At 37.3% G+C, this 54,802-nt stretch carries 41 protein-coding genes; 17 read left to right on the plus strand and 24 right to left on the minus strand.

Translation table 11 applies throughout. The annotated features are described in order from the left end of the window. Positions 1–1,854, plus strand: a 1,854-nt coding sequence (locus VLZ86_RS15405; RefSeq protein WP_325452945.1) for a T9SS type B sorting domain-containing protein, incomplete at its 5' end; no start/stop codon positions are given. A 268-nt stretch (positions 1,855–2,122) separates the two neighbouring features. After that, complete coding sequence (locus VLZ86_RS15410) at positions 2,123–6,949, plus strand: choice-of-anchor L domain-containing protein (RefSeq protein ID WP_325452947.1); 4,827 nt, start codon at positions 2,123–2,125, stop codon at positions 6,947–6,949. A 224-nt stretch (positions 6,950–7,173) separates the two neighbouring features. Here the strand turns inward: VLZ86_RS15410 and VLZ86_RS15415 are convergent, their stop codons facing one another. Beyond that, the gene (locus tag VLZ86_RS15415) at positions 7,174–7,707 is read right to left on the minus strand and encodes a lipid-binding SYLF domain-containing protein (protein ID WP_325452949.1); all 534 of its coding nucleotides are present in this window, start codon (positions 7,705–7,707) and stop codon (positions 7,174–7,176) included. Between the two features lie 227 nt (positions 7,708–7,934). On the opposite strand from VLZ86_RS15415, the gene uvrB reads away from it, so the two are divergent. Next, a complete protein-coding gene (gene uvrB / locus VLZ86_RS15420) occupies positions 7,935–9,938 on the plus strand; it encodes an excinuclease ABC subunit UvrB (RefSeq protein WP_325452951.1) in 2,004 nt (667 codons plus the stop codon). Positions 9,939–10,076: 138 nt separating this feature from the next. Here the strand turns inward: uvrB and VLZ86_RS15425 are convergent, their stop codons facing one another. Continuing rightward, complete coding sequence (locus VLZ86_RS15425) at positions 10,077–10,478, minus strand: TerB family tellurite resistance protein (protein WP_325452953.1); 402 nt, start codon at positions 10,476–10,478, stop codon at positions 10,077–10,079. A gap of 266 nt (positions 10,479–10,744) precedes the next feature. On the opposite strand from VLZ86_RS15425, the gene VLZ86_RS15430 reads away from it, so the two are divergent. Both VLZ86_RS15430 and VLZ86_RS15435 read left to right on the plus strand, forming a co-directional pair. Beyond that, positions 10,745–11,551, plus strand: coding sequence for an alpha/beta hydrolase (locus tag VLZ86_RS15430; RefSeq protein WP_325452954.1), 807 nt, complete (start codon positions 10,745–10,747; stop codon positions 11,549–11,551). Positions 11,552–11,623: 72 nt separating this feature from the next. Then, positions 11,624–11,881, plus strand: a complete 258-nt coding sequence (locus tag VLZ86_RS15435; RefSeq protein ID WP_325452956.1) for a DUF1456 family protein — start codon at positions 11,624–11,626, stop codon at positions 11,879–11,881. Between the two features lie 307 nt (positions 11,882–12,188). On the opposite strand, the gene sucC is transcribed toward VLZ86_RS15435, so the two are convergent. Further along, positions 12,189–13,382, minus strand: coding sequence for an ADP-forming succinate--CoA ligase subunit beta (gene sucC, locus VLZ86_RS15440; protein ID WP_325452957.1), 1,194 nt, complete (start codon positions 13,380–13,382; stop codon positions 12,189–12,191). 259 nt (positions 13,383–13,641) lie between these two features. Here sucC and lysA point away from each other — a divergent pair, with 259 nt between their 5' ends. The 3 genes from lysA (at position 13,642) to VLZ86_RS15455 (ending at position 19,457) form a co-directional block, all read left to right on the plus strand. Further along, a complete protein-coding gene (lysA, locus tag VLZ86_RS15445; protein WP_325452959.1) occupies positions 13,642–14,850 on the plus strand; it encodes a diaminopimelate decarboxylase in 1,209 nt (402 codons plus the stop codon). A gap of 105 nt (positions 14,851–14,955) precedes the next feature. Continuing rightward, a complete protein-coding gene (locus VLZ86_RS15450; protein ID WP_325452961.1) occupies positions 14,956–15,993 on the plus strand; it encodes an AI-2E family transporter in 1,038 nt (345 codons plus the stop codon). Positions 15,994–16,289: 296 nt separating this feature from the next. Continuing rightward, a complete protein-coding gene (locus tag VLZ86_RS15455; RefSeq protein ID WP_325452963.1) occupies positions 16,290–19,457 on the plus strand; it encodes a S41 family peptidase in 3,168 nt (1,055 codons plus the stop codon). 320 nt (positions 19,458–19,777) lie between these two features. Here the strand turns inward: VLZ86_RS15455 and VLZ86_RS15460 are convergent, their stop codons facing one another. The 3 genes from VLZ86_RS15460 to VLZ86_RS15470 form a co-directional block, all read right to left on the minus strand. Then, positions 19,778–21,655, minus strand: coding sequence for a CocE/NonD family hydrolase (locus tag VLZ86_RS15460; protein WP_325452965.1), 1,878 nt, complete (start codon positions 21,653–21,655; stop codon positions 19,778–19,780). A gap of 212 nt (positions 21,656–21,867) precedes the next feature. Further along, positions 21,868–23,184, minus strand: coding sequence for a RagB/SusD family nutrient uptake outer membrane protein (locus VLZ86_RS15465; RefSeq protein WP_325452967.1), 1,317 nt, complete (start codon positions 23,182–23,184; stop codon positions 21,868–21,870). 11 nt (positions 23,185–23,195) lie between these two features. Further along, positions 23,196–26,144 carry a SusC/RagA family TonB-linked outer membrane protein gene (locus VLZ86_RS15470; RefSeq protein WP_325452969.1) on the minus strand — a complete coding sequence of 983 codons (2,949 nt, stop codon included), beginning with the start codon at positions 26,142–26,144 and terminating at the stop codon, positions 23,196–23,198. 598 nt (positions 26,145–26,742) lie between these two features. Here VLZ86_RS15470 and VLZ86_RS15475 point away from each other — a divergent pair. Then, positions 26,743–27,801 (plus strand): proline iminopeptidase-family hydrolase, encoded by a 1,059-nt coding sequence (locus tag VLZ86_RS15475; protein WP_325452971.1) that lies wholly within the window; start codon positions 26,743–26,745, stop codon positions 27,799–27,801. A 3-nt stretch (positions 27,802–27,804) separates the two neighbouring features. Continuing rightward, on the plus strand, positions 27,805–28,575 hold the full coding sequence (locus VLZ86_RS15480; protein WP_325452973.1) for a DUF1206 domain-containing protein: 771 nt from the start codon (positions 27,805–27,807) through the stop codon (positions 28,573–28,575). 125 nt (positions 28,576–28,700) lie between these two features. Here VLZ86_RS15480 and VLZ86_RS15485 read toward each other — a convergent pair whose 3' ends face one another. The 11 genes from VLZ86_RS15485 to VLZ86_RS15535 all read right to left on the minus strand — a co-directional run bounded on the left by VLZ86_RS15485 (position 28,701) and on the right by VLZ86_RS15535 (position 39,230). Next, positions 28,701–29,027: a type II secretion system protein GspG gene (locus VLZ86_RS15485; RefSeq protein WP_325452975.1), complete on the minus strand. Its 327-nt coding sequence runs from the start codon at positions 29,025–29,027 to the stop codon at positions 28,701–28,703. Positions 29,028–29,190: 163 nt separating this feature from the next. Further along, positions 29,191–29,346 carry a hypothetical protein gene (locus tag VLZ86_RS15490; RefSeq protein WP_325453063.1) on the minus strand — a complete coding sequence of 52 codons (156 nt, stop codon included), beginning with the start codon at positions 29,344–29,346 and terminating at the stop codon, positions 29,191–29,193. A gap of 174 nt (positions 29,347–29,520) precedes the next feature. Then, on the minus strand, positions 29,521–30,399 hold the full coding sequence (locus VLZ86_RS15495; protein ID WP_325453065.1) for a PPK2 family polyphosphate kinase: 879 nt from the start codon (positions 30,397–30,399) through the stop codon (positions 29,521–29,523). A 66-nt stretch (positions 30,400–30,465) separates the two neighbouring features. After that, positions 30,466–31,629 (minus strand): sigma-54 dependent transcriptional regulator, encoded by a 1,164-nt coding sequence (locus tag VLZ86_RS15500; RefSeq protein WP_325453067.1) that lies wholly within the window; start codon positions 31,627–31,629, stop codon positions 30,466–30,468. Between the two features lie 393 nt (positions 31,630–32,022). Then, on the minus strand, positions 32,023–33,336 hold the full coding sequence (locus VLZ86_RS15505) for an ABC transporter permease (protein WP_325453069.1): 1,314 nt from the start codon (positions 33,334–33,336) through the stop codon (positions 32,023–32,025). Between the two features lie 2 nt (positions 33,337–33,338). Beyond that, on the minus strand, positions 33,339–34,265 hold the full coding sequence (locus VLZ86_RS15510) for an ABC transporter ATP-binding protein (protein ID WP_325453071.1): 927 nt from the start codon (positions 34,263–34,265) through the stop codon (positions 33,339–33,341). A gap of 254 nt (positions 34,266–34,519) precedes the next feature. Beyond that, positions 34,520–35,629 (minus strand): molecular chaperone DnaJ, encoded by a 1,110-nt coding sequence (gene dnaJ, locus VLZ86_RS15515; RefSeq protein WP_325453073.1) that lies wholly within the window; start codon positions 35,627–35,629, stop codon positions 34,520–34,522. A gap of 48 nt (positions 35,630–35,677) precedes the next feature. Then, positions 35,678–36,238, minus strand: a complete 561-nt coding sequence (locus VLZ86_RS15520) for a nucleotide exchange factor GrpE (RefSeq protein ID WP_414652565.1) — start codon at positions 36,236–36,238, stop codon at positions 35,678–35,680. A gap of 606 nt (positions 36,239–36,844) precedes the next feature. Continuing rightward, positions 36,845–37,753: a TIGR01777 family oxidoreductase gene (locus VLZ86_RS15525; RefSeq protein ID WP_325453075.1), complete on the minus strand. Its 909-nt coding sequence runs from the start codon at positions 37,751–37,753 to the stop codon at positions 36,845–36,847. 274 nt (positions 37,754–38,027) lie between these two features. Further along, entirely contained in the window at positions 38,028–38,720 is a 693-nt protein-coding gene (gene mnmD / locus VLZ86_RS15530; protein ID WP_325453077.1) for a tRNA (5-methylaminomethyl-2-thiouridine)(34)-methyltransferase MnmD, read from the minus strand. Positions 38,721–38,723: 3 nt separating this feature from the next. Further along, positions 38,724–39,230 carry a DUF4920 domain-containing protein gene (locus VLZ86_RS15535; RefSeq protein WP_325453079.1) on the minus strand — a complete coding sequence of 169 codons (507 nt, stop codon included), beginning with the start codon at positions 39,228–39,230 and terminating at the stop codon, positions 38,724–38,726. 115 nt (positions 39,231–39,345) lie between these two features. Here VLZ86_RS15535 and VLZ86_RS15540 point away from each other — a divergent pair, with 115 nt between their 5' ends. Beyond that, positions 39,346–40,413 (plus strand): branched-chain amino acid aminotransferase, encoded by a 1,068-nt coding sequence (locus VLZ86_RS15540; protein WP_325453107.1) that lies wholly within the window; start codon positions 39,346–39,348, stop codon positions 40,411–40,413. Positions 40,414–40,527: 114 nt separating this feature from the next. Here VLZ86_RS15540 and VLZ86_RS15545 read toward each other — a convergent pair whose 3' ends face one another. Together VLZ86_RS15545 and VLZ86_RS15550 are read right to left on the minus strand one after the other, a co-directional pair. After that, on the minus strand, positions 40,528–40,920 hold the full coding sequence (locus VLZ86_RS15545; protein ID WP_325453081.1) for a nucleoside triphosphate pyrophosphohydrolase family protein: 393 nt from the start codon (positions 40,918–40,920) through the stop codon (positions 40,528–40,530). Between the two features lie 542 nt (positions 40,921–41,462). After that, the gene (locus VLZ86_RS15550) at positions 41,463–43,508 is read right to left on the minus strand and encodes a dipeptidyl-peptidase 3 family protein (protein ID WP_325453083.1); all 2,046 of its coding nucleotides are present in this window, start codon (positions 43,506–43,508) and stop codon (positions 41,463–41,465) included. Positions 43,509–43,599: 91 nt separating this feature from the next. On the opposite strand from VLZ86_RS15550, the gene VLZ86_RS15555 reads away from it, so the two are divergent. Next, entirely contained in the window at positions 43,600–44,556 is a 957-nt protein-coding gene (locus VLZ86_RS15555) for an effector binding domain-containing protein (protein WP_325453085.1), read from the plus strand. Next, positions 44,553–44,921: a fluoride efflux transporter CrcB gene (gene crcB, locus VLZ86_RS15560; protein WP_325453087.1), complete on the plus strand. Its 369-nt coding sequence runs from the start codon at positions 44,553–44,555 to the stop codon at positions 44,919–44,921. Before VLZ86_RS15555 ends, crcB begins: the two co-directional genes overlap by 4 nt. A gap of 243 nt (positions 44,922–45,164) precedes the next feature. On the opposite strand, the gene VLZ86_RS15565 is transcribed toward crcB, so the two are convergent. Continuing rightward, positions 45,165–45,767, minus strand: a complete 603-nt coding sequence (locus VLZ86_RS15565) for a DUF1684 domain-containing protein (protein WP_325453089.1) — start codon at positions 45,765–45,767, stop codon at positions 45,165–45,167. Positions 45,768–45,936: 169 nt separating this feature from the next. Here VLZ86_RS15565 and VLZ86_RS15570 point away from each other — a divergent pair, with 169 nt between their 5' ends. Further along, positions 45,937–46,917, plus strand: coding sequence for a YpdA family putative bacillithiol disulfide reductase (locus VLZ86_RS15570; RefSeq protein WP_325453091.1), 981 nt, complete (start codon positions 45,937–45,939; stop codon positions 46,915–46,917). Positions 46,918–46,920: 3 nt separating this feature from the next. Next, positions 46,921–47,430: a hypothetical protein gene (locus VLZ86_RS15575; RefSeq protein ID WP_325453092.1), complete on the plus strand. Its 510-nt coding sequence runs from the start codon at positions 46,921–46,923 to the stop codon at positions 47,428–47,430. 50 nt (positions 47,431–47,480) lie between these two features. Here VLZ86_RS15575 and VLZ86_RS15580 read toward each other — a convergent pair whose 3' ends face one another. Beyond that, the gene (locus VLZ86_RS15580; RefSeq protein ID WP_208232480.1) at positions 47,481–47,924 is read right to left on the minus strand and encodes an Lrp/AsnC family transcriptional regulator; all 444 of its coding nucleotides are present in this window, start codon (positions 47,922–47,924) and stop codon (positions 47,481–47,483) included. Between the two features lie 117 nt (positions 47,925–48,041). Between VLZ86_RS15580 and VLZ86_RS15585 the strand changes: the two genes are divergently transcribed. Further along, positions 48,042–48,437 (plus strand): hypothetical protein, encoded by a 396-nt coding sequence (locus VLZ86_RS15585; protein ID WP_325453096.1) that lies wholly within the window; start codon positions 48,042–48,044, stop codon positions 48,435–48,437. 89 nt (positions 48,438–48,526) lie between these two features. Here the strand turns inward: VLZ86_RS15585 and VLZ86_RS15590 are convergent, their stop codons facing one another. From VLZ86_RS15590 to VLZ86_RS15600, 3 genes are all read right to left on the minus strand, one after another. After that, a complete protein-coding gene (locus tag VLZ86_RS15590) occupies positions 48,527–49,066 on the minus strand; it encodes a sigma-70 family RNA polymerase sigma factor (protein ID WP_325453098.1) in 540 nt (179 codons plus the stop codon). 840 nt (positions 49,067–49,906) lie between these two features. Then, positions 49,907–50,038, minus strand: a complete 132-nt coding sequence (locus tag VLZ86_RS15595; RefSeq protein ID WP_325453100.1) for a hypothetical protein — start codon at positions 50,036–50,038, stop codon at positions 49,907–49,909. 427 nt (positions 50,039–50,465) lie between these two features. Further along, positions 50,466–53,888 carry a methylmalonyl-CoA mutase family protein gene (locus VLZ86_RS15600; protein WP_325453102.1) on the minus strand — a complete coding sequence of 1,141 codons (3,423 nt, stop codon included), beginning with the start codon at positions 53,886–53,888 and terminating at the stop codon, positions 50,466–50,468. A 197-nt stretch (positions 53,889–54,085) separates the two neighbouring features. Here VLZ86_RS15600 and VLZ86_RS15605 point away from each other — a divergent pair, with 197 nt between their 5' ends. Further along, on the plus strand, positions 54,086–54,799 hold the full coding sequence (locus VLZ86_RS15605; RefSeq protein WP_325453103.1) for a DUF4197 domain-containing protein: 714 nt from the start codon (positions 54,086–54,088) through the stop codon (positions 54,797–54,799). The last annotated feature ends 3 nt before the right edge of the window (positions 54,800–54,802 follow it).

Raw genomic sequence — 54,802 nt, forward strand, 5'->3', positions numbered from 1 at the left:
CTGGATTTTATAAAGTGTGATACTGTAGTGCCTTTTGAGGATGGTTTTACAAGCTTTAATTTAGAGGACAACACGCCAATAATTAGGGGCACACAATCTGATGTTTCCATAAGTTATCACCTTACGGATAGTGATGCCAACATCAATATTAATCCGCTTTCCAGTCCCTACACCAATATTTCCAATCCGCAAGAGATTTTTGTGAGGATTACAAACACCATTACTGGCTGTTTTGAAATTACCGATTTTTCTCTAAATGTAAATTTAGGGCCAAATTATCTAGCGCCTAGCCACTTATCTGCCTGCGACTCCAATGCTGATGGAAACAGTAATAATGGACAGACTTTTTTCAATCTAAATTCCAAAAATGTCGAAATTTTAAATGGTCAAGATCCGTCGTCCATAAATATCAGTTATCATGCGTCTAAAATGTCCGCAGAAATGGGCACTGCTGCTTTATCCAGTCCTTATTATAATGTCGTTCCAAATCAGCAGCAAATTTTTGTCAGGCTTGAAGATGCATTGAACGCCAACTGCAGGACTATCACATCCTTAGATCTTGTGGTCAATCCGCTACCCGATGCATTTGCCGCCACCCTCATTCAGTGCGATCAAGATGGCGCAACCGACGGTTTTACTGTTTTTAATCTAGAGCAAGCCAAAGAGGTTATAACTGGTGGTAGTCCTAATAGAAATCTGAGCTATTATCTCAACACTAACGATGCTGAAAATGACCGCAATGAAATTAGCGGAAGTACCTATAAGAACATCACGAATCCACAAGTGTTGTCTGTTAAGGTAACCAATGATTTGACCGGCTGCTCTACTCTAAGCCAGTTGAATTTAATGGTAAGTACCACCTCCGCAAACAATGCACAATTAGCGTTTTGTGATAACGACGGGAATGAAGATGGATTTTATGCTTTTCATCTTTTGGATGCCGATGATATCGTTCTAAATAACTTACCCAATGGAATGGAATTGTTTTACTATTTAAGCTATGAGGATGCACTTTTGGAAGTCAATCCACTCCCAACTGTATTCACAAATACAATCCCTTATTCCCAAACCATTTATGCCAGAGTTGAGGACAGCAATGCCTGTTATGGGATTAGCGAAATTTTGCTGACGGTATTCGAGATGCCAAATATTGAAGTGGAAGATGATGCGATTTACTGTCTGAACAAATTCCCAGACAAGATAACCATTACAGGAGGAGTTATTGTTGATAGTCCAAGTAACTATTCTTATGCATGGTCTACAGGTGAAAGTACTTCGGAAATTAGGGTTGACACTCCAGGGAGCTACACCGTGAGAGTAAGTAATTCCAACGGTTGTTATAAAGACCGAACAATTAATGTGTTGGCTTCAGATATTGCCTCGGTAACAGATATAACTATTACTGATGGGGCAGAAAATAACACCCTCACCGTGTTGCTTACCGGAGAGGGAGAATATGAGTATGCACTTAATGACATCAGGGGCCCATATCAGGATAGTTCCACTTTTGAGCATGTGGTTCCCGGTTTCCATACCATTTTTATAAGAGACATCAATGGTTGTGGAATTGCTAAAGAAAACATTTCTGTCATTGGATTCCCAAAATATTTCACGCCAAACAATGATGGTGTTAATGACCGTTGGCAAGTATCTGGGATAAATGCCCAGTTTCAGTCTAAGAGTACTATTTATATTTTTGATAGAATGGGTAAATTACTTAAGGAAATTCATCCTTTAAGTTCCGGTTGGGACGGAAATTTTCTAGGTCAACCAATGCCAACTAATGATTATTGGTTTTCAGTAACATTACAAGACGGTCGAACTTTTAATGGTCATTTTAGTTTGAAACGCTAATCCAGATTGAGTTTATTTCACTTTTGGTCTTAATTTACTTCCTAAAAAATTTAACAAATAATATCCACAGAAAGTCAGTCGAGAGTTATTTTATTTAAGTTTTCGTCTAATCTATCTAAAAGTGTATGCGAACGTTAATGTTCTGCGTATTTCATCGTATTATATTGCATTTCATCTAAACATTGGTTACTTTTCGGCGCCCTAATAAATGACTAAAGAATTCATTCTTCGCGAATGACTTCTCGCCATAAAACTTAACCTATAAAGAATGAAATCGTTCCAAATTTCCCTCCTTGCTTTTGCATGCATTTTGTGTAACCACGCATTCGGCCAACAAATTACGATAAACAGCAAAATTGCTCCTCCACAACTTATTAAAAATCATTTAATTAAAGGTTGCGTAGAAATTTCAGATGTCGCTTCACCAATAAACGGATCAATCAACGGCTTTTCAAGTTTTGGATATTTTGAACGCGGCAACTCCAATTTTCCGTTTGAAAATGGAATCATGCTATCCACTGGAAATGCAGACTCAGCCGGCAATAAACTGAAGGACAAAACCTTAAATGAAGGCAATAATAATTGGCTTTCAGATCCTGATCTTGAGACTGCATTAGGTATTTCTAATACACTAAATGCTACCGTAATAGAATTTGATTTTTCATCCTTGTCCAACCAGATTCAATTTAATTACATTTTAGCTTCGGAAGAATATTATGGCAATTTTCCCTGTGATTATTCTGATGGGTTCGCCTTTTTGATCAAACGCGCCGGAACTAATGATCCCTATCAAAATATTGCAATTATTCCTGGTACTGATATTCCCGTAAATACGAATACTATTCATAACGAAATTGTTGGTTTTTGCCCAGCGTCAAATGAAGCTTATTTTGATGGTTACGGCATTGGGGATACTAATTATGATGGTCGAACAAAAGTGATGACCGCCACTGCAAATACGGTCCCAAATGTGGTGTATCACATCAAATTGATTATAGCGGATCAAACCGATTCCAATTATGATTCCGCAGTTTTTATTGAAGGGAATAGTTTCGCTGCAGTTGTTGATTTAGGAGAAGACATCACTACGTGTGCAGATCGGTTAACCTTGGATGGTAATATAGATAATCCAGAAGGGATGTATTCATGGTTTTTGAATGATGTGCTTCTACCCGGTGAAACGCAATCTACATTAACTGCACTTCAATCGGGAGTTTATACGGTTAAAATTGATATTCCTTTAGGAAATGGATCCTGTACAATTGAAGATAGTGTGGCCCTTGTTCTAAGTTCAACCCAAACAGCTTCAAAAATTTCTGATTTCAACATCTGTGATGATATGTCTGAAGATGGTTTTGCAGTTTTTGATCTCGATATTAAAAATGCTGAAGTTTTAAAAGCGGTTCCTAAATCTGAATACACCATTTCCTATCATTATACATCTGATGATGCTGAAGGAAACAACAACTCAATTACAAGGCCAATTACCAACACCCTCAACCCTCAACCCATCTTTGTAAGAATTGAAGATAAAATTAATGGCTGTTTGGCCTACACGGCGTTCAATTTGGTTGTTGATCAACTCCCACAAATCCTAACACCTACAGATTTAATTGCTTGCGAAGAAATTAGCCAAAATGGTTTAACGTCAATTTATCTCAATGAAAAAGATGACGAAATAACGAACGGACAAGCCCATTTAATTGTTGGATATTACCATACGCAATCCGACGCCGATCAGGACATTAATGCAATTGCATCTCCATATAACAACCAGTCAAGAACCGAAACCTTATACGTAAGGGTTTCAAATGTAGAAACGGGATGTGCAAGTACCACAACACTCAATTTAATAGTTTTAGATAAACCGATAATAAATAATGGCGATCACTTTTTAGATGCCTGCGATCCAGAACACGACGGATTTTCACAATTTAACCTCAACGACATCACTCCAGATATTTTGAACGGACTGACCGGCGTTTCAGTAACTTTTCACGAAATTTATGAGGATGCCTTATCAGGAACCAACGCTATCCCTGATCCTTCAGCATACCGCAACATTAAACAAAGTTTTCAGACCTTGTTCATAAGAGTAGTCGATAATGAGTCAGGGTGTGCGTCTATAACTTCATTTGAGGTTCATGCCAATCTTCTATTGACTGGCACGCGCATAAAGGACTTTTCTATTTGTGATGTTAAAGAAGGAGATATCCCCTCATTTGACTTGAACAATATGGCAGAAGTCATCATAAATGATCTTCCCGATGTGACCATTACATTTTACGAAACCATAGAAGATCAAACCAATCAGTCCAATGCCTTAAATCCTGCTTTTCCTTACTTACCAACATCTTTTCCGAAAACGCTTTATATCACTTTAAGAAACAGCCAATGTACTGAAACTTCAGAAATACAATTATTAATGAATCCCGTCGTAGATTTCCCATCTATTGGAGCAGTCACTTATTGCGACACGGACCAAGATGGGTTAACCACCATTGATCTGAGCTCGTTTTCAAGTGCCATTGCCAATGGAGAAGACGGATATAATGTACGTTATTTTGAAACTCAAGAGGATGCCGACAAAAATCGCAATGCGCTTCCAAATTTTTATACAAATACGGTAAATCCATTAAGACTTTACACCCGAACAACGTCTAAAGCTACTGGATGTTCGGACATCAAGAATTTTGAAATCACCGTGCTCCCTGCACCTGAAACCCATACTCCAAAGGACATTGTTATTTGTGATGATGACCAAGACGGTTTTACCATTATAAATTTAAGTACAACCATTAATGACTTGGTGGCAGACAAAAACAACAGGACTTTTTCCTTCCATAATTCATTAGAGCATGCAGAACACAAAACGGAAGCGATTACCAACATCAGCAGTTTTAAAACCAATACACAGACCGTATTTGCACGTGTGGAAAATCATTCAACGGGATGTCACTCTGTAGAACCTATCAATATCATCGTCAACACGTTACCTGTCTTCACAGCGATTAGTGATTACATCTATTGCGAAAACTCTAGTGATGGATTTGGAGAATTCATTTTTAAAAACAAGGATTCTGAAATTTTGAATGGACAAAACGGGAAGGTCACTTCGTATTATTTAAACCAAGTTGATGCCGAAAATAGAACGAATGCTATTAACAAAGCGAAAGTCTACAAGAATGTCAGCAATCCTCAAAGAATTTTTGTGAGGGTAGAAAACACTTCAGACATTAGCTGTTATGGAACCTCATCTTTCAACATTGAAGTAGGCACAAGCCCAGAGTTTAATCCAGCTTCAGATTGGTTTGTGTGTGATGACATCTCCAATGATTCCGTTGAGATTTTTGATCTATCAGAGAAAGCCAGGGAAATTTCAACAGGAATAAAAGACAATTTGACTATTACCTTTTACACAAGTTTCGCCAATGCCCAGAATGCAGTCAATCCTATCAAAACAAATTATGCAAACACTAAAAACCCACAGAAAATTTATGCACGGGTTGAAAATGGTAGTATCTGCGCGTCAATAACCGACTTTAGTTTAGGCGTCATCAAAGCTCCTGATGCCAATCCATCCAAACCTTTAATTGCCTGTGACACGGATTATGACGGACAGACAACCTTCAATTTAAGGCAATCTGAAATTGATATTTTAGAGGTGCGTCAAAACAATCTTGTCGTTGCCTATTATGAAACTGCAGAAGATTTGGAAGCAGAAATCAACCCAATTCTAAAACCAGAATCCTACAAAAACATTTCAAATCCGCAAACGGTTTATGTGCGACTTACCAATAGTATTTCCAATTGTTATTTATCCATTCCACTAGACTTAATTGTGAATCAACCACCGTTATTTAATCCCATCGCAAGTCTTTCAATTTGTGATAATGAAGCCCATAAGTATGATTTGACAGAAGTCGATGACCTTCTTGTTGAGGATACTTCAAATATGACAATTTCATATCATAGAACTAAAAAAGATGCATTGGATGCTGCCAACGCACTTAATAAAAACTTTCGTCATAAATCAGCGGTAGAAAAAATTTATGTCAGAATAGAGAATTCTACAACCCATTGTTTCACTACGCATCAATTCACGTTGAAGATCGACCCCTTACCTATGGCCTATGCCGCTCCAGATTTAGAGCACTGTGATGACGATTTTGACGGATTATACACTTTCGATCTTTCACAGCAGAACGCAAAAGTTCTTGGTAGCCAAAATCCTGAACACTTTAGAATTTCATATTACCAAACTAATGAGGCTGCACATACCGGTTCAAATGCACTGAGCAAATTTTATGCTACCACCGATTTACAAACCATTTATGTAAGAATCGAAAATAATGCAACAGGATGTTACAATACCACAAGTTTTCAAGTTTACGTCCATCCACTACCGCTAGTAGATATTCCGGATCAGGTTATTTGTTTAGATAGAGGACCACTTTTGGTGAGTGCCAATACCAATAAAAAAGATGACATTTATTTGTGGTCAACCAACGAAACGACACCAGAAATAGAAATAACTAAGGTCGGTACCTATTGGGTGAACGTCACCACCATCTTTGGTTGTGAGACTACTCAAGTTTTTAATGTCATAGAGTCAGAGTCAGCCACCATCGAATTTACAGAAACCGTAGATTTCTCTGACCCGAATAATGTTACCGTAACCATAGGTGGGATTGGAAATTATATGTACGTTTTAAATGATAGAGATCCTCAAGAATCAAATATTTTCGAGAATGTGCCCATAGGCCCCAATTTAATTAAAATTATTGATTTGAATGGTTGTTCTGAAGTCACCAAAGAAATAGTAGTGATTGATACCCCAAAGTTCATGACCCCAAATGATGATGGGTATTTTGATACCTGGCATATCACAGGAGTAGAAACCCTACCAGGAACCGTCATTTACATCTATGATCGTTATGGAAAACAATTGGCCTTTCTGACCTCATTCTCTAAAGGTTGGGACGGCACCCACAACGGACATAAAATGCCTGCCTCAGATTATTGGTTTGTTGCAGATATTAAAAAAGATAAGGTTTCATTTCAGCTTAAAGGCCACTTTGCATTAAAGCGCTAGATCAAAAAACTTGCGCTTGCAAAATTCTAATTCAGCCTTAAACCGTTCCTATTATCCTCAAAAACCCTCTATCTCGAGGGTTTTGGTTTACTTCGGATATTCGCCATTGAAGGTGATATAACAACCATCTGTTTAAAATGCGCCAAAAAAAAAACGTCCATGACAAAATTATCATGGACGTTCATTATTTTTAAATTAAAGGAACGGTTCTGCCTCTCACCAGTCTAATAAAATGGTTCATATCCAAATTTCTGACCGCCTACAGAAGCGCTGGCCATTAACCCAGCTTTTGGCAATGCAAAAGTAGCCACGCCTGAATCATATTTAGCATTCGCAGCAACTCCAGATTCAACAGCAACCGCGGTAGCTTCTGCTGAAAACTTAAAGTTTCCTTCCTTAAATCGCGCTAAATCAACTGGAGTCTCAAAAAATATGACTTCAATAATGGCCTGACCTCCCGCTTGGAGACCAATATCTAATTTTTTTAAATCTGCCATTCCAACGGCAACACCATTTTCATAAACCACTCCATTTCCAGAAGCACCACCTATTATAAATCCGCCTTTTCCAACATTTGGAAATAAAACGTACCCAGCTGCATTATCAAAGTAATTTGCAAGGGTTGGATCTGCTTTAATCAGCGCCTCCTTTGCATCTTTGGCATCTGATATTATTTTCTTATCCTTATTGGTTTGTGAAAAAGCGCTGAAACCAATAAGCATACAAATAACGAAGGTAAATTGTTTTAAATTTTTCATGAGTTCTAATAATTTTGGATTAAGTAATCTTGACTTTAATTTTCAATAGTTCCTTGAAAAGAACCATCTCAAGTAAGGTTTAGTAAAAATAATCTAAAAATAAATTTAAATCTAATCCTAATGCAGTATTTATTAACTCGAATACACTATAAATCAGCACAAAAGGACAGGGATATCTAAATTAAAATATCATTTATTGTTCGAAAAACTTTGGTTAAATTTGTAAAATGAAATTCAAAATCAAATCGGAATTCAAGCCTACTGGAGATCAGCCTCAAGCTATAAAACAACTTTCCAAAGGGATTGAAAACCATGAAAAATATCAAACCTTATTAGGTGTAACGGGATCTGGAAAGACTTTTACGGTGGCCAACGTCATTGAAGAAGTGCAACGCCCAACCTTAGTTTTGGCGCACAACAAAACCTTGGCGGCACAGCTTTACTCGGAGTTTAAACAGTTCTTTCCGGAAAACGCAGTGGAATATTTTGTGTCTTACTATGATTATTACCAACCGGAAGCTTATATCCCTGTTTCTGGGGTTTATATAGAAAAAGATCTCTCCATTAATGAGGAAATCGAAAAAATGCGATTGAGCACCACCTCTTCCCTACTTTCTGGAAGACGTGATGTGATTGTTGTAGCATCTGTTTCCTGTTTATACGGGATTGGAAATCCAGTGGAATTTCAAAAAAATGTCATCACCCTAAAAAGAGACCAAGTTATCTCCAGAACGAAACTGCTCCATCAATTGGTCCAGAGTCTGTATTCGAGAACGGAAGCCGATTTCAATCACGGAAATTTCCGAATTAAAGGTGACACTGTCGATATTTTCCCTGGATATGCCGATTATGGCGTACGCGTTCATTTTTTCGGTGATGAAATTGAAGAAATCGAAGCCTTCAACATCCAAAATAATAAAGTCATCGAATTGTATGACCAGATCAACATCTATCCGGCAAATATGTTCGTGACGTCTCCTGAAGTGCTTCAAGGTGCCATTAAGGAGATTCAAGATGATTTGGTCAAACAACATGATTATTTTAAAGAAATTGGCAAACATTTAGAAGCTAAACGTTTAAAAGAACGTACTGAATTTGACCTTGAAATGATTCGAGAGTTGGGCTACTGCTCTGGAATTGAAAATTATTCACGCTATTTGGACGGCCGTTTGCCTGGCACACGCCCATTCTGTTTATTGGACTATTTTCCAGATGATTATTTGATGGTCATTGATGAAAGTCACGTGACGATATCTCAAGTTCATGCCATGTATGGTGGCGATAGAAGCCGAAAAGAAAATTTGGTGGAATATGGTTTTAGACTACCTGCGGCAATGGACAACAGACCTTTAAAGTTTGAAGAGTTTGAAGCCATGCAAAACCAAGTTATCTATGTTAGTGCAACCCCGGCCGATTATGAATTACAAAAAAGTGATGGGGTCTTTGTAGAGCAATTGATCCGTCCGACAGGTTTATTGGATCCAATTATTGAAGTGCGTCCAAGTTTAAACCAAATTGACGATTTAATTGACGAAATACATCAGCGTGTGGAAAAAGACGAACGAATCTTAGTAACGACTTTAACCAAACGCATGGCCGAGGAACTGACGAAATATTTGGACAGAATCCAGATTAGAGTGCGTTACATCCATAGTGATGTGGATACCTTGGAACGGGTAGAAATTATGCAAGATTTGCGTAAAGGTTTGTTTGATGTTTTAGTGGGAGTTAACTTATTACGTGAAGGGTTGGATTTACCGGAAGTATCTTTGGTTGCCATTTTAGATGCCGACAAAGAAGGGTTTTTAAGGTCCAATCGTTCCTTAACACAAACAGTGGGCAGAGCGGCGAGACATTTAAATGGAAAAGCAATTATGTATGCCGACCGAATTACCAATAGCATGCAAAAAACCATTGACGATACTGACTATAGAAGGGAAAAGCAAATCGCCTATAATAAGAAACATGGGATTACGCCAACCGCACTTAACAAAAGCTTGGATAATGTATTGGCGAGAAATTCTGTTAGCACATATAGCTATGAATTGGAGGCGATACGGGCTGCTGAACCAGAAAGTGAGTACTTAACAAAAGATCAATTGGAAAAAAAGATTCGAGAAACACGCAAACTAATGGAACAAGCTGCTAAGGCTCTCGATTTTATTATTGCCGCACAATTAAGAGATGAAATTAAAGTATATCAAGGGAAATTGGAGAAGTTAAAGGCTTAATCGAGTATTCAGTTTTAAAATTAAAAAAACTCTTCGGACATCCGGAAAATATCTCGAAAAGATTAAATAAAACATCCTTACGCCGATTGATAACCGACTATAACTGTTTCCTCAAAACTGCTAACTGAATACTGAACACTAATTATATTGTACCTTAAAAATATCAATCAAAAAATCTGGTGGTACGATCTTATTGGGGAAACTTTCCATTAAATCCAAAACACGATTAATGGATTCGTGGCTCAGCCCCATTCGCAATCCGAAATTATGCAATTTCACAAGTTCTTTGTTTGTAATGATCTGTCCAAGATTCATCAACAATACCAACCTATGAAATTGGACAATACGTTCGCTATGCGATTTTAAATGCACATAAGTCACCGGAAATTCAAATAAATAATTAAAGTCTTCTTTAGATATCTCCAATTGTTTGGCCACACCTAAGAGAAATTTATATTCTATGGTCTTTATGGAAGCATCAGTTTGAGCAAAAGCAATCATTTCTGAAAGTAGACTTAGTTTTTCTACACGATTTATCATAATAGAGGAATCTTATTTTTCTTTTATAAAGTTAAAGAAAATCGAATTTTGATAATCGTTGATTATTAGTAGCTTATCGAAAAATAAACTGTAATTCAACGTACAATTCCTACTTTCATACATTTTAGAACATTAATTAATTGATTATCAACAAATTATATAAGTTGTGCATTTCATCGGTTTTATGTAAATCAAATTTAAGTTTCGATGAACTGCAAGCGTCATTTCTTATTAAATTTGTCATCTCAAGTTCAATACACGTTTCAATGAAATTCCTCCATATTCTTTCTATATCCATTCTCGCATTTAGTCGTCTTGGACATGCCCAAAGTACTGCATCTGCGCAAGTGGCGACATTTAATATAGTCTCCCCCCAATTGTCAGTCAAAAAAAATATTTGGATCTATCTTCCAACAGACTATTCCCATTCAGATAAAAAGTATCCTGTAATTTATATGCACGATGGACAAAATCTCTTTGATGCTAAAACCTCTTATGTTGGCGAATGGCATGTGGATGAGTATCTTGATTCCATTTCAGATAACAAATCCATTATTATAGGAATAGAACATGGTAATGAAAATCGCCTAAATGAATTAACCCCCTTTCCAAACGAAACCTATGGAGGTGGAAAAGCTGAAGCCTATCTCAATTTTATCATCAACACGCTTAAACCACACATTGACCTCACCTATCGCACGTTAAAAGATGCGGAGCACACCACTATTTTCGGTTCTTCATTAGGAGGACTACTCTCTTTTTATGCGATTATAAAATATCCCGATATTTTTGGAAATGCCGGAATATTTTCGGCATCATTCTGGTTCAGTAATCGTATTTTTGACTTTGTGTCTCAAACTGATATTTCTCCCAATTCTCGGTTTTATTTTATGGCAGGAACAAATGAAAGTGAAGAGATGGTATTTGATCAAGAGAAAATGGTAGAACTCTTGCTAAAAAAAGGAGTTCCTAAGGCGCAAATTAAAAATGTGATACTAGAAGGTGGGCAACATAACGAAGTTTTGTGGCAGCAAAATTTCCCAGAAGCCTATCAATGGTTGATTGAAAATTAAGATAAAGATGGTTCGGTGTTCAGTATTATATGTTCATTCAGGATTATAATAAAAAATTTATAAATAAAAATTATGACAAATAACGATATACTCAAAAAACTACGGGTAGCACTAAAATTAAGAGATGACGAAATCGTGAAAATTCTTGAGTTGGTAGATTTTAGAATCTCAAAAAGTGAATTGGGTGCATTTTTCAGAAATGAGGATCATCCTAAATATATGGAGTGTGGCGATCAGATTTTACGAAATTTTCTAAATGGACTAGTCATCCACTTGCGTGGACCTATGCCTGAAAAAGGTGAAAAGGGAAAGGCTAAAAAAGAAGATTAAGATAAAAATAATTCAAATCTAGCCCACAAGGAGTTCAAAAAGAAGTATTTTTTCATATTCCTTAGGAAGCTCAAAGGATCTGCTACCGGAGGTTATATTTTAGAATCTGTTATCCAATGGACTTTCTTGTCCACGAATAAAGCGCTCTAGATTTTGGGTATAGATCTAGATCCATCAAAAAACGGGATTAGTTCAAACATCAAAACGCAATGCGCTTCTTCGCTTTTGAGTTTTGGGTTTCATTAAAAAGACCTGACAAGTTTTTAAAAAAACTGTCAGGTCTCTGAAATGATATAAAAGGATTTCTTTAGTTAGCTAAAACCGCTTGTACTTTATCAGCAGCTTCCTGGAATTCAGTTGCACTCAAAACGTCCAATCCTGAATCATCAAGTAATTTCTTTGCTATATCCGCATTGGTTCCTTGTAAACGTACAATAATTGGCACATTGATATTTCCCATATTTTTGTAAGCATCGATCACACCTTGTGCAACTCTGTCACAACGTACAATTCCTCCAAAAATATTGATTAAGATTGCTTTTACACCTGGATCTTTAAGGATAATTCTGAATGCCGCCTCAACACGAGCAGCATCTGCAGTACCACCAACATCCAAGAAGTTTGCTGGCTCTCCACCTGCTTGCTTAATCAAGTCCATAGTCGCCATGGCCAGACCTGCACCATTAACCATACAGCCAACGTTACCATCTAAGTCTACATAGTTTAGACCCAAGGCACCTGCTTCTACTTCAATGGCATTTTCTTCACGTAAATCACGTAGATCCAAATAATCCTTATGTCTGTAAAGCGCGTTGTCGTCAATTGTCACCTTTGCATCTACCGCAATAATTTTATCGTCACTTGTTTTCAACACCGGGTTGATTTCAAATAAAGACGAATCAGATTTATCGTATGCAGTATAAAGATTGGTAATGAACTTGGTCATCTCCTTAAAGGCATTGCCTTCCAAACCAAGATTAAAAGCCACACGTCTTGCTTGAAATGGTAAAATCCCTACAGCAGGATCAATTTCTTCAGTAAAAATCAAATGAGGTGTTTCTTCAGCAACGGTTTCAATGTCCATACCTCCTTCAGTAGAATACATGATCATGTTGCGTCCGGTAGCTCTATTCAACAAAACTGAAACATAAAATTCTTTAGTTTCACTTGCGCCTGGATAGTACACGTCTTCAGCGATCAAAACTTGATGTACCTTTTTTCCTTCTGCGGAAGTTTGAGGTGTTATCAGTTGCATGCCAATGATTTTCCCAGAAATTTCTTCAACTTCCTTTAGGTTTTTGGCCAATTTAACACCACCACCTTTACCACGTCCACCTGCATGAATTTGTGCTTTGATCACATACCAGCTAGTTCCGGTTTCGGCGGTCAATTGTTTTGCTGCAGCAACAGCTTCATTGGCGTTTTTTGCGACAATACCACGTTGGATACGTACACCAAAACTGCTTAAAATATCTTTTCCTTGATACTCGTGTAAATTCATCTTTAAATGTTTATTTTGTCAGTTCCTCAATTCGAAAGCGATCGAGAGGAATATTTTAAAATTGCCTTTAATTCCCATAGAATATCTGAGAAATTAATGGTCACAAAAGTAATCAACATAAATGTTTTAACCAATAAATTTGAGTATTGTTTATTAGAGTTGAATGCATTCTATAAAAAGTTGCGTCACTTTTGAGTTTTTAGTTAGTTTGAATAAAAAAAAGGATTTAGCTTTACCGCTATTAAAATTAAATATGAAAATGGAACAAAAAATCTTACTACAGATTGCAAAAGACTTTGATAGTCCAGTTTATGTCTATGATACAGAAAAAATAGCGGCGCAATATAAACGCTTAACATCTGCATTTAATAAGGTTAAAAAGTTAAAAATAAAATATGCGGTCAAGGCATTATCAAATATTTCTGTACTTAGATTCATAAAAACATTAGGCTCAGGTTTGGATACGGTATCCATTCAGGAAGTTAAATTAGGATTGAAAGCTGGATTTTCTCCTGATCAAATCATCTTCACCCCAAATGGCGTTTCTCTTGAAGAAATTGAAATGGCTGCAAAACTTGGGGTACAGATCAATATTGACAACCTGTCCATCTTGGAACAATTTGGAACACGATATCCAAAAACACCTGTTTGCATTAGAATTAATCCGCATGTAATGGCGGGTGGCAACACCAATATTTCCGTTGGACATATTGATAGTAAATTTGGGATTTCCATTCATCAAATTCCGCATTTGTTGCGCATTGTAGAAAACACAAAAATGAACATCAATGGCATCCACATGCACACAGGAAGTGATATTTTGGATATTGATGTCTTCCTTTATGCCAGTGAAATTCTATTTGACACTGCACTGAATTTCAAGAATTTAGAATTTATTGATTTTGGTTCTGGATTTAAAGTGCCTTATAAAGAAGGTGATATAGAAACCAATATTGAAGAATTGGGTCAAAAACTAACCGACCGTTTCAACAGTTTCTGTAAAAAATATGGAAGGGAATTAACCTTGACATTCGAGCCTGGAAAATTCTTGGTGAGTGAAGCGGGTGTGTTTTTGACCAAAGTGAACGTTGTCAAACAGACCACCTCTACCGTGTTTGCGCAAGTGGATTCTGGTTTTAATCATTTAATAAGACCCATGTTCTACGGATCTCAACATGACATTATAAATATTTCAAATCCGAACGGGCGCGAGCGATTCTATTCGGTCGTAGGTTATATTTGTGAAACGGACACTTTTGCCAATAACATACGTATTAACGAAATTAGCGAAGGTGACATCCTTTGCTTTAAAAATGCGGGTGCCTACTGTTTTAGCATGGCCAGCAATTATAACTCCCGCTACAGGCCTGCCGAAGTATTATGGCACAATAAAAAAGCACACTTGATCAGAAAACGTGAAACTTTTGATGACATCCTTAATAATCAAGTTGAAATTGAATTGAGTTAAAAATTCTACTATCTGGGATTTGTTTTTCCGACGGAATAGCAGAAACTTACTGTATATTTATATTAAGAATATCTCAATTAAAGTACACCACATAATCAACTCACAATGAAACGAATACCCGCCAAATTAATCCGTCAAATCTTTGTGATACTTCTCATATTATTCATGGGAAGTTTGATTTTTAAAGAAATGTTACCCTACCTTACTGGAGTTCTTGGCGCAGTAACAATTTATATACTTTTTAAAAAATGGATGGTTTATTTGGTCAAAACCAGAAAATGGAACGCTTCATTGGCCGCATCCCTCATCATGTTTTTGTCTTTTGTTGGCATCCTACTTCCTCTTGCAGGAATTATTTGGATGTTGAGCAATAAAATAGGTAGGGCAGCCAATAACAGTGAACAGGTAGTTAAGGCTTTTAAAGAGCAGTTGAGTAGTGTTGAGCACTATTTGGGATTTGATATTGCATCAAAAATTGATACAGGTGCCATAACCGGATGGGTCTCTACTAATTTACAGAATGTGGTAGGTGGTACTTTTAATGCCTTTATTGCCATTGGACTTATGTATTTCATGTTGTATTATATGCTGACCAACAGAAGGGCCTTGCGCGAATCGTTAACGGAATATATTCCTTTGGACAAAGATAATTTAAAAGAAGTTGGCACAGAAGTCCAGGCCATGGTGCGTTCCAACGCCATCGGAATTCCATTAGTTGCGTTAGCACAAGGTATTATCGCGCTCATTGGATTCTTGATTTTCGGCGTAAGCGAACCTTTTTTCTGGTTCGTGATCGTCACCATCGGGTCCATGATTCCTTTTGTAGGCACTTTGGTAGGTATTTTACCTGTGTTTTTAATTAGTCTTTCCTCTGGAGACGTGTTTCAGGCCTGGGGCATTTTAATCTATGGTTTTGTTGTGGTTGGTACTACAGACAATATCATACGTCTTTATGTCCTCAAAAAACTGGACGACGTCCACCCTCTTATCACTCTAATTGGCGTTATTGTTGGGGTTCCTATTTTTGGTTTCATCGGCTTAATTTTTGGTCCTTTATTGATCAGCCTCTTTATGGCTTTAGTGAGAATTTATAGGAGAGAATATGGCGATCAAGAGACGGAAATTGATGCAGAAAAGTTATAATCCTTCACTGGAATCACAATAAGGTGTTGGTTTAAAACTTTCTTAATGTTCGCAATGAAAACCTTGGTCTACAACCAATGCAATTCCTGGGGATGATTCTCAATTAGGGATTCAGCGTGAGTTAAAGACTCTTAAAGCACAGCGTATAATTCTCAAATTTAATGATTTTTACTTTTTAAAACTTTGCGACCCCTTGCAATTTTTCAATGCCCTCCTTACGCTAAAATTATAGTATAAACATTTTTAGAGAATTAATATTATAGTTAACTTCCCCCGTATATAATTCTCTAAAACCTATGAAACCGCACTACCTCCTACCATTTTTAATTTCGTTTTTATGTCTCGGACCACTTTACGCACAAGAGGCCTATTTTCAAATCGATCCAACCATATCGCCAGACGGACAAACCATAGTTTTTAGTTATGATGGCGATTTATGGAAAGTACCTTCAAGTGGTGGAGATGCTTTTAGGTTGACGGCTATGGAAGGAGAAGAAACGCTCCCGCGAATTTCACCAGATGGTAAATGGTTGGCCTTTAGCGCCACACAATATGGCAATAAAGATATTTATGTCATGCCAATAGACGGTGGTGAGATCAAACAACTCACGTTTCATGATGCCACAGATGATGTAGATAGTTGGTCGTGGGATTCTAAAGAAATTTATTTTACCTCGTCGCGGTACAATCGTTATAGTGGGTATAAGGTTCCGGTTTCTGGAGGCACACCAATGCGGTTGTTCGAAAATTATTTCAACAATATCCATAATGTGGTTTCTCATCCAAAAACATCCGAAATTTTCTTTAATGAAAGTTGGGAAAGCAAAAATTTCGCAAATCGTAAACGCTATAAAGGTGCTTATAATCCTGATATTAAATCCTACAATATAAAAAGCAAGGCCTACAAAGAATACACCGATTATAATGGGAAAGATATGTGGGCTACCATAGATAAAAACGGAGTTATTTATTTTGTCTCCGATGAAATCAATGGAGAATATAACCTCTATACCTTTAAAGACGGAAGTACTAAAACGGCCTTGACAAAATTCGAAACGTCAATCGGTTGGCCGCAGGTTAGTGCTAATGGAAACAAGGTGGTGTTTACTAAAGATTATCAGATTTTCTTATACGATGTAGCTTCTAATAAAACTCAAAAAGTTAATGTTTTAATCAACACAAATAATACACTCAAAAAGGAACAAGATTTTAATACCAAGGGGAAAATCAGTAGCATGTCCATATCACCTGATATTAAAAAAATGGCATTTATTTCTCGCGGCGAACTGTTTGTGTCGGACATTAAAGGCAAATTCATTAAAAAATTAAACACCAATCCAGATGAGCGCGTTAAGGAGGTGAAATGGCTAAAGGATAATCGCACATTGTTATACATTCAGACCGCTTCCGGTTATACCAACCTCTTTACAATTGCTGCAGATGGATTAGGTGAAGAAAAAAGACTTACCAGTGAGGCAAAAAATAATGCCAGTATTGTTATTGACCACAAAATGGAACATGCGGCTTATATAAGTGGTCGTGATGAGTTGAGACTATTAAATCTAAAAACCTTAAAAAGCACGACTATTGTTACTGATGAATTTTGGGCACTTCGTCCACCAGTCCCTCAATTTTCACCAGACGATTCGTATATTTTATACTGTGCTTTTCGCGATTTTGAACTTGACATGTTTACTTATGAAATTGCAACCAAAGAAATTATCAACTTAACCCATACGGGGGTTACAGAAAGCAATCCAACCTGGTCTCCAGATGGAAAATACATCTATTTCCAATCTAATTTAACCCAACCTTCATTCCCAAGAGGTAGTGGTGATACACATATTTATAGAATGGCTTTAGACACCTATGATGCACCATTTAAATCCAATAAGTTTAAAGAACTTTTTAAAGAAGACGAAAAAAAGGATAAGGATAAATCTGAAAAGAAAGACAAAGACAAAAAAGAAAAAGATAGTATTAAAGAACCCATTTCAATCACCATCAATAAAAGAGGGTTGATGGATCGTATCGAACTCATCAGTCCGGCATTCGGGTCACAATACGATACCTATGTAATTACAAAGGATGAAACTACCTATGTTTATTATTTTTCAAATCATGATCAAGGAAAATACAATCTTTGGAGAACTATTATAAAACCTTTTGAAGAAAATAAAACTGAAAAAGTAGATGATCAAGTTATTAGGTATGGTCAATTGGAAGCCTCTAAAGAAGGATTTTATGCTTTGTTGAATGGCACTATCCATACCATGGATATAAAAAGCAACAAGCTTGAAAAAGTTGAAACCGAAACGACTTTTCGAAAAAATCTGGCGACTGAGTTTCATCAGATGTTTTATGAAGCCTGGGCAGGTTTTGAGACCAATTATTACGATGAAAATTTCCATGGAGAAAATTGGCAACAGCTTAGAGATAACTATGCCCGTTTTCTACCACACCTTACAAAACGTTCACAATTGAGTATGTTATTCAACGATATGCTTGGCGAGTTAAACACCTCTCATTTTGGTTTTAATACCTCTGGGAAAGAAGATGAGACTTATTACGGGAGTACTACCTCAGAATCAGGTGTAATTTTCTCTGAAGACAACCCTTATAAAGTGGCACATATTGTTAGTAAAAGTCCTTCGGATATCACAGGAAAAGATATTAAACCAGGCGATATCTTAATCAAAGTCAATGGAAATTTAACGGACATCAATATAAATAGGGAATTCTATTTTTCCGGACCGTCCTTGGAGAAAGAAATGCAATTAACATTTAAAAGAAATGGCAAAAACATTATTGTAAACCTACATCCAATTGCTACAAGAGAATTTAAAGATTTGCTTTATGACGAATGGGTTGAAGACAATCAGAAGTATGTAGATGAAAAAAGCAATGATAAAATCGCCTATGTCCACATGAAGAATATGAGCGGCGGTGAGCTCGACAATTTCATGAAGGAGATGGTTTCTGAAGCCTATAGAAAGGATGCGTTAATATTGGATTTAAGAAATAATACAGGAGGAAACGTGCATGATGCCGTTTTACAATTCTTATCTCAAAAACCCTATGCGAAATGGAAATATAGAAACGGAAAATTGGCACAACAGCCCAATTTCGCACCTGCAGCAAAACCCATAATTTTACTGGTTAATGAACAATCCTTAAGTGATGCTGAAGTGACAGCGGCAGGTTTTAAAGAATTAGGCCTTGGAAAAATCATTGGCACGGAGACGTACCGTTGGATTATTTTTACCTCAGGCGCTGGTCTAGTTGATGGCTCATCTTATCGTTTGCCATCTTGGGGATGTTATACTTTGGATGGAGACAACTTAGAGCATACTGGAGTAAGTCCGGACATTTATGTAAAAGAGGATTTTAAAGACAGACTCATAGGAAATCAACCACAATTAGATAAAGCCATAGCCGAAATTCTAAAGGATTTAAATCGATAATTGACGAAACTTTATAAAGTTATGGATAGAAGTTTGAAAATTTTATTCCATAAGATTATTCCAACCGCGATTTTGCGGACCTCATGCCCGTGCCTAATACATTGATGGCGATGAGATATTTCATCTGGCTGAAAAAACATTTTATTTTTATTCAGATGATAGATAACCCAGTTTTATCCTGTGTTTTTCTAAATGTTAATAAGTAGAATTCCGGTATCATGCATTTATTGCAGGGTTGTCAAATTTCATCGCTATTATCTTGAGCAATTTAAGGGTCTTCTAAGCTAATTTCCAAATTATATTTTCATTGTTCGGGCAAACTATCGAATAGACAATCGTATCTGGGAAGGATATTGCTTTGAATGATGCACCATGTTCTCTGCTACTACGCCTTCGCTTTCGTCGTAATTATTTCCTCCCGTGTTTAGATTTCGTGCAAAACGTGGAAAATTACTGCTGGAAACCTCGATTCTAATACGATGTCCTTTTTTGAAGTAGTTACTCGTAGACATGGGCGTTAAATCGACCTTATAGACTTTCCCTTTTTCCATGAACACTTCTTTATCGTAACCTTCTCTGTACCGCACTCTCTGTATGGTCTCATCAAGGTTATACGCAGTACCGTCAGGATAGACATCGATCAGCTTTATGGTGAAATCCGTATCCTTTGCATCCGAAGAAACATAGAGCGTGGATTCAATAAATCCGGTTACTTCTACCCCTTCCGTAAGCACATCTGTGGTATAAACAAGGATGTCTTGGCGCTCTTCCATCTTTTGTTGATCGAATGCACCGCCTTCCACGGCATTACCCGTGCAGCATACATTGCCACCTAAAGAACTCACAGGGTTCATTGGATCATAAACAAAAGAGTCTGGATTGTCTTTGGTAGCTTTCTTTTTAGTTAATGTGCCATTTCCATTAAGGGTGTTGGCTTTACCGTTACTATTTAAGTAATAAGTGGTCATTTTAGTGTCTGCCGGAGGCCATTGCCCTGCCGATTTCCACTCATTGCTCCCCATGGTATAATATTGTACTCTAGGGGTTTTTTCCTTAAAATCATTGGACGCTCCTTTTAACCAAAGATCAAACCAAGCATAAATCTGTTCTTCATAATTTAAACGGGCATCCCCTACGCTACGCTGACCCACGATTGTGTTCTCAGTGGCACGGGTAAAAGCACAATGCAAAGTAGGCGCAATCACCAAGTATTGATTATCCCGTATTTCAGGATCTTTTGAGTTGTTGCGAACATGGTTGAACAAAGCCAAATTGGGCGTGATCGACACATCGTACCAAGAAGCAAACCAAAAACTAGGCGCACCTATTTCCATGGTATCATGATAAAGTCCACCCTCGAACCATGCTGGATCATTAGGTTTCCTTACGACCATTTTATCAAAAATTTCCTGTTTGCCATGTATGTTCTTAACGATATCTTTTATAGGTAAATGAGATAGGGCTTTAGCCATATCTATGGGTGGGTTTTTTGGGGACAGATCATAGAACCTTGAAATTCTGATCAAATCTTCCTGGCTGGCACCTTCCGGAATTCTGGGTTTAAATTTATCATGCTCTACCCCATACAGCCAAGCGAAGAACAAGAGTTGCTCTGCACCTCCTCGGTACCAATTGCCCTGCTCTTTAATATCACCTACGGTTCCAATTCCTGCACCGAAACCTTGTGGCACCATTGCTGCATGTGAAGGGTGATCAAGCGCGGATACCGCCATTTGCCATTCAGCAGTGGAAGAACAACCAATCGTACCAATTTTACCGTTAGACCAAGGCTGATTGGACATCCATTCGAAAGCATCATAGCCATCAGTAAGTGGCACGCCTAGAATATCCCATTCGCCTTCAGAAAAATAACGGCCACGTTCATTTTGTACTACAAAGGCATAACCTCGCTTAACTGCATCATAAGCCTGCTGGGCTGTTCGAGTCTGTTGCACACCATCAACCCAAGTATTAAAATTATAAGGTGTCCGCGAAAAGATGATAGGCACCTTATCTGTGGTTTTAGGACGGTAAATATCAGTAGCTAGACGAATTCCGTCGCGCATGGGCATCATGACTTTTTGCTCGACAATGGCAATTTCATCAAGTTTTTCAAAAATATCCTGTTGTTCCTGCCCATAGAAAATCTGAACTGCGAATAAAAAGAAGAAGAAAAAAGGAATGCGAGAACGTTTCATAGGATGAGTTTTATTTAGTTTCTTTATTACACGACACTAATTTAGAGAAAAATAATATAAATCTTATAAGTAATCTTACCTGAAAGAACTAATCAATAGGAAATCAAACATGACTAATTAAAAAGAAAAAGCCCGATGAGTTATCATCGGGCTTGTTTAGTGTTTTTAGAATCTAAATTAGTTAATAGCCAACTCCTAGATTCTTATAATTCTTAGTAAGTTTCCGGTAACGGAATTGGCATGACATTAAATACCTGATCCCCGGGTCTATCTATGGGTAAGGTATTGGATAGTCCATAACGTCTTAAATCAAACATTCTATGGTTTTCAGACCAAAGTGAATACCTTCTTTGTTTCAGCATTTCCGCTGTTAATGCCTCTGCTGTTTGGGCACCCGAATAATTAGGCAAGTTTGCCGAATTTCTAATGACATTTAAAGCGTCTACTGCATCTTGAAAATTATTTGCCAAAATACTTGCTTCCGCATAGACCAATATTAACTCCTCATTCCTTAGAAAATCTATAGGACTCGTATCAGAATCGTATAAACGTGTTTCATGGGTGCCGTTTAGGCCATCTTGAGAAGCTGGGTTTAATCGAGGGGCCGACTTCTGTGCCACTCTTGAGTCTCCAGCCTCTGCATCAGCAATCCAAGAATTATGGACGATAATCTGATCCCCATTTAGGTTAGGAACCTTAAACACCGTGTTGGCTTGATCACCACCACCCAAGCCAAAAATATGCTTTGGTCCAATCTTTAAATTTCCTGTCATATCCATGTAGGAACTGGATAAAGCGGTCAATGCCGCGTTACCATCACCGTCATAAACCGCCGCCACGCCAGCCCATGCTCTGTTGAACTCAGAAAAGGTAGAGGGCTCTTGGAAACCAATAAAACCATTACTCAATGTAAATGCAAAACTGTTTCCTGCATTGGACAGGTGCTGTTGTCCTTCATCCAAAAGAGCGCGGACCTTAGCCATGCCCTCATTGAAATCTACTATCGGACCCAAATTTTCAGGATCGGTAACGTCCAAACGCGCCTTTCCGTAGGATTTAAGTATTTGTATCAACTCTTCTGCCATCATCGTTTTGGCAAAACCAAGATAACCGTTTTTTTCCGTTTCATTTACGGCATCTGTGTTGTCAAGAGCCTCTATTAAAAGGTTTATATTCTTAATACACCTGTAGTTTCCGTTCCAGGACCCTACGCTATAAAAAGAGTTGTTATCTAAGGGAATGCCAGCTTTGCCCAATAAGTCTCCCGTATTACGAGGTTCCGCATTAAAAAGATAAAGTTCTCTTGCCATAACACCATTGGACGTAGCCTCATTTCCTATGCCATTTCGGGATGTTGATTCTATCCCTACCACAAGCTCGTTCAATTGACCTTTGGAAGCGTTTTTTAATACCCCATCCACACTTGGCCCGTTTGGATCTACGACTTCATCAAAAGTACAAGAAACCATAAGCGAGAATAGTGGGATTATGAAGGTCATAATCGCTAAAGTTTTTATATTATTTTTCATATTACTATTTTTTAAAAATTAACGTTTAGGCTAAAGAAAAATTGGCGAGAACTAGGGTATGAACCGACTTCTATCCCTGTAGAAAGTCCAGTACCACCGTTTACGGAAACCTCCGGATCGTAGCCACTGTAATCACTAATGGTGAAAAGGTTTTTTCCTGATATCCCAAACCTCACACCTTCCACAGCGTTGCCAAACACACTATTTACTGTGTTTCTAGTTAACGCATAATGGATAGAAGCCTCTCTTAATCTGAAATAACCTGCAGGCTCTACAAATCGCACCGCATTGGCAGGCATGAGAAGTCGCGCCTGACCTTCTGGAGTTTCAAGGTCAGGTGTGACCAAACCTAAATCAGAAAGAAACGTCGTAAGGTTCAGGTTGTGACCACCTTTTTTCCAGTTAAAAAGAAAAGACACATCAAACTGTTTGTAGATCGTGAAGTTATTGCTCCAACCCATTTGAAAGTCTGGCTCTACATCCCCCACTTTGGTTGGTTTTGTCCCTGTACCATCTAGGTTTAAGTTACCGACCAATTGGGTGGCAGATTGTCCTTCCTGAATATAGAATGTTCCAAGACCAAGACCAAATCCAGCTCCAGGTTGCGCAAATGCTGGTACAGCCAATCGCGTAATTTCAGAACGGTTCTTATACCATTGTAAGGACGTGTTCCATTTAAAGTTTTCATTATCAAACACAAAAGCTCTTAAGGCTAATTCCACCCCAGTATTCTTAAGGTCACCAAGGTTAGTGGTTTCTTGGGTAAAACCAGAAGAAGAAGGTAATGCTCTAGTCAAAATTAGATCTTTAACCTTTTTGTCATAATAGGTCGCTTCAAAGGAGAGTTTATTATTAAAAATTCCAAGATCAAACCCAAATTCCAATTCACTGGCAGTTTCAGGTTTCACGAAGGCGTCTCCCTTACTTCCTACGACAGACTGTCCAATATTGTCACCAATAATGCTAGCCCCTAAACTGGTAAACGTAGAGCCGAAGCTGGCAGGACTGCCTGTTTCGCCATAAGCAGCTCTTAACTTCAACTGAGATATGGACTCTATGCTCCAAAAGTCGAAATTTGCCATATTTATAGCCAAAGAGGCCTTTGGAAATCCGTGGAATTCATTAGGATCGCCATTTCTGGAGGATTTATCCATACGATATCCCAAAGTAGCGATAATCTGATCTTTATAATTTCCTTCTATTTGACCGAAATATCCAAAATCCTTTTCTTCTGAGCGAAATTGATCAATAACTTGGTTTACTGATTGGTCAACACTGGTTTGGCCAGCAGCTAAAAGAGAACCACGACTATTTACAAGATTTGATTTTTGATAGAGGTACGCCACCCCCAACTGAGTGGTAAGGTCTAAAGCACCGTTCATTGCTTCCTTGTTCCAAACACCAATAATTTGCGTATTCAATTGCGTAAAGTTGTTTTTCCCTACAGCTATAAAACCTCCAGGTCCTGGTCTAACTTGGGCTTGATGAGTTTCCGGAACATATACATAAGTCTGGTTCGCTAAATAATCCAAACCACCACTGGTCACAATTTTCACCCTATCGGTGTCGGTTCGCAACAGATTAGTGTTTAGAGTCATCCCTTGCACGAGACGATCATTCGTATCATCATTCAAGGCATGATCCCTCACAAATATAGAATTCCCCGCAGCATTTGGATTATCAGGATAATTACCATTTTCATCAGGGAAGAGGTTGGTCCATGGTCTTGTATACGCCAAGGTATATCCGTAACTTAAGCCACCCTCATTTTCGTTTCCTGTAAAACTTCTACTGGAATTACTTCTGGTATAGCTGGTAGATGACGTGAAATCAAAAACATTAGAGATGCGATGGTCAATATTGGTTCGCAATGAGAAACGATCAAAGCCAGTATTTTTTATAATACCTTCTTCGTCTCTATAGGAACCTCCAAGGTAAAATTTTGTTTTATCGTTACCACCTGTAGCACTTAAACGGGTTTCGGTTATAAAACCTGTATTGCCATAAATAATATCCTCAAAATCGTAGAGCCCTCCATTTGCAGCCATTGTAGCCTCATATAGAGCCCTCTCTGCAGGGCCAAATGCACTCTCAACCGATGCCGCCGTCCATGGTCTGACGCCTAAACGCTTTGCAATTTTATTCGTGCCCAAATCTTGACTAAAACTAATTTTGGTCTTGCCTGTTTGCCCGCGTTTGGTAGTGATCAACACTACCCCTGCATTACCACGCTGCCCATATATTGCAGCCGCAGACGATCCTTTTAAAACTTCGATATTTTGGATGTCATTAGGATCTAAATCCGCCAAACGGTTACTAGAATTCTCCTCATTTCCACGGTTTGCACCAGATGCAAAACGAAGTCCAGAAGGGATTTCCACATTATTATAATAGACCCCATCAACGATGATGAGCGGCTGGTTGTTTCCGTTAATAGAAGAAATCCCCCGTAATCTTAAGGCAAATCCTCCACCCGGTGCTCCTGAAGTCGCCGTAATGTTGACCCCGGGAATTTTCCCGTACAAGGCTCCATCTACTGTAGATTGACTGGTAGTTCCGACTAATTCGGCAGCAGAAACGGTAGAAACGGCGTTTGCAAGATTCTGCCGTTTTACAGAACTCGCCAATCCAGTAACGACTACTTCATCAAGTCCGGTTGCAGACTCTTCCATAGTGACGCTTAAAACCGTAGGTTCGGTCAATTTAACTTCCGTAGTGGCATATCCTAAAGAGGAGAATACCAAGGTTGATGGGAATGAAGGCACCAAGAGTTCAAAATCGCCATCAAAATCAGTGATGGCGCCGGTGGTGGTTCCTTTTACAATAACATTGACACCAGGAAGCGGTAGTCCAGTCGCCCCATCAATAACTTTGCCTGTTACAGTTCCCTGCGCGGATAACAGCAATGGAACTGTTAAAAACATAAAGAAAAGAACGCTTTTTAAATAGTTTTGTTTCATTTTCATATAATTAGTGTTAAGTTTTGAACGTTTAAGATAATCAAGTTTTCAAACTTTAAATCAATTTTTAATGAAATAATATTACCACATATCAACATTCAAAATGCTTTAAGGGAATTTTATAGCGTTTTCAAAGACTGAGAGTTACCTCCGGATTCAACAAAACTGCAGAATCGTACTGTGATTTCTGTTTAATATACTACCTCGCCGTTTTCTTATGAAAAAACTTAACACCTTGACAGTAACTGAGTCAGTCAAAGGTACAGCCCCTTCCTGTTCACCTTTTCAATGGTTGAGACCATGAATTGGTGGTTTCTTTTCATTTATGCGAGAAAAGCTATTCCTTTGAAGTGGGAGGTCCAAATAACTGTGGAAATCATCTAGAGGATAAAAATCATTAGTTTTATCTTTAAACCGGAGTAATAGATTTTTTATATATTGAATAAAAAAAATTTAACTTAGTAGGCGTTCAAATTCCTATAAACTAAATAATTGCTTTTAAGATATCCAACTAAACTATAAATAACACCTCCGTTTATATCCTTCATATAAGTGTACAGACCAGATTAACTTTCTAAGAAATTAAAACCAACGAATTATGAAAACTGTATTTTACTTCTTATTGATTTCCGTAGTTCTACTTTCAAGCTGCAGCGAAAACCCACAAAACAGAAAAACTGAAAATGAGAATAAATCCAGTTATTTCGATTATTCCAATAGCGATGATCAAAAAACAGGCGGCATCAAAATGATTCCTATCACCACTCCAAAAGGCACGTTTAATGTATGGACAAAACGTATGGGGAACAATCCAAAAATGAAAGTATTGCTACTTCATGGAGGTCCAGGAGGCACACACGAACTGTTTGAGAATTTCGATGGGTATCTTCCCAAAGAGGAAATTGAATACATTTATTACGATCAACTGGATAGTTATTACAGTGACAAACCGAACGATTCCACATTATGGACCATTGAACATGCTGTAGAACAAGTAGAACAGGTGCGAAAAGCTCTAAATCTCGATAAAAATAATTTTTACCTATTTGGACAGTCCTGGGGCGGCCTTTTAGCAATGGAATATGCACTCAAACATCAGGAGCATCTAAAAGGGCTTATCGTTGCGAATATGATGGCAAGTATCCCCGAATATGAAACATATGCCGCAGACGTGTTAGGACCACAATTACCACCAGAAGTCCATAAAGAAATTAAAGACATGGAAGCCAAGAACGATTTTAGCAATCCGCGATATTCGGAACTTGTGACCCAACATTATTATACCAAACACGTGTTGCATTTACCATTGGATGAATGGCCAGAATTCATCAATCGGTCCTTTTCCCATATGAATCCAAATATTTATATTTATATGCAGGGTTATAGCGAATTTGGCGTTACAGGTGATGCTACTCTCAAAGGCTGGGATATTTCTGATCGATTAAACGAACTGACTGTTCCTACCTTGATGATTGGTGGCAAGCATGATACAATGGACCCAAAATATATGGAATGGATGAGCACCCAAGTACAAAACGGAAGAAGTGTAACGACCAACGGTGCGCATTTGACGCAATATGATGATGCCGACAACTTCTTTAATGGATTGATAAAATTTATAAAAGATGTAAATAATAAGACGTTTAAAGAAAATTAAAACATGTTCAAAGAGAATATTGCACGGTTTGGGCTCAGCGCCATGGGTTTTGTTTATATTCTCATTGGTGTATTAACAGCCATGCCCACTCTTAATTTGGGTGGGCAAAAAACCGGAACAAAAGGTGCCATTGCTTATTTGGCCGGTCAGCCTTTTGGCCAAGTTCTGTTGACTATTATGGCCATTGGATTATTTAGTTATACATTTTGGAAACTGTATCAAACGTTTTATGACTCGCGAAACTTAGGCACGGATATTAAAGCACTTTTTACGCGGGCGGGCTACTTCACTGGAGGCCTTTTTTATGGTGCATTAGGGTTTGTAGCCGTAAAATTGATATTTGGCGGTGGTTATGATGATCAACAAGAAATTATCATTAGTGCATTAAGTTCAAAATTTGGAAGTGTATTTGCTATTCTATTCGGATTGGTTCTGGCGGGGAAAGCCCTCTTCGAAATTTATTTTGTGGTCTCGAATAAATTCAAAAAGAATGTACAATCATCAGAAATGCCACCAAAAGCTAAATCTACCCTATTGAAATTTGGTGTCATTGGACACTTTGCTCGAGCTTTAGTATTTGGCGTCATGTCATTTTTAACCATTAGAACAGGAGTAACTTTTCGACATAAAAAAATGAGTACATTAACGGATGCTTTCCAGTTCTTAGACAATGAATTTGGTGATGTGGTGCTTGTGCTTGTCGCTTTGGGATTTTTATGCTTCGGACTATTTATGCTTGTAAAAGCAAAATATCTATATATAAACATCCATTAGTCCCATCTGACATAAACCGCCATTTTTAAGCGAACGAAAAATCGGATGAAGCTTTACCCATAAAAATGTCCTTCTTCGCCATGAAAAGGAATATAAGTGGTGCCGACAGGGAAGTTTCTCTTCAGTTATTTTGAATTTTGATATACAATATCATCTGAAGTGTTTAGTTGGCCATCCCGTCCCAAAGAAATTAAAACATAACTTTCACCTGAATCATGGCGCTCATAAAAAAATTCCCTACCCCAATAATCCTTATGAATATTTTTAAGCAAGGGATTCTTTCTAACAATAACTTCTAAATCTTGGGGATAATAGCCCGATGTCAATTTTTCATGCTTCAAGAGCGATGCCACCTCTGTGAGCTTTTTGAGGGTTTGATTTTCAGCATTTCCAAATAAAAAAGCAGAAAATCGCACCAAATAAAAGGTGAGTCCCACTATTATTCCTAACAATAAAATTTTTTGAAGCCGGTGAAACCATCTTTTTTTTGGTGATCTTAGTTTCCGTTCATATTTGCGTTGCCTTCGTTTTTTACGCCTGAGTTTAAAATTCTCAAAGATCAGAAGTAAATCGGCCAATAAACCAGCAGTAGATTCCATGATTTATTTCTATGCCTTAGTTATTTGGTTCCAATTCTATAGGTAACAACCATTTATAAATTTTTCCGTTGGTCAGAGAATTGCTGTAAATTTTACGGATATTTTCAGCATCGGTTTGCGCGGAAATATTAATGTGAAGCGAAATACTTAATGCTAAAAAAAGTTTTTTCATGGGGAATGGGTTGATGGATTTGAAGTAATTAATAGACTATTTTAGTATTGAAATTACGTAGATAGTATTATCAAAACACCTATTGATTCTAACCTATAAGGTTTAAAAAATCTTGCAGGTTGGCTTTAGAATCTTGGTGATTGTTAGGAAAAACTTCGAACTGAAAGAGTAAAGCTATTCCCTTTCCAGTTGCTTTCTATACAAATCGATATTGGCTTTTATATCCTCATCCAATTCAGGTTCTTTTATATCTGTATAGGTTTTTAGAGTGTCATATAAAACCCTTGCAACTAAATATCTTGACGTTTTTTTGTCATCACAAGGAATAACGTACCAAGGCGCATGAGGTTTTGAGGTTTTATTGAGAAGATCCTCATAACACGTCATATAGTTATCCCAAAGCTTACGCTCATCCAAATCTCCAGGAGAAAATTTCCAGTTTTTATCCTCGCGATCCAAACGTCTCAGCAATCGGTTTTTTTGCTCCTTTTTTGAGATGTTTAAAAAGAATTTAAAAACTATGGTTCCATTATCGGCGATGTGTTTCTCAAAATTATTGATGTCCTCAAATCGCCTTTCCCAAAACGCGTCATCAATGTCCTCAACGGTATCAATTCCTGGAATATTTTCATTTAAAATATATGACGGGTGAACTTTGGTCACTAGGACGTTCTCATAGTGGGTCCGATTGAAAATTCCAAACTTACCTCGTGCAGGAAGTGCAATATAATGGCGCCATAAATAGTCATGTTTCAACTCTAAACTTGTAGGTGTTTTAAAACTATGGACGACCACACCACGCGAATTAAAATCTTTGAAAACTTCACGGATCAAGCTGTCCTTTCCAGCCGTATCCATCCCCTGCAAACACACCAAAACAGCATATTTGCCATGCGCGTACATTTTATCCTGTATTTTACCGAGCCCTTTACGAACTTCTTTCAGTTGGTCCTTTATGTCGCTTTTTGATGCATCTAAATCAAACGTAGTTTCCAGACCTTCAATTTTAACTTCTTCGTTGATTTTAAAATCATTAATATTAATATCTCTCATGTCGTTTTGTTCTATTTTCTCACCAAACTTTAAGTTAAGTTTGGTGAAATTGCCTTATTGTTTTTATTATTTAGACGCGAAGAGTTTGACATCACTTTCACTCACTTCCTTTTCCCCAAGAATGATCAAGCGTTCAACCACGTTACGGAGCTCTCTAATATTTCCTGTCCAATCGTATTCTTGTAATAGTTTGATGGCATTTGCAGAAAATGACTTTGGAGCCGTCCCATTTTGTTCGGCTATTTTACCTGCAAAATGTTCTATCAATAAAGGGATATCTTCCCTTCTATCGTTTAAAGGCGGCACTTGAATTAATATAACTGCCAACCTATGGTATAAATCTTCCCTAAATCTCCCCTCTTCAATTTCTCTGTTCAAATTTTTATTGGTTGCCGCAATGACACGTACATCCACCTTTATATCCTTATCACTTCCTACACGTTGCACCTTGCTCTCCTGTAAAGCCCTTAACACCTTTGCTTGGGCTGAAAGACTCATGTCGCCTATTTCATCTAGAAAAATAGTGCCACCATTGGCAGCTTCAAATCGGCCAGCCCGATCTCTAACTGCACTGGTGAAAGCCCCTTTAACGTGACCGAACAATTCACTCTCTATCAATTCAGATGGGATCGCTGCACAATTGACCTCTATTAGGGGGCCATTGGAACGCTCGCTCTTTTCATGGAGCCAGTGTGCTACAAGCTCCTTTCCAGTACCGTTTGGTCCAGTAATCAGGACTCTGGCATCTGTACCCGCCACCTTTTCGATCAGATCTTTTATGTGGGAAATGGCTTTGCTTTCGCCAATCATTTCATAGTTTTTGCTCACTTTTTTCTTGAGCATTTTATTTTCAACCACCAACTCCTTTCTATCTAAGGCAATTCTGACCGTATTAAGCAATCTGTTCAAATCTGGTGGTTTTGAGATATAATCGAAAGCCCCTAAACGCATGGTGTTAACAGCAGTATCCAAATCGCCATGACCAGAGATCATGACAATTGTGGTTTCTGGTTTAATTTTCTTGACAGCTTCCAAAACTTCCACTCCATCCATTTTTGGCATTTTGATATCACAAAGCACCAGGTCATAATCCTCCTTTTTTATTTTTTCCAGACCACTCAAGCCATCTTCGGCTTCGTCCACTTGATAAGAATCATTTTCTTCAGAAAGAATTTTAACCAAAACCCTTCTGATGCTAGCTTCGTCTTCTATGACTAATATTTTTGACATTCTTAATATTTAGATTTTATTCTTGTTCTAAAATAGAAACAATTTTTAGGAATACGAATAAAAATTTGATTTCTATTTTTTTTATAATCTGTATTTATTAGGTATTCTTTAGGTTGCATAAACTTATGCAAAAGACGTTCCGTAAAATTCTATGATCAAACCTAAACCATAAATTAGTTTTTTTCGACCCAAATTGAAAAGTCTGATAGGGATGAAGATTTTCGTAAAACCTCAAGCCATTGACAAATGGATATGCGCTAACAAGATACAGCCCACATCAACTTTGAATAGGAGTGGGATGATCAACATAAACAGCGTTCAAATCCGTAGTATCAATCACTGTATTTACGTTAAAGACTTAATGTCAGAAAATAAGGCGTGAGCGCCAGGTAATTAATACCTTAACCATTTAAATAACTCTTTATAAGTAGGCTTTTTTCCGTACATTAAAATACCCACCCTATAAATTTTAGCGGCAAACCATACAGTAAACATAAAGGTACACACCAATATTGCAAATGACAAAAGTTGTTGCCATATTGGAACTCCAAAAGGAATTCTCATAAGCATAACTACTGGAGATGTTAATGGTATAAACGAGAAAATTGTTGAAATAGTTCCATGAGGATCTTCTATCACCGTAAACACGCCAACGTAAACCGCCAAAACCAGTGGCATAATTATTGGCATCATAAACTGTTGTGTATCCGTTTCATTATCTACAGCCGCACCAATGGCAGCATAGAAAGAACTGTATAAAAGATAGCCACCAATAAAGAAAAATAAAAATGCCACACATAAATTTAGGATTGGCAAATTAACAAACCCAGTAATTAAGTCTTGGGCAATATTTTGAGCATCGGAAGATGCCATGGCCTGATTGATCATTTCCTGTTGTGGCGATTGAATTTGCATCATATCGATACCGAAAATTGCAGAAACCAAAAATAATAATACGCCTCCAAGAATAAGCCAAATCAAGAATTGGGTGATGCCAGCCAATGAAGTCCCTATTATTTTACCCATCATCAATTGGATTGGTTTTACAGAAGAGATAATGACTTCAATAATTCGACTTGTCTTTTCCTCAATGACACTTCGCATGATCATATTGCCATAAATGATAATGAACATAAACAACAAATATCCCGCAGCACCTCCAAATGCAAGTTTTAAATAACTGTCAATTTTAGACGTTTTTTCGCCCCCGAACGTTTCCTGAGCAATATTAACCGTGGTTCTGGAAGCTCGGATTTGGGCCATATCCACTCCGTCATTTTGTAGCTTTATATCAGATAAGCGTTTTTCAATCTTCCGCTCCAAGTTTGAAATTATCGATACTGATGGCGATTCATCTGAATAGAAATTCACAGATTCCACTAGGTTAAGGGTATCAGAACTTTTCTTGACATACAATAATCCAAAGTCTTTTTTGGCTTTTACCAACTCCTTAGCGGTTTCAAATCCTGTGTCCTTAATAAGGGTGTAGGTAGTGTTTTCAGTATTCTCAAAAACTTCTCCTACAACTCCTGTTTCATCCAAAATTGAAATTGTACGTTTCTTATCGTTATTTATCTGCGATAGATAAGCCACAACAGCCACGAGGGCAATCATAATTATGGGACTTAAAAACGTCATGACAATGAAGGATCTGTTCCGAACTTTATTCAAATACTCTCTTTTAATGATGAGCGGTAAATGGTTCATTTTTAGTTGTTTTTTACAGTTTGAATAAAAATGTCGTTCGCACTAGGAATAACTTCTACAAAGTGATGGATTTCTGCTTTTGAAGTTAAAAAGCTCAACAAATCATTGGATGATGTATCTTCAGGAAGTTTGATATTCAATTTAATATCATCATTCAAGTTTTTAAAAGTTGCTGGAAGCACTTCAAATTTCTCCTTAATTATTCGGGTTGTCTCTTCAGGATTAGAAGATTGCATACCAACTTCAAAGGTATTGGTCTTGAATTGGCGTTTGACATCCGTCAATTTTCCATCTAAAACCTTATTAGATTTGTGAATCAGCGCTATATGGTCGCATAACTCTTCCACAGATTCCATACGATGGGTTGAAAAAATAACCGTTGCACCTTCATCTCTCAACTGTAATATTTCATCCTTTATGAGCGAAGCATTGATAGGGTCAAATCCGGAAAAAGGTTCGTCAAAAATCAAAAGTTTTGGCCTGTGAATTACCGTAACAATAAACTGAATTTTTTGCGCCTGTCCTTTGCTGAGCTCTTGTATTTTCTTGTTCCACCAATCGCCAATTTCCAATTTGTCAAACCAATACTTAAGACGCTCTTTTGCCTCTTGTTTTGATAAGCCTTTTAGTTGTGCCAAATAGAGTACTTGCTCTCCCACTTTCATGGATTTATAAAGGCCTCGTTCTTCGGGCAAGTAACCAATATCACGGATATTTATGGGCATCAAAGGCATCCCGTCCAAAAGCACCTCACCAGAATCTGGCATGGTAATTTGATTGATAATTCGAATGAGTGTGGTCTTACCTGCTCCATTTGGTCCTAGAAGTCCGAAGATACTTCCTTTGGGAACGGAGATGGAGACTTCATTTAGTGCTTTAAAATCTCCAAAACTCTTGGAAACCGAATTAGCAACTAATAAGTTGTTCATAAATTAGCGATTGAAAAGTTCAGTGTAAACGGGTGTAAATATATTAAATGTTAGCTTTTAGGATTGCTTTTATGTTTTATTTTTCTCTAAAGATCATGAATAGACTTGGAATTTCATAAAATAGAATGTCCTAAAAAACAAAACCCACCCTTAAAAAATTAAGGATGGGAAAAAATTGCTATGAAAAAGAAAAATATCACTAAAATAAATTAGTGATATTCAAATATAGTAAATTTTATCAATTTACCTATTGGTTATGAAAACATATCTTTTACTTTCTCAAAGAATGATTTATCTGAAATTTCAGGTTTTGGTTCAAAATGTTCGTCATTTCTCACACTTTCAAAAAACTCCCTCTGTTCTTTATTCAGGGTTTTTGGGGTCCAAACATTAATATGCACCAATAAGTCACCTTTTCCGTAACCATTGATACTAGGGATACCCTTACCTCTCAATCGTAAAATCTTACCGGACTGTACACCTGATTCTATCTTAATTCGAACTTTCCCTGTCACCGTGTCAATTTCTTGACTGGTACCCAGAACAGCATCTGGCAAACTCACATAGAGATCATAATGTAAATTATCGCCATCGCGCTTTAAAGTGCTGTGTTCTTCCTCTTGAATGGCTACCAATAAATCTCCAGGAACCCCGTTGCCCGGAGCATCATTACCTTTCCCAGATACTTTCAATTGCATACCATCAACCACCCCTGCCGGAATTTTAACCAATACAGTTTCTTCTTTGAGAACCAAACCTTGAGCATCCGCATCAGCTGGTTTTTTATCAATCATCTCTCCTGCACCACCACATGTTGGACATGGAGAAGATGTTTGCATACGACCTAAAATAGTATTGGTCACTCGCATGACTTGTCCAGAGCCATTACAGCTTGAACACGTTTTGTAGGTTGTACCTTCAGCCTGAACTTTACGTTTTACCTTAAGCTTTTTCTCAACACCATTGGCTATCTCTTCTAAGGTCAAGGAAATTCTGATTCTCAGATTGCTTCCTTTAACTCGCCTTTGTTGGCCGCCAAAACCGCCACCAAAACCAGAGAAACCACCACCAAAAATATCTCCAAATTGACTAAAAATGTCATCCATATTCATGCCGCCGCCATTAAAGCCGCCACCCCCGCCCTGGAATGCCTGATGACCGAATTGGTCATAACGTGCTTTCTTTTCAGGATTGCTCAATACCTCATAAGCTTCAGCTGCTTTCTTGAACTTTTCTTCTGCCACTTTATCGTCCGGATTCTTATCTGGATGGTATTTTATGGCCTTCTTGCGATATGCTTTTTTAATTTCATTCGCTGTTGCACTTTTGTCAATTTTAAGTATGTCGTAATAATCTTCCTTCATGGTATGCTATTTCTAATCAATTCTTATCCTAAATCCTTACTCGCTTGCTTAAAATCCTGTAATTACTTTAGGAAAACGAATCACTTTATCCCCCAACTTATAGCCTTTTTCAATAACATCAACAATCTTGCCTTTTAAGTCATCTGAAGGTGCTGGAATTTGTGTAATGGCTTCATGGTCATCGGCACTGAAAACATCCCCTACCTCAACAGCAACTTCTTCAAGCCCTTTACTATTTAAAGTGCTCTTGAACTTATTACGAATAAGTTCTACGCCCTTCAATAGCTCATTATCTTGATCTTGGGTTTTAGAAATTTCATTGATGGCTCTGTCAAAATCGTCCATAACTGGCAAAAGCGACTGAATTACATCCTGTCCAGCAGTTCTAAATAACTCTATGCGTTCTTTAGTCGTCCGTTTTTTATAATTTTCAAATTCTGCAAAGAGTCTTAAAAATTTATCTTTTTCTTTGCCCAATTCTTCTTTCAATTGGTCCTCAATACTAATTTCCTCAGTTTGAGTGGCCTCGTTTACAGTCTCTTCGACATTGTTTTCAAGGTCTTCAATGTCTTCAGTTTTATCTTTTTTGCTCATATTCTTGAACTTCATTTTTTATCTTCATTTTTGAATTGGCAAAAGTACTGCCATTATTCAAAAAATGTCAAAATGTCACAATATATTTTCCATCACGGACCAACTCGAAATTATTATCAATTTGAAACGCTGACTTTCTCAATAATTATCATGGATAAAAAGTCCTGATTTCCAAATTTTAATGATGATATCACATTTCACTCTTCAAATTAGAAGGTGATGGTTAATTATGTCTTTGGAATTTGTACTTTGTTATCTATTATACTGTATATCATATCGTCGCCAGACATCGCAAGCCCAGAACCCGGGAATAGCTTTCAATTCCATCTTATAAAAACAGGTGTTCGCTTCCAACATAAAGGAAGTATCTTTTAAGAATTATGATTATTATAAAACTATTTATGAAGATCTGAAAGTGGAGCATATGAAGCCGTTGGGCTAATTAAGGACGAAAAAAAAGCCAAGCGCTTTTCTTCATTTCCGTACTCGAATTTTTAAGACATGAAAGAGGCGTTAAATTTAGAAAATAGAAACCAATTGAACTTATCGCCGTATTTCAATTTACTTGACTAATCATGACACCTGATAAGATATGACAGGAATTGTATGTTCACACAGCACTTATGCTAAAACAGCCTCCAGTGCAGGCTGAATGTTGGAATACGTAAAGTCAAAATCAGAATCCTCTATTTTCTTCGAACTGACCCGCTGACTTTCAAAAAGAAGGATATGCATTTTACCGAGAACCAATTTCATTAAAAACTTCGGAATATTCGGTAAAAAAAGAGGTTTGTCCAACGTTTTTGCGATAGCTTTAGTGAGCTCTGTATTTGTAATAGGGTTTGGTGCGACTCCATTGTAAACGCCTTCCAATTCATTCTCAATAATATGGACAAAAACTCTCGACAAATCGTATACGTGTATCCATGATTGCCATTGATCCCCCGAGCCAAAAGCTGACCCTACTCCAAGTTTAATAGGTTTTACCATTTGAGGCAAAGCACCTTCATTGGCGTCTAATACTAAGCCAATCCTAACCTTCGAAACTATCAATCCCAATTCGGAAAACTCATCTACGGCATGTTCCCATGCTGACACTACATCGCCCAAAAAAGTAGGAGATTGTTTAGTGCAGGATTCGTCATAATATTTGGTAAGTGAATCTGGATAAAAACCAATAGCGCTAGCTGAAAGAATTTGTTTTATATGGTGGTTCTCTATTTTTGACAGCGCATTCTTTAAACATTGTAGTGATTTCACCCTACTTTCAATAATGGTTTTTTTATAGTTTTCTGTCCAACGTTTGGCAATAACCGCACCTGCCAAATTAATGATGGCATCTACATCTTCAAAACAGGCGCTGTCAATGATGTCATTATTGGGGTCCCAATAAAACCCTTTATAATTGTCTTCAGTTTTTATTTTTTCCTTAGAAGTTGTCAAATAATGTACTGAAATGTCCTGTTCATGACACCGCTTTACAATTTCCTTTCCTATTAAACCTGTAGCTCCCGTAATTAATACCTTCATCTATTTCCTGTGCTTTTTATAAAGTTAACCAATGAAAACTTATTGTTTATCACTTTAACACAAGGTTTAACAGAATTAACAAATAACCGATTTTTTTAACGTTCCCAAAAAGGTAGTTTTTTATTAACAGAAGTGGTTTGGTTGCAGCTGAATGATAAGAGTCTTTTCCAAACCCTGTAAACCCTTTCGTCAAATATGGAATTTAGCTGGCACACTCGCTGGATGCTAAGATCCTTTTTACAAAGGACGCATTTGGCTCGTACCTCGCCTAATGCTAAGAGCCTTTTCTGGCTCTTAACATTTCTCTTTTTCCTGGAGGTCCAGGTAGTTTTTCAACATTAAAACCAACCGCTTGCATGGCCCGGCGTACGCTGCCTTTCGCGGCATAGGTCACCAAAACACCATTGCTTTTTAGAGCAGCAAACATAATTTCAAAAATTGATTCCGTCCAAAGTTCCGGTTGTACCCGCGCCCCGAATGCATCAAAATAAATGAGATCGAATTGCTCTTTATCAGTGATGTCCTTAAATAATTTTTGTTGTTTCTGTAGTGTATAATACGATGTTAGCCGTTGGTCTATTTCCCAAGGAATATGATGCATCTCTTCAAAAAGCGATGTTTTTTCAGGAACATGAAGCTCTTCTGAATAATTTAAATCGGCCATCTCATCTGCTGAAATTGGAAATGCCTCCACACCTGTATAATGGATATCTATATGATGGTCATCTGCTTGCAACAAGGTCAGAAAAGCATTAAGACCTGTGCCAAAGCCTATTTCTAAAACTGACATCTTTTGATTTCCCTCATTTGAAGAATTTAACCGATCAAAACAAAAAAGCAAACCATGCTTGATATACACGTGGTTTGCTTCTTGTATGGCACCATGAATAGAATGGTACTGCTCATTCCATTCTTCAATTTGGATGGTCTTAGAACCATCGGCCGTTGTAATTATTTTGCGTTGCAATTGTTATTCGCCTTTCAACAATACACCGTCAGCCTCAAAAGAAAAGGTTACTTTAGGCTCAGTGATTGCTGCAATTTCATCGGCAGATTTACCTGCATCTTCAGCATAATGTTGCAATTCGTCAACTGGAACTTCATTTACATAAGCCTTACCGTTGATCACAATTTCTTTTCCTGCAATATCTTTTGGCATAAAAAACCCATAATCTTTAAATTTCACCATGATTTGATTGCCGTCTTCGAGATTAACTTTCATCCAACAGCCTTTAGACTGACAAACCTCATCCACTTTACCAATCATTTTAGCGTTTATGGTATCACCAACACGCATTGATTTATAAGCTTCAGCCATATCTGATGTCGATTTGGCAGCATCGGCTGTTATCTCTTCACCAATTGACGTATAGGCAACGGCTTCTTTTTCTACGTCCTGGATTTCTGTTTTTTTATCTTCGGTTTTACAGGCCAATGCAATTAATGCAATTCCAAAAACGATAAGAATTTTCTTCATAATTTATTGATTTTCCGAGAAGTTAATAGTGGCAAATATAAGTTTTTTTTAAAACAAATATTTGATTTTTTATACTGCAAGAAATCACTAAATTTGCAGCATCAAAAAAAATATGATGATAAAACACACTTCACACGAAATCGATATCGTAAAATCAGATACTACTAAAATTGACGCTGTTGATTTTGACAATTTAATATTTGGTAGAACTTTTACTGACCACATGTTTATCTGTGACTATGAAAACGATGAATGGCAAACGCCAAAAATAATCCCTTACCAACCAATGACCATGGATCCATCTGCACGGGTATTCCATTATGGACAGGCAGTTTTTGAAGGCATGAAGGCCTATAAGGATGATAATGGCAAAGTATGGCTTTTTAGACCAGAAGATAATTTTAACCGGATTAACAAATCGGCAGCCCGTTTGGCTATGCCTGAGTTTCCCAAAGATTACTTTATGAAGGGCCTGACCACATTGTTAGAAATGGACAATGCTTGGGTAAAACCCGGAAAAGGAAATTCGCTTTATATCAGACCATTTATCATTGCTACAGATCCTGCAATCTCAGCTTCGCCTTCAAGCAATTACAGATTTATGATTATCTGCGCTCCGGCAAAAGCTTATTACACGGGTAAAATTCGCGTGCTGATTGCTGAAGAATATAGTAGATCTGCCAACGGAGGTGTTGGTTTTGCTAAAGCTGCAGGAAACTATGCCGCACAATTTTATCCTACACGTTTGGCTCAAAAGAAAGGGTTCCAACAAGTTATTTGGACAGATGCCGATACCCACGAAAGATTGGAGGAAGCAGGAACCATGAACGTATTCTTTAGAATAAATGACACCTTGATTACCGCGCCTTTAAGTGATCGTATTTTAGACGGTGTGACCAGAAGAAGTATCATTCAACTAGCAAAAGATAACGGAATTGAGGTACAAGTAAGACCTATAACCGTGTCTGAAATTAAAGAAGCCTCCAAAAACGGCTCCTTGAAAGAAATTTTCGGCGCAGGAACGGCTGTTGTAATCAGTCCTATTTCAGCATTTGAACATGCAGAAGAACTTTTTGAATTACCAATAATTGAAAATTCTTATGCAGACACTTTAAAAGATAAAATGCTTAACATTCAGCACAACATTGCTGAAGATAAGCATGGATGGAGATATCAGGTTTAGTCTTCAGTTACAGTCTTCAGACTTCAAAACTACATTTCAAAGAAAAACTCCAAATCCCAATAATTATTAATTGGAATTTGGAGTTTTTTAATTAGTGCATAATATTGTAAAGCTTTATATTTTGGAATCAAGAATTTTCTCAATATTTGGCTGAAAATAATTGGGTCCTTTTAACACTTTTCCATCTTCACGATAGATTGGTTCACCATCCGCTCCCAACTTGCTCATATTACTTCTTTGGATTTCATCAAAAATCTCTTCAATCTTATGTTGAAAACCATGTTCTATGATGGTTCCGCATAAAATGTAGAGCATATCTCCTAAAGCATCCCCTACCTCCACAAGGTCATTGTCATTCGCAGCCTCTAGATACTCTTCATTTTCTTCCCGCATCAATTTATATCTGAGCATGTTTTTCTCCATTCCCAAATCGGCTTTCGGACTTTCCCTATGTCCAATTTTAAATGCCGTATGAAACGCTTTTACCGCATCTAGTTTATTCTTCATAACAATAAAAATTTATAAGGTTGATTATTTTAAGCGCTGAGAAATCTGCAATGGCTATAAACTCATAAATAAGGTATGATATTCAATATCACCTTGCCATTTTCAACAGAACCTTGTTCAGATTCTAAAAGGTTTGGTTAATTTTGCATAAAAATAGCGATATGTTTACAAATGGTCAATTGATTTTCGGGATTTTATTTGCAATTGTTTTTGCCATAATCTTGATTTATACTTATCGTAAAGATCTAAAACTTCACAGAAAACACTACAAAGGCAGCATTTGGATTCTTATTGCATTTATTGCTTTTATATTAATGATTATGGCAGTAAAGTACATGTTTACTTAATTTCCACTTCTTATGCTGACATTTTAAAATCGTCACGATGTCATCTAAAATAACATCATGAACACCCTTATCTCACTAATTATACTGCTTGTAATTAACTTTCTGTTGCTCATCTTTAGCATCAATAAAAAGAGCAAGCAGGACATTTAAAATATCCTACTTGCTCTTTTTTTTATAACGATATAAGATTTAATTCTATTCTTTCAAAAAACTATGAGTTTTACTATAATCCAGCATTTGGCTTGAAAAGGATTCCGGCTGGGTCACTTTTATTGAAGTAATCTCCCCATTACCATCCAATTCTGGTACCAAAACAGGATTCACAAATCCGCTGTAAGGTGCATCCGGAAATTGTGCATTTCTTTCTAAAATTTCTTTGTGTAACGGTTGATCTACCTTAACGCCATAAGTTTCTACCAAAGCTTCAACTGCTTTATAGTCGCCTTCAGATTTTATACGTTGGGTTTCACGAAGCAACTGTCCGAAAAGTTCATGTAGCTTTTCATAATCGTTAATGTTATAATAGGTTTTTCCGTCTCTAGTGATTTTTTCGATAACATTGTCTTTTTTACCTTTGTCAAAAACCCAGGCGCTCACCCATTGTCTATTTCTCATGTGGGCTTGTTCAACATTGTCGCCCAAATTCAATCGGATCAATTGGGTCATTAATCCGTTGCGGATATAGTTATTGTAAGCAGCCATCCCCACTTTTTTCCAATCCTCTACCAAACCAAGCTCTTGTAATTTTGGATTGTACAGATAATAAAGTCCCACCAAATCAGCACGACCTTCTTCTAAGGTTGACGCGTAATTTTTAAGTGTTTCTTTGGTTTCACCTACCCCAGGATTCAATTGCCCTGAAGCATGACCAACCACCTCGTGTAATGCCGTGTGCAACTTACTGGCAATTTGACCATATTCTTGCTCCAATTGTAATTCTTCCTCATCATTGACAAACTCCTGTAACCTACCTGCACTTCCTGCATTATTATAAGCTTCAATAATATTTCCAAGAGAAACTGATTTGCTTCCAACTGCCGCTCTAATCCAATTGGCATTTGGTAAATTCACTCCAATTGGCGTGCTTGGCGACGCATCTCCAGCTTCACCGGCTACATTAACCACCTTATAAGTGACACCAACCACATTTTTCTTTTTATGTTCATCCATTAGTGGAGAATTGTCTTCAAACCATTGTGCGTTATCAGACAATACTTTCATTTTCTGTGACATGTCAAAATCATTGATTTGTACGATGCTCTCATAAGAACCTCTATACCCAATTGGGTCGTTGTAGACTTCAATAAATCCATTGATATAATCCACATTTCCCGCCGTAGCTGCAGTCCATGCAACGTTATAATCATCCCAGGTTTGAAGGTCTCCAGTTTTATAGTATTGGATTAGGAGACCCAAAGCGTCGCCTTGTTCTTGGTTTTCAGCTACATCTTGAGCCAGTTCCAGCCATTTCACAATTTCATCAATGGCAGAACCATACAAACCTTCAGATTTATAAACCAATTCTTTTAATTGGCCATTTTCCTTTACCAATTTAGAATTCAACCCAAAAGACAAGGGTTTATCAGGATTAGGCGATTTTTTATTTTTGTAGAATTGAACCACATCGGCAGTGGTCACATTAGGGCCATAGAAATTAACCGCAGATTTCGCCACGTTATCCGAGCCTTTGGCTTGATTAATTTTCTTGGAATCCTGAGAATTAAAAATCACATCAAAAGCCTCTCCTTGCAACTGTGTATTGGTAGCTGTCAATAAAGATTTCAAATAGTCCTGAGAAAATTCTGCTTTTAATTTATCATTGGAATAATGGTGATGAATGCCATTGCTAAACCAAACACGTTTTAAATACGTTTCAAATGCTTTCCAGTCTTCAGAAGATTTATCGCCAGCATAATTGCTATAAACATTTTCCAATGCTTTTCTGATTTTGAGGTTATGACGGTAGTTTTGATCCCACATAATGTCGCGCCCCGCTAATCCGGCCTGGGTTAAATAATAGACCAATTTTTGCTCTTTTAAGCTTAGGTTTTCCCATCCTGGAACTTGGTACCGAAGAATTTTTACGTCGGCAAATTGCTCAACAGTATAATCAAATTCCGTGACATCCTTTTCTGACCCGACCGCAACTGTTGTTGAATCTCTGTTGGTTTTTGATTCATTTTTACAGGCGAAAATTAAGCTCATGGCCAATGCAAGCCCCAATATTGTTTTTAAATTCATTTTTTAATTTTAAAGTTAATTTCTTCAAATGTAATATATATTTAGATACTATAAAATTGTCTATCTTTGATTAACTCTACAAAACCAACTCATGAAATTTCTAAAATACCTCCTATTTTTACTGTTAATTGCTTTCATCGGAATGGCTATTTATATCGCTGTTCAGCCCAATGATTTTCAAGTGACAGAAAGCACAACTATCAACGCTCCAAAAGCAGTGGTTTTTGACATCGTATCGGACACCACTGATGTGGATTGGTCTTCCTTTTGGAAAACATCTGAAACCATAAATAAAGAAGCATCAACTGCTAGCGACTCAATTGTCCAGATCTTTACAAGTAAACGCATCAAAAAATCATCATTAAAATGGACTTTTGTATCCAATGAAGATGGCTCAACTACCGTTACCAGAACGCTTGATGCCTATAAGTTGGCATTCCTGACCAAGGCTAAATTTGCATTGTTTGGTGACAACGAGAAAGAACTCTCACAGCAATTTAAAACGGATTTAGAAAGTATCAATAATAAGGTGGCAAAAAGCATGTCTACTTATTCCATTACTATTGATGGTATTACAGAATTTGGCGGTGGATTTTACATGTATAAAACTACGTCTTCCACGGGTAGCAATAAAAGTACTGCCATGAAAAAACAATATGACGACATTACGACATTTATGAATACTCATAATATCACTGCCAGCGGAATGCCCTTTACAATTTACATTGAAAGAAGCCCAGACAATGGCAATGTCATCATGACAAATGCCATTCCGGTGAGCGAAAGGGTTATTATTGCAGAGGATGGCAATGTCCTTAGCGGTTTTATGGAGCGCACCAAAGCACTTAAAGTAACGCTAAAAGGTAACTATACCAATCTTGAAGAAGCTTGGGCAGCTGCCAATAAATCTTTCCAAGACCAGAATCTGGAACCTTCAGAGATGAGTCCGTTTGAGGTTTATAAGAATGATCCTACCCTCCTTCCAAACCCTGCACATTGGGTTACTGAAATCTACATTCCTATTAAAGAAATCAATGAGGCCTTGTGAAACAATTCCTATTAGTTTTTATTGGCGGTGGATTTGGTAGTGTCTTAAGATTTATTATCGGAAAGTACCTCAATAGTCCTACAACCGGTCTTCCTTACGGTACGTTTGCAGCTAACATTTTAGGAAGTTTATTGATTGGCATCATATTAGGTTTGGCATTAAAGAACAACACCTTATCCCAAAATCAAATCTTATTTCTTGCCACAGGTTTTTGTGGCGGTTTTACAACCTTTTCCGCCTTTGCTTATGAGAATCACGTCTTTTTAAAATCCGGAGATTTCATGAGCTTTGCAATCTATACCATTGCGAGTTTCGTGGTTGGGTTTTTAGCAGTTTTCTTTGGAATGTATTTGGTGAAAAGTTGAGATAGGGTTTTTTCCCAGAGATACACAGAGAAAAGACAGAGTTTCACAGCGGTTTTTTAGAAAATGAATTAGTTACTTACGATCAATATCCCCCCGCAGATTTCGCAGATGAGCGCAGAAATTATTACAAAAATTTAAAAATTAATGACTAAGATAATCGCCAAGCTTATGACTGAATACTGCGACTGAATACTGATCAATAAAAACTGAACACCACTCTAACTCCTACCCACTCACCCCTCCTTACTGCACAAACGCCTTAACTCCTGCCCTAACCTCAACATTAACATAATTTTCGCGAGGTACAATCGGACATGAGTAGGCTTCGTTGTAGGCACAATAGGGGTTGTATGCCGTATTGAAATCAATAGTTATAACATCGCCATCCGGAATACGCAGGTCGATATAACGTCCGCCACCGTATGATTCATCGCCATTGGTGTCATCTAAAAATGGCAAGAATAAATAATCTTCAAAGCCTTCTTCATTCATCAAATCCTGATCTTGATAAACACTTAAAGTATGTGAACCATCTTTTAAATTGAAAGAGATTTCGCCATATTTAATATACGTAAGAAGCCTATCTGTAGTGGTTTTCATTTGAAAAGGCTTTTCATCAGTAGATTTCGTAAAAGTAGCCTGTACAACATATAAAGAATCAACTTTAAAAAAATCCAGCGCTTTAAACGCTCGTCTATCTTTCTTCTTTAATGGCGATTTTGAGGCATCTTTAAACTCCGCATTCAGGTTTCTTTGAAATTCTGTTTCGCCTTGAATAGGCTGTTTATCCGTGGCACAACTGTATAATAAAATGAATCCCAACAAAAATGAGTATAACGTTTTCATAAAAAAGTAATTGATTTGCAAACATACAATTTTAACTTAATGACCATCGTTTATTTCGACGATTCCGTATTTTTACAAATAAGAGGTTGATGTTTCAGAATTTCAACAATTAGATATCATGACAATAAATAAACAACACTCAAAAACCTCAAAAAACAAACATAAATAAATGATAAACACATATAAAGTATTAATTATTGGCGCAGGTCCCATTGGTATTGCCTGTGCTTTGGAATGCAAAAAAAGAAATTGGGACTATGTAGTTCTTGAAAAAGGCGCTCTGACCAACTCTTTGTACAATTATCCAAAAAACATGACCTTTTTTTCAACTTCAGAAAAACTTGAAATTGATGATATCCCATTTATTAGCAACAATCCAAAACCAAATAGAGACGAAGCCCTTGAATATTATAGACGTGTGGCTACCTCTAATGAATTGAATATTCATTTGTATGAAGAAGTATTGACCATTAAGAAATTGGAAGAGCATTTTGAAGTCACTTCCTCCAAAACCGAATATCACGTCGAAAAAGTGATTATTGCATCTGGGTTTTATGACATTCCAACATTACTTAAGGTTCCGGGCGAAGACTTACCAAAAGTCACCCATTATTATAATGAAGCACATCCTTATGCCATGCAAAATGTGGTGGTGGTTGGCGCAAGCAATTCGTCAGTAGATGCTGCACTTGAGATTTGGCGTAAAGGTGGACAGGTAACTATGGTCATTAGAGGTTCGGAAATCGGAGAGCGTGTTAAATATTGGGTAAGACCAGATATTATTAATAGAATTAAAGAAGGAAGCATTAAAGCTTACTACAATTCCGAGGTGGTTAAGATTGAAGAAAAAGACATAACCATTAGTACACCTAATGGTGAAATCACGTTTCCTAATGATTTTGTTGTGGCACTAACCGGCTACATGCCAAATTTCAAATTCTTAATCGATTCCGGCATCAAGCTGTCCAACGATACTGCCCGTTTACCACAATACGATCCAGATACCATGGAAACCAATATAACAGGATTATATTTAGCTGGGGTTATATGTGGAGGCATGGAAACCCATAAATGGTTTATTGAGAACTCAAGGATTCATGCAAAAATGATTGCTGAACATATCGAAAGCAAAAACAATAATAAAAAGTAATTTATGGAACAGTGGGAAAAGCTGCCTGTATTCCAAAAGGCACGGGAAATCATAGATCTTGTAGGCTCCATTATCGATTCCGTTGAGAAAACTGATATTGAGTTTGGTGACCCTATTGAGGCCGAAATGTTGCAGCATAATCTCAAATACATGCGCATGAACGCCACCCTTATTCCTGCCAAAATTGCTGGTGCGTCTTCGGAAGATATGCTCTACGACATTAGAATGGAAAATGCTACTTTAATTAGAAAAGCAGCCATGGAATTGATTACTGATGCTAGAGGCTTACAGATGCATGGTTATCCGGATATTGAATATTTAGATATCTTAAGAAAAGAGATCGAAGATTTTAGGATCTTGTTCGCCGAATGGGTCAAAACCTTTGATTGTTGGAACTATGTTATTGATCGTTGGGGACTTTTTAATCCCCCAGGCGTCAATTATGACGACGTAGATCCAGACGATGACATTCCTTTCAATTTCGATGATTTCGACGGATTTGACGACCTTTAAATAGTAATTAAGGCTAATTTCTTAAATTTCGACATTTTACCGACAAAGGATTATTTGATAGGTCGCACCTCATTGTATTTTATCACATGGGATAAAACAATCTGCGTTTTAGTTTCTCCATACACAATGAGCTGGTCAATAAAACTTTCTAAATGTTTCTGGTTTTTAAGTACAACTTCCATAACAATATTTTCATTTCCAGTTATTCTGTAGCAATTCAAAACTTCATCATAAGTTTTTACTTTTTCCAAAAATGGTTTCAGCATACCCATAAAGGCTCTTAAGGTAATTATGGCCTTTAACTGATAGCCGGCCTCGAATGGCGAAACAAAGGCATGATAGCCCTGAATAATTCCTGCATCTTCCATCTTTTTAATACGTTCAGAAACTGCGGGGGAACTGATTCCTACCTGTCTACCAATTTCAGCATTAGACTGACGTGCTCCGTTCTGTAAACACTTCAAAATCTTCCAATTAAGTGAATCTATACTCATTTAAAGAAAATTAACTATAAAACTTTAATTCTTAAAGCAAATATAGCCTTTTACTTTAAAATCAATTCTATTACCATTAAATTTGTCACTAAATTTGATAAAATGCTTTTATTGATTATGTCGAACCCAATTCCATCTCACCTACCCGAAATGCCGCTTTATAAAAAAGCGATAGAAATCATTATTCTATCCCGAAGTATTTCCACATATTTAAATCAAGATCTAGCATACTTAAAACCAGACGGTTCTGAAGATAACGACATTTATTTCTCTGGTGACATTGTACAACAATCCTCGTCTTTGGCTCCGGAAATTGTCAATGCGGAAATGGAACGTCATTCTGATAAAAAATACAAACACATTGCGTCTTTGGAACGTTTGACCAATTTACTCTATAAAAATTGCAAACGTTTAGAAAAAAGTCAGAGTAATGGTAAGGAATATCTTCCTATATTAAGAAGGGAGTTGAGAAAGTTCAGAAGATTGCAGCACACTTGGATGATGACTTTGTGATGGTTTAAATTCCAAAAAAATTATAATTTTCAAGTCGACCGACAGAAAGCATATTTCAATAAGAATCTTTGAGAGGACAATAAAATTACTTAATGGCAGATTTTACAGTTTTCCTTTTCTTGCTGTTCCCCAACCAAATGGCCATTATCATTGATCTTAAAATTACAGCATTCCACAAACCCTTGTGCCACGAGTTTTCTTGCTCGCTGAATCTGCGATTTGACCGTCGGCAACGGCAGGTCTAACCGCTCAGATATTTGCGCCTGTTTCAAACCTTGTATATCAGCTAAAATTAACGGCTGTCTATATTTCTTTGGTAATGCTTTAATGATCCCATGCAAACAATCTTCTCTTGTATGTTCAGAATTGGAGTCTTCTGCTATGATATCATTTTCTTCAATGGGATAACTCAGGTTATTTTGTCTAAAATAATCCATAACTGTATAACGTGCAATCGTAAACACCCATGGTTTTAACTTACGTTCATCTTTTAAAGTATCCAATTTTACATGGACTTTGATAAACGTCTCCTGAAGCAAATCATCCACTACCACATCATCCTTTACTTTACTCAAGATAAAATTTCTAATATCTTGCGCGTATATATCCCAAACGGTTTTTGTTTTCATAATAGCACATTAAAAAAAGAGCCCACTTTAGTATAAAATTACTAAAACAGACTCTTATTATTTACATTTTAAACTAAGCTTAACAGTTGCAATTCTGACAAGTACAGTTTTCACAAGTACATGCGGCGCAGTTTCCCATGTGACAACTGTCACAATTACATGTGCATTCTTTATTATTCATGATCTATATATTTTAAGGTTCATCTAATAGACGTAAAAAGATGGATAAAGATGCATTTTTTGAAACTTTTTATAAGTTTAGATCCATAATTGAGCAAAACCCATTGTTAAACTGGGTTTTACATAAATTAATGTCGTAAGTAGGATTGGTTAAATAGTTGAATAGAAACTATCCTGATGCCATTTGCCAGGGTCTGCATCGGTATAGTTTGAAATGTTTTCATAAGATTTTTAGTGTCCAATAATATGGTCATTGAGTAATATTTTTCCGAGCGAAATTTCAAAACCAACGCGATGGCTCATGGTTGAAGATGTTGTTTTAAAAGCCCCGATTAGACATGACAGTGATTTTGTTTTAACGGCAAGATGGGTAATTCTTAAACGATCAATTTTTATTATAGTATGTGAATGATTTGGCATTCCAACATAATTATGTACTAAAACATAAGGATATCGCACCTCCAGCCAATTGAATTGATTTTGACAATCAATCCTTATTACATTCAACTACAGTTTCGGATTGGATGGATTTGATTCTATCAATTTGCATTCTTTTGAAACGAATTTATCATTCAGATTATTGAATAAAAAGACCTCACAAGTTTTTGAAACCTATGAGGTCTAAATAAAATTATCTTAAAAACTTTGAATTAGAATACACTAATCCAAATCTTCCCAACCCTCAATTTGGCTTTCTGCCAAATAGTACTTATCTGATTTGATAGTGTAGATCAACCATTCAAAATAGTTTTTGGATTGTCTAGTAAACTTGTAACGAAGCGTAGTTTCCATAGTTGAATTATTTTATAGGTTATACTTAATTCAGTAAATAGCGACCCTACAAAATTAGGTTTGAAATCTGACTTCAGCACAATTTAGCGACACATATTAGTTGTTTTACAAATTTAACTACCTAATACGCATTTAGTTACAAAAATCATCGACAAGTGGCGAAGGTTTTAAATAAAAAATCCTGAACGTTTTGCGTTCAGGATAGACTATCTGTATTTGAGAAATGCAGGAAAAAACTAATAACTAAACGGATTTAACCCAAAAAACGGGTAATCCTTTCTACAAGTTCGGGGTAAATTTTTTTCGCACATTTTTCCGAATAGTAAAACTTGGCTCTACAACTATCAGTATGTAATAACACATTCCACCCGAAAGCCGGATAAGCGACTCACACAAGTTTTCCGAAAAGGAAAACTTGGTTCGCTGCTTACATATTTCGTCTGTACTGACCTCCTACCTCAAATAAAGCCTCTGTAATTTGTCCCAATGATGCCACTTTACACACTTCCATCAATGCCTCGAAAATATTCTCGTTATGAATGGCTTTGTGCTGTAAGTCTTTTAACAAGTCTTCAATATCATTTCCTTTGTGAAGATTTTCCAGGGTTTGGATTTGAAGTTGTTTCTCTTCTTCCGTTGCTCTAATAACTTCCTTTGGAATAATGGTTGGCGACCCTTTACTGCTTAAAAAGGTATTCACTCCAATGATTGGAAAGTCGCCATTGTGTTTTAAAGTTTCGTAATACAAGCTTTCTTCCTGAATTTTACTGCGTTGATACATGGTTTCCATAGCCCCTAGAACTCCTCCTCTTTCGGTAATACGATCAAATTCCAACAACACTGCTTCTTCTACCAAATCGGTCAATTCCTCGATAATGAAAGAGCCTTGGATCGGGTTTTCGTTCTTAGCCAGTCCTAATTCCTTATTGATAATCAATTGAATGGCCATGGCACGTCTCACCGATTCTTCGGTAGGTGTCGTTATCGCTTCGTCATAAGCATTGGTGTGCAGCGAATTACAATTATCATATATTGCATACAAAGCTTGAAGTGTGGTTCTTATATCATTAAAATCGATCTCCTGCGCATGCAAACTACGTCCAGAAGTTTGAATGTGATATTTCAACATTTGTGCTCTCGGATCGGCGCCATATTTATTTTTCATTGCCTTAGCCCAAATTTTACGAGCCACTCGTCCAATCACTGCATATTCAGGATCAATCCCGTTGGAGAAAAAGAAAGACAAGTTGGGACCAAATTTATTGATGTCCATCCCTCGGCTTAAATAATACTCCACGTAGGTGAAACCGTTGGACAAGGTCAATGCCAATTGGGTAATAGGATTGGCTCCAGCCTCTGCAATATGGTATCCGGAAATAGACACAGAATAAAAATTACGCACATTGTTCTCAATAAAATATTCTTGCACGTCCCCCATCAGGCGCAGCGCAAATTCTGTTGAAAAAATACAGGTATTCTGTGCTTGATCTTCTTTTAATATATCGGCTTGAACCGTACCTCGCACTTGGGCAATCGTTTTGGTTTTGATATCTTGATAAACGTCATTTGGCAATACCTGATCACCGGTTACGCCCAAAAGCATTAATCCCAATCCATCATTACTTTCGGGTAAATCGCCTTTATAACTTGGACGTTCCACACCTTTATCTTTATATATTTTGGCAATTTTGGTCTCCACTTCCTCTTGGAGTCCGTTTTCCTTGATGTACAACTCACATTGCTGATCAATGGCGGCATTCATAAAAAAGCCCAACAGCATTGGCGCGGGGCCATTAATGGTCATACTTACAGAAGTCATAGGATGCGAGAGGTTAAAACCAGAATACAGTTTTTTGGCATCATCCAAACAACAGATGCTCACCCCGGCATTTCCAATCTTACCATAAATATCAGGACGGTGATCGGGATCATTTCCGTAAAGTGTAACGCTATCAAAAGCGGTAGACAAGCGCTTTGCTGGTAAACCCAGGCTCACGTAATGAAAGCGACGGTTGGTTCTTTCGGGACCTCCTTCGCCTGCAAACATACGCGCTGGATCTTCCCCAGTTCTTTTAAAAGGGTATAATCCAGAAGTAAAAGGAAACTCGCCCGGTACATTCTCCTGCAGGATCCATTTTAATATATCACCCCAAGCTTGGTATTTCGGAAGGGCAACTTTAGGAATCTGCAAATGTGAAAGCGATTCGGTATGGGTTTCAATCTTAATTTCCTTCCCTCTCACCTTAAAAGTATACACAGGGTTTTTGTAGGTATTGACTTTTTCATCCCAACCCGTGATAACTTCCCAGTTGTAAGGATCGAGATTCAATTTGACACGATCAAACTCGCCCACCAATAATTTTATGAAATTTTTGCTCTCGTCGTCGGTTGAAATGATCGATTTACTATCTATCCCAGCTTTGTCCAATTCCGGGGTTTTCCCAATAACTGATTCGATGGTTTTATAAATCCCATAAAGCTTTTGTGCCACTTCAACTTGTTCAGTGGCCGTTTTATCATAAGCGCGATTACTTTCTGCAATTTCTGAAAGGTAGCGGGTTCTTGACGGAGGAATCACAAAAATCTTTTCGCTCATTTCATCAGAAATCGTAAAGGTGGATTTTAAATCGGCGTTCGTTATTTCGACAATTTTGTCCATGATTGCCTTATACAGCGTATTCATACCCGGATCATTAAATTGCGAAGCTATCGTGCCAAAGACCGGTAAATCCTTTTGATCTACATCCCATAAGAGATGGTTGCGTACGTATTGTTTTTTCACATCGCGCAACGCATCCAAAGACCCACGTTTATCAAATTTGTTGATGGCCACCAAATCGGCAAAATCCAACATGTCAATCTTTTCCAATTGGGTTGCGGCACCAAATTCTGGCGTCATGACGTATAATGAGACGTCAGAATGCTCAATGATTTCCGTATCCGATTGACCTATTCCAGATGTTTCTATAATGATTAAATCATATTCCGCAGCCTTTAAAACTTGAATTGCTTCATTGACATATTTCGAAAGTGCTAGATTGGATTGACGTGTTGCCAAGCTACGCATATACACGCGAGAATTGTTAATGGCATTCATCCGTATACGGTCACCAAGCAAAGCGCCTCCAGTTTTACGTTTTGAAGGATCAACAGAAACCAAGGCCACTGTTTTCTCTGGAAAATCAATTAAAAACCGACGCACCAGTTCATCCACCAGCGAGGATTTTCCAGCACCTCCAGTTCCGGTAATCCCAAGAACAGGTGTTTTGGAATTTTTGTTTTTATCATGAATCTTATCTAAAACAGCTTCTGCCACTTCAGGATAGTTTTCTGCTGAAGAGATGATTCTTGCGATAGCTTTTGGATTCTTTTTCTTTAGATCATTTAATTCAACATCTAGCACATCTCCGATGGCATAATCCGAAGTTTTCACCAAATCATTGATCATTCCTTGCAAGCCCATTTCTCTACCATCATCTGGAGCATAAATCCTGGTAATGCCATAAGCCATCAATTCCTTTATTTCTGAAGGAAGAATGACACCTCCACCACCACCAAAAATCTTGATATGTCCCGCACCTTTTTCCTTTAATAGGTCATACATATATTTGAAATACTCATTATGTCCCCCTTGGTAGGAAGTTATTGCAATGGCATTGACATCTTCTTGAATAGCCGTATTGACCACTTCTTCCACACTTCTATCATGACCTAAATGAACGACTTCAACGCCTGTTGATTGAATGATGCGCCGCATAATATTGATGGCGGCATCATGACCATCAAAAAGAGAAGCGGCGGTTACTATCCTGACTTTATGTTTTGGTTTGTATGGTGTTACTTGTTTCATTGTTAGAAATTGAATTTATACGTCCTGCAAATTTACAGATTTTATAAAAGAAGTCACCCAATATTATGAATAGTTTAGATTTACATGAGTACTCGCGGACGAAGCAGAAAACCTTGTTTTTATTCGAAAACTTGTAGGAACATTTATTATCTAAACTATTTGATATATTTTTGAACTCACTAAAATTAATTATAGCTATGAAAAAGTCATTCGTTTTTTTACTTACGTTATTTACCATGTATTCCTGTGCAGAATTACAGGGCGTTGTTGATTCATTGCCACAAGGTGGAGGTGTTTTAAGCAATACTGATATTGCCTCTGGTCTAAGACAAGCTCTGGATTTGGGAATCGAGAAACAAGTGACCAAACTGACCAAAACCGATGGTTTTTATAGAAATGACCTTGTTAAAATCCTTTTACCGGCAGAATTACAAAAAGTAGATAAAGGATTGCGTGATATTGGTCTTGGAAATCTTGCTGATGAAGGCTTGAAAGCACTCAACAGAGCCGCGGAAGATGCTGTAAAGGAGGCCACACCAATTTTCGTGAATGCAGTTAAGGAGATCACATTTGCCGATGCAAGAACCATTCTTTTGGGTACTGATGATGCCGCGACTCAATATCTTAACAATAAGACCCAAACGTCCTTATACGCCAAGTTTCATCCTGTAATCAATAATTCTTTTTCTAAAGTGGGCGCCGATCAAATTTGGCAAAACCTTATCAACAGATATAATGCCATTCCATTTACTACGAATGTCAATCCGGATTTAACAGATTATGTAACCCAGCAAGCCTTAAAAGGGGTGTTTACGATGATTGCGGTGGAAGAAAAAGAAATCAGAAATAAAGTAGGCGCAAGAAGCACAGATCTTTTAAGACGGGTGTTCGCACTACAAGATTCAAAATAACAT

It is taken from the genome of Gelidibacter sp., from assembly GCF_035515035.1.
Taxonomy (GTDB): Bacteria; Bacteroidota; Bacteroidia; order Flavobacteriales; family Flavobacteriaceae; genus Gelidibacter.

Coding starts and splice junctions, on each gene's coding strand:
- VLZ86_RS15410 (WP_325452947.1), top strand. CDS start 2,123: ATGAAATCGTTCCAAATTTCCCTCCTTGCTTTTGCATGCATTTTGTGT.
- VLZ86_RS15415 (WP_325452949.1), bottom strand. CDS start 7,707: ATGAAAAATTTAAAACAATTTACCTTCGTTATTTGTATGCTTATTGGT.
- uvrB (WP_325452951.1), top strand. CDS start 7,935: ATGAAATTCAAAATCAAATCGGAATTCAAGCCTACTGGAGATCAGCCT.
- VLZ86_RS15425 (WP_325452953.1), bottom strand. CDS start 10,478: ATGATAAATCGTGTAGAAAAACTAAGTCTACTTTCAGAAATGATTGCT.
- VLZ86_RS15430 (WP_325452954.1), top strand. CDS start 10,745: ATGAAATTCCTCCATATTCTTTCTATATCCATTCTCGCATTTAGTCGT.
- VLZ86_RS15435 (WP_325452956.1), top strand. CDS start 11,624: ATGACAAATAACGATATACTCAAAAAACTACGGGTAGCACTAAAATTA.
- sucC (WP_325452957.1), bottom strand. CDS start 13,382: ATGAATTTACACGAGTATCAAGGAAAAGATATTTTAAGCAGTTTTGGT.
- lysA (WP_325452959.1), top strand. CDS start 13,642: ATGGAACAAAAAATCTTACTACAGATTGCAAAAGACTTTGATAGTCCA.
- VLZ86_RS15450 (WP_325452961.1), top strand. CDS start 14,956: ATGAAACGAATACCCGCCAAATTAATCCGTCAAATCTTTGTGATACTT.
- VLZ86_RS15455 (WP_325452963.1), top strand. CDS start 16,290: ATGAAACCGCACTACCTCCTACCATTTTTAATTTCGTTTTTATGTCTC.
- VLZ86_RS15460 (WP_325452965.1), bottom strand. CDS start 21,655: ATGAAACGTTCTCGCATTCCTTTTTTCTTCTTCTTTTTATTCGCAGTT.
- VLZ86_RS15465 (WP_325452967.1), bottom strand. CDS start 23,184: ATGAAAAATAATATAAAAACTTTAGCGATTATGACCTTCATAATCCCA.
- VLZ86_RS15470 (WP_325452969.1), bottom strand. CDS start 26,144: ATGAAACAAAACTATTTAAAAAGCGTTCTTTTCTTTATGTTTTTAACA.
- VLZ86_RS15475 (WP_325452971.1), top strand. CDS start 26,743: ATGAAAACTGTATTTTACTTCTTATTGATTTCCGTAGTTCTACTTTCA.
- VLZ86_RS15480 (WP_325452973.1), top strand. CDS start 27,805: ATGTTCAAAGAGAATATTGCACGGTTTGGGCTCAGCGCCATGGGTTTT.
- VLZ86_RS15490 (WP_325453063.1), bottom strand. CDS start 29,346: ATGAAAAAACTTTTTTTAGCATTAAGTATTTCGCTTCACATTAATATT.
- VLZ86_RS15495 (WP_325453065.1), bottom strand. CDS start 30,399: ATGAGAGATATTAATATTAATGATTTTAAAATCAACGAAGAAGTTAAA.
- VLZ86_RS15500 (WP_325453067.1), bottom strand. CDS start 31,629: ATGTCAAAAATATTAGTCATAGAAGACGAAGCTAGCATCAGAAGGGTT.
- VLZ86_RS15505 (WP_325453069.1), bottom strand. CDS start 33,336: ATGAACCATTTACCGCTCATCATTAAAAGAGAGTATTTGAATAAAGTT.
- VLZ86_RS15510 (WP_325453071.1), bottom strand. CDS start 34,265: ATGAACAACTTATTAGTTGCTAATTCGGTTTCCAAGAGTTTTGGAGAT.
- dnaJ (WP_325453073.1), bottom strand. CDS start 35,629: ATGAAGGAAGATTATTACGACATACTTAAAATTGACAAAAGTGCAACA.
- VLZ86_RS15520 (WP_414652565.1), bottom strand. CDS start 36,238: ATGAAGTTCAAGAATATGAGCAAAAAAGATAAAACTGAAGACATTGAA.
- VLZ86_RS15525 (WP_325453075.1), bottom strand. CDS start 37,753: ATGAAGGTATTAATTACGGGAGCTACAGGTTTAATAGGAAAGGAAATT.
- VLZ86_RS15535 (WP_325453079.1), bottom strand. CDS start 39,230: ATGAAGAAAATTCTTATCGTTTTTGGAATTGCATTAATTGCATTGGCC.
- VLZ86_RS15540 (WP_325453107.1), top strand. CDS start 39,346: ATGATAAAACACACTTCACACGAAATCGATATCGTAAAATCAGATACT.
- VLZ86_RS15545 (WP_325453081.1), bottom strand. CDS start 40,920: ATGAAGAATAAACTAGATGCGGTAAAAGCGTTTCATACGGCATTTAAA.
- VLZ86_RS15550 (WP_325453083.1), bottom strand. CDS start 43,508: ATGAATTTAAAAACAATATTGGGGCTTGCATTGGCCATGAGCTTAATT.
- VLZ86_RS15555 (WP_325453085.1), top strand. CDS start 43,600: ATGAAATTTCTAAAATACCTCCTATTTTTACTGTTAATTGCTTTCATC.
- VLZ86_RS15565 (WP_325453089.1), bottom strand. CDS start 45,767: ATGAAAACGTTATACTCATTTTTGTTGGGATTCATTTTATTATACAGT.
- VLZ86_RS15570 (WP_325453091.1), top strand. CDS start 45,937: ATGATAAACACATATAAAGTATTAATTATTGGCGCAGGTCCCATTGGT.
- VLZ86_RS15575 (WP_325453092.1), top strand. CDS start 46,921: ATGGAACAGTGGGAAAAGCTGCCTGTATTCCAAAAGGCACGGGAAATC.
- VLZ86_RS15580 (WP_208232480.1), bottom strand. CDS start 47,924: ATGAGTATAGATTCACTTAATTGGAAGATTTTGAAGTGTTTACAGAAC.
- VLZ86_RS15585 (WP_325453096.1), top strand. CDS start 48,042: ATGTCGAACCCAATTCCATCTCACCTACCCGAAATGCCGCTTTATAAA.
- VLZ86_RS15590 (WP_325453098.1), bottom strand. CDS start 49,066: ATGAAAACAAAAACCGTTTGGGATATATACGCGCAAGATATTAGAAAT.
- VLZ86_RS15595 (WP_325453100.1), bottom strand. CDS start 50,038: ATGGAAACTACGCTTCGTTACAAGTTTACTAGACAATCCAAAAACTAT.
- VLZ86_RS15600 (WP_325453102.1), bottom strand. CDS start 53,888: ATGAAACAAGTAACACCATACAAACCAAAACATAAAGTCAGGATAGTA.
- VLZ86_RS15605 (WP_325453103.1), top strand. CDS start 54,086: ATGAAAAAGTCATTCGTTTTTTTACTTACGTTATTTACCATGTATTCC.